The organism is Streptomyces sp. XD-27 (assembly GCF_030553055.1).
GTDB lineage: Bacteria > Actinomycetota > Actinomycetes > Streptomycetales > Streptomycetaceae > Streptomyces.
This window is the reverse complement of the sequence record NZ_CP130713.1, coordinates 5,417,290-5,472,413: the sequence shown is the minus strand read 5'-3', so window position 1 is coordinate 5,472,413 and position 55,124 is coordinate 5,417,290. Positions and strand designations below refer to the sequence as shown.

General features: G+C 71.6%; 54 protein-coding genes, 4 pseudogenes and 1 riboswitch (2 of these 59 only partly in view). Of the genes and pseudogenes, 28 read left to right on the top strand and 30 right to left on the bottom strand.

The genetic code is table 11. The annotated features are described in order from the left end of the window. On the bottom strand, positions 1-857 hold the 5' portion of the coding sequence (locus Q3Y56_RS23870) for an NADP-dependent malic enzyme (RefSeq protein ID WP_304463882.1). It extends 376 nt beyond the left edge of the window; the window shows 857 of its 1,233 coding nt (coding positions 1-857); the start codon lies at positions 855-857; the stop codon falls past the left edge of the window. Positions 858-1,388: 531 nt separating this feature from the next. Here Q3Y56_RS23870 and Q3Y56_RS23865 point away from each other — a divergent pair. Genes Q3Y56_RS23865 through Q3Y56_RS23855 form a run of 3 tightly spaced genes read left to right on the top strand, consistent with a single transcriptional unit; the run spans position 1,389 to position 4,071 of the window. Continuing rightward, entirely contained in the window at positions 1,389-2,333 is a 945-nt protein-coding gene (locus Q3Y56_RS23865) for an ABC transporter substrate-binding protein (protein WP_304463881.1), read from the top strand. 38 nt (positions 2,334-2,371) lie between these two features. Beyond that, positions 2,372-3,313, top strand: coding sequence for an amino acid ABC transporter permease (locus tag Q3Y56_RS23860; protein ID WP_304463880.1), 942 nt, complete (start codon positions 2,372-2,374; stop codon positions 3,311-3,313). A 5-nt stretch (positions 3,314-3,318) separates the two neighbouring features. Further along, positions 3,319-4,071, top strand: coding sequence for an amino acid ABC transporter ATP-binding protein (locus Q3Y56_RS23855; RefSeq protein WP_304465765.1), 753 nt, complete (start codon positions 3,319-3,321; stop codon positions 4,069-4,071). 130 nt (positions 4,072-4,201) lie between these two features. Here Q3Y56_RS23855 and Q3Y56_RS23850 read toward each other — a convergent pair whose 3' ends face one another. Further along, positions 4,202-4,975 (bottom strand): trans-aconitate 2-methyltransferase, encoded by a 774-nt coding sequence (locus Q3Y56_RS23850; protein WP_304463879.1) that lies wholly within the window; start codon positions 4,973-4,975, stop codon positions 4,202-4,204. A gap of 78 nt (positions 4,976-5,053) precedes the next feature. On the opposite strand from Q3Y56_RS23850, the gene Q3Y56_RS23845 reads away from it, so the two are divergent. Beyond that, complete coding sequence (locus Q3Y56_RS23845; protein ID WP_304463878.1) at positions 5,054-5,710, top strand: CGNR zinc finger domain-containing protein; 657 nt, start codon at positions 5,054-5,056, stop codon at positions 5,708-5,710. On the opposite strand, the gene sodX is transcribed toward Q3Y56_RS23845, so the two are convergent. Beyond that, positions 5,617-6,075 carry a nickel-type superoxide dismutase maturation protease gene (gene sodX / locus Q3Y56_RS23840; RefSeq protein WP_304463877.1) on the bottom strand — a complete coding sequence of 153 codons (459 nt, stop codon included), beginning with the start codon at positions 6,073-6,075 and terminating at the stop codon, positions 5,617-5,619. The genes Q3Y56_RS23845 and sodX overlap by 94 nt on opposite strands. Before the next feature lie 139 nt (positions 6,076-6,214). On the opposite strand from sodX, the gene sodN reads away from it, so the two are divergent. Further along, a complete protein-coding gene (gene sodN / locus Q3Y56_RS23835; RefSeq protein ID WP_304463876.1) occupies positions 6,215-6,610 on the top strand; it encodes a superoxide dismutase, Ni in 396 nt (131 codons plus the stop codon). A gap of 119 nt (positions 6,611-6,729) precedes the next feature. Here sodN and Q3Y56_RS23830 read toward each other — a convergent pair whose 3' ends face one another. Continuing rightward, positions 6,730-7,431: an NAD(P)-dependent oxidoreductase gene (locus Q3Y56_RS23830; protein WP_304463875.1), complete on the bottom strand. Its 702-nt coding sequence runs from the start codon at positions 7,429-7,431 to the stop codon at positions 6,730-6,732. 112 nt (positions 7,432-7,543) lie between these two features. Between Q3Y56_RS23830 and Q3Y56_RS23825 the strand changes: the two genes are divergently transcribed. Then, positions 7,544-8,254, top strand: coding sequence for a TetR/AcrR family transcriptional regulator (locus Q3Y56_RS23825; protein ID WP_304463874.1), 711 nt, complete (start codon positions 7,544-7,546; stop codon positions 8,252-8,254). 50 nt (positions 8,255-8,304) lie between these two features. Here Q3Y56_RS23825 and Q3Y56_RS23820 read toward each other — a convergent pair whose 3' ends face one another. Next, positions 8,305-9,288, bottom strand: coding sequence for a LysR family transcriptional regulator (locus tag Q3Y56_RS23820; RefSeq protein ID WP_304463873.1), 984 nt, complete (start codon positions 9,286-9,288; stop codon positions 8,305-8,307). Between the two features lie 238 nt (positions 9,289-9,526). On the opposite strand from Q3Y56_RS23820, the gene snpA reads away from it, so the two are divergent. Continuing rightward, positions 9,527-10,213, top strand: a complete 687-nt coding sequence (snpA, locus tag Q3Y56_RS23815) for a snapalysin (RefSeq protein WP_304463872.1) — start codon at positions 9,527-9,529, stop codon at positions 10,211-10,213. Between the two features lie 150 nt (positions 10,214-10,363). Here the strand turns inward: snpA and Q3Y56_RS23810 are convergent, their stop codons facing one another. Continuing rightward, complete coding sequence (locus Q3Y56_RS23810) at positions 10,364-10,747, bottom strand: STAS domain-containing protein (RefSeq protein WP_304463871.1); 384 nt, start codon at positions 10,745-10,747, stop codon at positions 10,364-10,366. Positions 10,748-11,115: 368 nt separating this feature from the next. Between Q3Y56_RS23810 and Q3Y56_RS23805 the strand changes: the two are divergent. Then, positions 11,116-12,074: pseudogene (locus Q3Y56_RS23805) on the top strand (beta-ketoacyl-ACP synthase III). Positions 12,075-12,119: 45 nt separating this feature from the next. Here the strand turns inward: Q3Y56_RS23805 and Q3Y56_RS23800 are convergent. After that, positions 12,120-12,365 carry a hypothetical protein gene (locus Q3Y56_RS23800; protein WP_304463870.1) on the bottom strand — a complete coding sequence of 82 codons (246 nt, stop codon included), beginning with the start codon at positions 12,363-12,365 and terminating at the stop codon, positions 12,120-12,122. An 82-nt stretch (positions 12,366-12,447) separates the two neighbouring features. Beyond that, positions 12,448-13,359 (bottom strand): glutaminase, encoded by a 912-nt coding sequence (locus tag Q3Y56_RS23795; RefSeq protein ID WP_304465764.1) that lies wholly within the window; start codon positions 13,357-13,359, stop codon positions 12,448-12,450. 169 nt (positions 13,360-13,528) lie between these two features. Here Q3Y56_RS23795 and Q3Y56_RS23790 point away from each other — a divergent pair, with 169 nt between their 5' ends. Further along, positions 13,529-14,119: an N-acetylmuramoyl-L-alanine amidase gene (locus tag Q3Y56_RS23790; protein ID WP_304463869.1), complete on the top strand. Its 591-nt coding sequence runs from the start codon at positions 13,529-13,531 to the stop codon at positions 14,117-14,119. 184 nt (positions 14,120-14,303) lie between these two features. Further along, complete coding sequence (locus Q3Y56_RS23785; protein WP_304465763.1) at positions 14,304-15,179, top strand: 1-aminocyclopropane-1-carboxylate deaminase/D-cysteine desulfhydrase; 876 nt, start codon at positions 14,304-14,306, stop codon at positions 15,177-15,179. A gap of 23 nt (positions 15,180-15,202) precedes the next feature. On the opposite strand, the gene Q3Y56_RS23780 is transcribed toward Q3Y56_RS23785, so the two are convergent. After that, positions 15,203-16,804, bottom strand: coding sequence for a Na+/H+ antiporter (locus Q3Y56_RS23780; RefSeq protein ID WP_304463868.1), 1,602 nt, complete (start codon positions 16,802-16,804; stop codon positions 15,203-15,205). 90 nt (positions 16,805-16,894) lie between these two features. Between Q3Y56_RS23780 and Q3Y56_RS23775 the strand changes: the two genes are divergently transcribed. From Q3Y56_RS23775 to Q3Y56_RS23765, 3 genes are all read left to right on the top strand, one after another. Further along, complete coding sequence (locus tag Q3Y56_RS23775; RefSeq protein WP_304463867.1) at positions 16,895-17,155, top strand: UBP-type zinc finger domain-containing protein; 261 nt, start codon at positions 16,895-16,897, stop codon at positions 17,153-17,155. A gap of 254 nt (positions 17,156-17,409) precedes the next feature. Next, positions 17,410-17,823, top strand: coding sequence for an anti-sigma regulatory factor (locus Q3Y56_RS23770; RefSeq protein WP_135338432.1), 414 nt, complete (start codon positions 17,410-17,412; stop codon positions 17,821-17,823). A 55-nt stretch (positions 17,824-17,878) separates the two neighbouring features. Beyond that, the gene (locus tag Q3Y56_RS23765) at positions 17,879-18,748 is read left to right on the top strand and encodes an RNA polymerase sigma factor SigF (RefSeq protein ID WP_304465762.1); all 870 of its coding nucleotides are present in this window, start codon (positions 17,879-17,881) and stop codon (positions 18,746-18,748) included. Positions 18,749-18,928: 180 nt separating this feature from the next. On the opposite strand, the gene Q3Y56_RS23760 is transcribed toward Q3Y56_RS23765, so the two are convergent. Continuing rightward, positions 18,929-19,495: a hypothetical protein gene (locus tag Q3Y56_RS23760; RefSeq protein ID WP_304463866.1), complete on the bottom strand. Its 567-nt coding sequence runs from the start codon at positions 19,493-19,495 to the stop codon at positions 18,929-18,931. Between the two features lie 81 nt (positions 19,496-19,576). Between Q3Y56_RS23760 and Q3Y56_RS23755 the strand changes: the two genes are divergently transcribed. Together Q3Y56_RS23755 and Q3Y56_RS23750 are read left to right on the top strand one after the other, a co-directional pair. Further along, entirely contained in the window at positions 19,577-20,545 is a 969-nt protein-coding gene (locus Q3Y56_RS23755) for a diacylglycerol kinase family protein (RefSeq protein ID WP_304463865.1), read from the top strand. Positions 20,546-20,862: 317 nt separating this feature from the next. Further along, a complete protein-coding gene (locus Q3Y56_RS23750; protein ID WP_003953983.1) occupies positions 20,863-21,120 on the top strand; it encodes a WhiB family transcriptional regulator in 258 nt (85 codons plus the stop codon). A 187-nt stretch (positions 21,121-21,307) separates the two neighbouring features. Here Q3Y56_RS23750 and Q3Y56_RS23745 read toward each other — a convergent pair whose 3' ends face one another. Then, positions 21,308-22,822: a PAS domain-containing sensor histidine kinase gene (locus Q3Y56_RS23745; RefSeq protein WP_304463864.1), complete on the bottom strand. Its 1,515-nt coding sequence runs from the start codon at positions 22,820-22,822 to the stop codon at positions 21,308-21,310. Positions 22,823-23,237: 415 nt separating this feature from the next. Next, positions 23,238-23,906 carry a TetR/AcrR family transcriptional regulator gene (locus Q3Y56_RS23740; protein WP_304463863.1) on the bottom strand — a complete coding sequence of 223 codons (669 nt, stop codon included), beginning with the start codon at positions 23,904-23,906 and terminating at the stop codon, positions 23,238-23,240. A gap of 83 nt (positions 23,907-23,989) precedes the next feature. Between Q3Y56_RS23740 and Q3Y56_RS23735 the strand changes: the two genes are divergently transcribed. Together Q3Y56_RS23735 and nagB are read left to right on the top strand one after the other, a co-directional pair. Beyond that, positions 23,990-24,745: a glucose 1-dehydrogenase gene (locus Q3Y56_RS23735; protein ID WP_304463862.1), complete on the top strand. Its 756-nt coding sequence runs from the start codon at positions 23,990-23,992 to the stop codon at positions 24,743-24,745. 73 nt (positions 24,746-24,818) lie between these two features. After that, positions 24,819-25,604 carry a glucosamine-6-phosphate deaminase gene (gene nagB / locus Q3Y56_RS23730; RefSeq protein ID WP_304463861.1) on the top strand — a complete coding sequence of 262 codons (786 nt, stop codon included), beginning with the start codon at positions 24,819-24,821 and terminating at the stop codon, positions 25,602-25,604. Between the two features lie 91 nt (positions 25,605-25,695). On the opposite strand, the gene Q3Y56_RS23725 is transcribed toward nagB, so the two are convergent. From Q3Y56_RS23725 to Q3Y56_RS23710, 4 genes are read right to left on the bottom strand one after another with little or no spacing between them, the layout of a single operon-like run. Continuing rightward, positions 25,696-27,237: a glycoside hydrolase family 3 protein gene (locus Q3Y56_RS23725; RefSeq protein WP_304463860.1), complete on the bottom strand. Its 1,542-nt coding sequence runs from the start codon at positions 27,235-27,237 to the stop codon at positions 25,696-25,698. Between the two features lie 9 nt (positions 27,238-27,246). Beyond that, positions 27,247-28,077, bottom strand: a complete 831-nt coding sequence (locus Q3Y56_RS23720) for a carbohydrate ABC transporter permease (protein WP_304463859.1) — start codon at positions 28,075-28,077, stop codon at positions 27,247-27,249. Beyond that, positions 28,074-29,066 (bottom strand): carbohydrate ABC transporter permease, encoded by a 993-nt coding sequence (locus tag Q3Y56_RS23715; RefSeq protein WP_304463858.1) that lies wholly within the window; start codon positions 29,064-29,066, stop codon positions 28,074-28,076. The genes Q3Y56_RS23720 and Q3Y56_RS23715 overlap by 4 nt, the downstream gene beginning before the upstream one ends. Positions 29,067-29,070: 4 nt before the next feature. After that, positions 29,071-30,342, bottom strand: coding sequence for an extracellular solute-binding protein (locus Q3Y56_RS23710; protein WP_304463857.1), 1,272 nt, complete (start codon positions 30,340-30,342; stop codon positions 29,071-29,073). A gap of 233 nt (positions 30,343-30,575) precedes the next feature. Between Q3Y56_RS23710 and Q3Y56_RS23705 the strand changes: the two genes are divergently transcribed. From Q3Y56_RS23705 to mctP, 3 genes are all read left to right on the top strand, one after another. After that, positions 30,576-31,358: a GntR family transcriptional regulator gene (locus tag Q3Y56_RS23705; protein ID WP_304465761.1), complete on the top strand. Its 783-nt coding sequence runs from the start codon at positions 30,576-30,578 to the stop codon at positions 31,356-31,358. Between the two features lie 254 nt (positions 31,359-31,612). Continuing rightward, positions 31,613-31,885 carry a DUF3311 domain-containing protein gene (locus Q3Y56_RS23700; protein ID WP_304463856.1) on the top strand — a complete coding sequence of 91 codons (273 nt, stop codon included), beginning with the start codon at positions 31,613-31,615 and terminating at the stop codon, positions 31,883-31,885. Continuing rightward, positions 31,882-33,528, top strand: a complete 1,647-nt coding sequence (mctP, locus tag Q3Y56_RS23695; RefSeq protein ID WP_304463855.1) for a monocarboxylate uptake permease MctP — start codon at positions 31,882-31,884, stop codon at positions 33,526-33,528. Before Q3Y56_RS23700 ends, mctP begins: the two co-directional genes overlap by 4 nt. 161 nt (positions 33,529-33,689) lie before the next feature. Continuing rightward, positions 33,690-33,831, top strand: a riboswitch (cobalamin riboswitch). Here mctP and Q3Y56_RS23690 read toward each other — a convergent pair. After that, entirely contained in the window at positions 33,805-33,951 is a 147-nt protein-coding gene (locus Q3Y56_RS23690; protein WP_304463854.1) for a hypothetical protein, read from the bottom strand. (Overlaps the previous riboswitch by 27 nt.) A 4-nt stretch (positions 33,952-33,955) precedes the next feature. On the opposite strand from Q3Y56_RS23690, the gene Q3Y56_RS23685 reads away from it, so the two are divergent. Both Q3Y56_RS23685 and Q3Y56_RS23680 read left to right on the top strand, forming a co-directional pair. Beyond that, on the top strand, positions 33,956-36,367 hold the full coding sequence (locus Q3Y56_RS23685; protein WP_304463853.1) for a ribonucleoside-diphosphate reductase subunit alpha: 2,412 nt from the start codon (positions 33,956-33,958) through the stop codon (positions 36,365-36,367). Beyond that, a pseudogene (locus Q3Y56_RS23680) lies at positions 36,367-37,385 on the top strand (ribonucleotide-diphosphate reductase subunit beta). The gene Q3Y56_RS23685 and the pseudogene Q3Y56_RS23680 overlap by 1 nt, the downstream one beginning before the upstream one ends. Before the next feature lie 81 nt (positions 37,386-37,466). Here the strand turns inward: Q3Y56_RS23680 and Q3Y56_RS23675 are convergent. From Q3Y56_RS23675 to Q3Y56_RS23625, 11 genes and pseudogenes are all read right to left on the bottom strand, one after another. Continuing rightward, entirely contained in the window at positions 37,467-37,802 is a 336-nt protein-coding gene (locus Q3Y56_RS23675) for a hypothetical protein (RefSeq protein ID WP_304463852.1), read from the bottom strand. 122 nt (positions 37,803-37,924) lie between these two features. After that, positions 37,925-38,200 (bottom strand): hypothetical protein, encoded by a 276-nt coding sequence (locus Q3Y56_RS23670; protein ID WP_304463851.1) that lies wholly within the window; start codon positions 38,198-38,200, stop codon positions 37,925-37,927. A gap of 280 nt (positions 38,201-38,480) precedes the next feature. Further along, on the bottom strand, positions 38,481-39,224 hold the full coding sequence (locus Q3Y56_RS23665; RefSeq protein ID WP_304463850.1) for a hypothetical protein: 744 nt from the start codon (positions 39,222-39,224) through the stop codon (positions 38,481-38,483). Between the two features lie 290 nt (positions 39,225-39,514). Next, positions 39,515-40,144: a peptide deformylase gene (gene def, locus Q3Y56_RS23660; protein ID WP_304463849.1), complete on the bottom strand. Its 630-nt coding sequence runs from the start codon at positions 40,142-40,144 to the stop codon at positions 39,515-39,517. Positions 40,145-40,218: 74 nt separating this feature from the next. Then, on the bottom strand, positions 40,219-41,226 hold the full coding sequence (locus Q3Y56_RS23655; protein WP_304465760.1) for a hypothetical protein: 1,008 nt from the start codon (positions 41,224-41,226) through the stop codon (positions 40,219-40,221). Positions 41,227-41,491: 265 nt separating this feature from the next. Beyond that, the gene (locus tag Q3Y56_RS23650) at positions 41,492-42,781 is read right to left on the bottom strand and encodes an HD-GYP domain-containing protein (RefSeq protein ID WP_304465759.1); all 1,290 of its coding nucleotides are present in this window, start codon (positions 42,779-42,781) and stop codon (positions 41,492-41,494) included. A gap of 963 nt (positions 42,782-43,744) precedes the next feature. Further along, positions 43,745-45,010 (bottom strand): annotated as a pseudogene (locus tag Q3Y56_RS23645) (HD-GYP domain-containing protein); the annotation flags it as partial. A gap of 135 nt (positions 45,011-45,145) precedes the next feature. Beyond that, complete coding sequence (rsrA, locus tag Q3Y56_RS23640; RefSeq protein ID WP_304463848.1) at positions 45,146-45,532, bottom strand: mycothiol system anti-sigma-R factor; 387 nt, start codon at positions 45,530-45,532, stop codon at positions 45,146-45,148. Beyond that, positions 45,529-46,217: pseudogene (locus Q3Y56_RS23635) on the bottom strand (sigma-70 family RNA polymerase sigma factor). The gene rsrA and the pseudogene Q3Y56_RS23635 overlap by 4 nt, the downstream one beginning before the upstream one ends. A gap of 298 nt (positions 46,218-46,515) precedes the next feature. Beyond that, on the bottom strand, positions 46,516-47,220 hold the full coding sequence (locus Q3Y56_RS23630; RefSeq protein ID WP_304463847.1) for an alpha/beta family hydrolase: 705 nt from the start codon (positions 47,218-47,220) through the stop codon (positions 46,516-46,518). 22 nt (positions 47,221-47,242) lie between these two features. After that, a complete protein-coding gene (locus Q3Y56_RS23625; protein ID WP_304463846.1) occupies positions 47,243-48,079 on the bottom strand; it encodes an SOS response-associated peptidase in 837 nt (278 codons plus the stop codon). Between the two features lie 118 nt (positions 48,080-48,197). Here Q3Y56_RS23625 and Q3Y56_RS23620 point away from each other — a divergent pair, with 118 nt between their 5' ends. The 4 genes from Q3Y56_RS23620 to Q3Y56_RS23605 all read left to right on the top strand — a co-directional run bounded on the left by Q3Y56_RS23620 (position 48,198) and on the right by Q3Y56_RS23605 (position 51,867). After that, on the top strand, positions 48,198-48,911 hold the full coding sequence (locus Q3Y56_RS23620) for a M50 family metallopeptidase (RefSeq protein ID WP_304463845.1): 714 nt from the start codon (positions 48,198-48,200) through the stop codon (positions 48,909-48,911). A 105-nt stretch (positions 48,912-49,016) separates the two neighbouring features. Next, positions 49,017-50,408 (top strand): 3-phosphoshikimate 1-carboxyvinyltransferase, encoded by a 1,392-nt coding sequence (gene aroA, locus Q3Y56_RS23615; protein ID WP_304463844.1) that lies wholly within the window; start codon positions 49,017-49,019, stop codon positions 50,406-50,408. A gap of 10 nt (positions 50,409-50,418) precedes the next feature. Next, entirely contained in the window at positions 50,419-51,426 is a 1,008-nt protein-coding gene (gene rsgA / locus Q3Y56_RS23610; protein WP_304463843.1) for a ribosome small subunit-dependent GTPase A, read from the top strand. 117 nt (positions 51,427-51,543) lie between these two features. Beyond that, on the top strand, positions 51,544-51,867 hold the full coding sequence (locus tag Q3Y56_RS23605) for a multidrug efflux SMR transporter (RefSeq protein WP_304463842.1): 324 nt from the start codon (positions 51,544-51,546) through the stop codon (positions 51,865-51,867). Here Q3Y56_RS23605 and Q3Y56_RS23600 read toward each other — a convergent pair. Next, positions 51,833-52,525 (bottom strand): TetR family transcriptional regulator, encoded by a 693-nt coding sequence (locus tag Q3Y56_RS23600; protein WP_304463841.1) that lies wholly within the window; start codon positions 52,523-52,525, stop codon positions 51,833-51,835. The genes Q3Y56_RS23605 and Q3Y56_RS23600 overlap by 35 nt on opposite strands. 154 nt (positions 52,526-52,679) lie before the next feature. On the opposite strand from Q3Y56_RS23600, the gene hisN reads away from it, so the two are divergent. Continuing rightward, positions 52,680-53,471, top strand: coding sequence for a histidinol-phosphatase (hisN, locus tag Q3Y56_RS23595; RefSeq protein WP_304463840.1), 792 nt, complete (start codon positions 52,680-52,682; stop codon positions 53,469-53,471). Positions 53,472-53,699: 228 nt separating this feature from the next. Continuing rightward, positions 53,700-54,101, top strand: coding sequence for a cyclic nucleotide-binding/CBS domain-containing protein (locus Q3Y56_RS23590; RefSeq protein ID WP_304465758.1), 402 nt, complete (start codon positions 53,700-53,702; stop codon positions 54,099-54,101). Positions 54,102-54,209: 108 nt separating this feature from the next. Here the strand turns inward: Q3Y56_RS23590 and Q3Y56_RS23585 are convergent, their stop codons facing one another. After that, positions 54,210-55,124 carry the 3' portion of a catalase gene (locus tag Q3Y56_RS23585; RefSeq protein WP_304463839.1) on the bottom strand. It continues 549 nt past the right edge of the window, so only the last 915 of its 1,464 coding nucleotides appear in the window; its start codon lies off the right edge, out of view; it ends in the stop codon at positions 54,210-54,212.

The window sequence follows — 55,124 nt, the reverse complement described above, 5'->3', positions numbered from 1 at the left end:
CCGCCGCTGACGCCGATGAAGACGTCCGCGCCGTCCAGGGCGCTCTCCAGGGAGCCGGTCAGTCCGGCCTTGTTGGTGAAGCCCGCGAGCTCGCGCTTGACGTCGGTGAGGTCCTCGCGGTCGGCGGAGACGATGCCCTTGCGGTCGCAGACCGCGACGTCTCCGATGCCCGCCCCGACGAGGATCTTGGCGATGGCCACCCCGGCGGCACCCGCGCCGGAGATCACGGCGCGCAGCGAGCCGAGGTCGCGGCCGGTCAGCGTCGCCGCGTTGCGCAGGGCGGCGAGGGTGACGACGGCGGTGCCGTGCTGGTCGTCGTGGAAGATCGGGATGTCCACGCGCTCCTGGAGCTTGCGCTCGATCTCGAAGCAGCGGGGGGCGGAGATGTCCTCCAGGTTGACGCCGCCGAAGGACGGCGCGAGCCGGGCGACGGTCTCGACGATCTCGTCGGCGTCCCGGCAGTCGAGGGCGATCGGCACCGCGTCCACGCCGCCGAACTGCTTGAAGAGGATCGCCTTGCCCTCCATCACGGGCAGGGATGCCTCCGGCCCGATGTCGCCGAGTCCGAGCACCGCGCTGCCGTCCGTCACGACGGCGACGACCTGGGACTTCCAGGTGTAGTCGTGGACGAGCTCGGGCTGCTCGGCGATGGCGCTGCACACCTTGGCGACGCCCGGCGTGTACGCGAGGGACAGGTCGTCCTTGTCCCGCACCGGCACGGTCGCCTGGACCGCCATCTTGCCGCCGCGATGCAGCGCGAAGGCCGGGTCGAAGAACTCGTCCTCGTCACCGCCGGCCTTCTCCGCGGCGCTGCCGCTGGCACTGTCGTTGCGAGGATTCACGATCTCCGCTGACACGTTTTGACCCCTTTGTCGAATTTCTGGTGAGGGTAGCCGCTCCCGGTTAGGGAACGGGCGGGCACCGCGTCCGCTTCCCCGCCGACAGATTCCTGCCATGCGGGGAGTGAGCACGTACGCCGGGCGCGCCGCACACGCGCCCTGAGCCCCGGGTGAGGGGTGTAACCGTCTGTTCTACCGGAAGAGCACTTCCGGGGACGAGTGAGTTCCGTCGCGGTGCCGTACAGAAACTTCGCGTTCACGGCGAAGCGGCGTGGAAGTGGCACATCCGCGGTCAGGCGTCCACGTACTGAGACAATGCGCACACGCGGAACGTTTCATTCCACTTCTTGCCGTACGGTCCGGCTGGGGTTCCGGCCTGGTGCGCGACGGGGGTCACCCGTTATCCGATTTTGACATAGCTACCCGTCCGTTCGAGCCCGTCCAGATGGCAGGATTCCCCAACCACACAAGGTCGCGACATCCGAAGGTGTGTGCCCCGACCCCCCACACATGCCAAGCCCTACCCCCTTACCCGCAGGAGGACGAAGAATGACCGCAAGCACCACCCGCCGCGCAGGCGCGGCCAGGTCACGCCTGGCCGCCGTTGCCGCGATCGCGGTCACGGGATCCCTCCTGTTGTCAGGATGCGGGGACCAGCGGGACAAGATCTCCAACAACAGCACCTCGGGCGCCCCGCTCTTCGGCCTGCTGCCGAAGGAGATCCAGTCCAGCAAGGTGATCGAGGTCGGCTCCGACATCAGCTACCCGCCGGTCGAGTTCCGCAAGAGCGGCCGGGTCATCGGCCTCGACATCGACCTCGCCGACGCGATGGGCAAGCACCTCGGCGTGAAGATGAAGTTCAGCAACGGCGACTTCGACGGCCTGATCACCGGCCTCAAGTCGAAGCGGTTCGACATCGCGATGTCCGCCATGACGGACAACAAGGGCCGCCAGGAGGGTGTCGACCCGGACAGCGGCAAGAAGGTCGGCGAAGGCGTCGACTTCGTCGACTACCTGACCGCCGGTGTCTCGATCTACACGCGTAAGGGCGACGACCAGGGGATCACGACCTGGGACGACCTGTGCGGCAAGAAGATCGCCGTCCAGCGCGCCACCGTCTCGCACGACCTGGCCAAGGCCCAGTCGAAGGAGTGCGGTGACAAGGGCAAGATCGAGATCGAGGCGTTCGCCAAGGACACCGAGGCCCAGGTCCGGCTGAAGGGCGGCGGCGCCGACGCCGCGTCCAGCGACTTCCCGGTCGCGGCCTACGCGGTCCGCACCTCCGGCGGCGGCGAGGACTTCCAGTTGGTGGGCGACCAGGTCGACGCCGCTCCCTACGGCATCGCGGTCGGCAAGAAGAACACCCAGCTGCGGGACGCCCTCAAGGCCGCGCTCGACGCGGTCATCCGGACCGGCGAGTACCAGAAGATCCTCGAGAAGTGGGGCGCCGAGGACGGCGCGGTGGACCAGGCCATCGTCAACGGTGGCAAGTGATCCCGTCCGCTCGTCGCTCGCACTGAAAGGCATCATTCGTGACTGTTGACATCGACAAGCGGGGTTCCGGGGACGCTCCGCCGCCGTCGGCCGCGCCCGAGGACATGAAGGCCATCCCGGTCCGGCACTACGGGCGGTGGGTCGCCGCCGTCGTGATCGTCGCCCTGCTGGGGATGCTGGTCTACGCGTTCTCCCAGGGCAAGGTGAACTGGGGCGCCATCCCGGACAACTTCTTCGACGACGAGGTCCTCAAGGGCGTCGGCAAGACCGTATGGATCACCATCGCCTCGATGGTGCTCGGCGTGGTCCTCGGCATCATCCTCGCGGTGATGCGGCTGTCGAAGAACCCGGTGACCCAGTCCGTGGCCTGGGGCTACATCTGGTTCTTCCGCGGCACCCCGGTGTACGTACAGCTGGTGCTGTGGTTCAACCTGGGCCTGATCTTCGAGTACATCAACCTGGGGCCGATCTACCAGGACGAGTGGTCGGACTTCATGACCCCGTTCCTGGCCGCCCTGCTGGGTCTCGGCCTGAACGAGGCCGCGTACATGGCGGAGATCTGCCGCGCCGGCCTCCAGGCCGTCGACGAGGGGCAGACCGAGGCGGCGCACGCGCTGGGCATGAGCCACGCCAAGACGCTGCGCCGGGTCGTGCTGCCGCAGGCGATGCGGGTGATCGTGCCGCCGACCGGCAACGAGTTCATCAACATGCTCAAGACCAGCTCGCTGGTGTTCGCCGTGCAGTACTGGGACCTGCTGCAGGGCGCCCAGGAGATCGGCCAGAACTCCGGCGCCCCGGCCGAGATGCTCTTCCTGGCCGCCACCTGGTACCTGATCCTGACCTCGGTGCTGAGCGTCGGCCAGTACTACCTCGAGCGGTACTACGCGCGGGGCTCCAGCCGGAGCCTGCCGCCGACGGTGCTGCAACGGATCCGCGCCAACCTGATCTCGATCGGCCGCCCCAAGGGAGGCACCGCATGACCCCCATGGTGAAGGCCGAAGGCGTCCACAAGTCCTTCGGCGCCGTCCAGGTCCTCAAGGGAATCGACCTGGAGGTCGCGCCCCGTGAGGTGTTCTGCCTGATCGGGCCGTCCGGCTCCGGCAAGTCCACCTTCCTCCGCTGTATCAACCACCTGGAGAAGATCAACTCCGGGCGGCTGTACGTGGACGGCGAGCTGGTCGGCTACCGGCAGCAGGGCAACAAGCTCTACGAGCTGCGGGACCGCGAGGTCGCCGCCAAGCGCCGCGACATCGGCATGGTCTTCCAGCGCTTCAACCTCTTCCCGCACATGACCGCGGTGGAGAACGTCATGGAGGCGCCCGTCCAGGTCAAGGGCGAGGCCAAGGCGGTCGCGCGGGAGCGCGCGCTGAAGCTGCTGGACCGGGTGGGGCTGGCCGACAAGGCGGGCAACTACCCCTCCCAGCTCTCCGGCGGCCAGCAGCAGCGCGTCGCCATCGCGCGGGCCCTGGCCATGGAGCCCAAGCTGATGCTCTTCGACGAGCCCACCTCGGCGCTCGACCCGGAGCTGGTCGGCGACGTCCTCGACGTCATGCGCGACCTGGCCGAGGAGGGCATGACGATGGTCGTGGTCACCCACGAGATGGGCTTCGCCCGCGAGGTCGGCGACTCGATCGTCTTCATGGACGACGGCGTGGTCGTCGAGTCCGGCCACCCGCGTGAGGTGCTGACCAACCCGCAGCACGAGCGGACGAAGGCGTTCCTGTCGAAGGTGCTGTGAGGCTCGGGGGCGCGCTGAGGCGATGACGAGCGGGCGGTACGGAGTGCGCACACCCCGTACCGCCCGCTCGCGCGTGCTGACGCGATCCCTTCGGCGATCACGTCGGCGATGGCCTCGGCCGAGGAGCCGATTACTTCAGCGCCAGCACCGCCGCGTCGGTGAGCGAGCACCAGGCGGTGCGCACCTCGCCGAAGCCGGCGGCGCGCAGCGTGTCCAGGTGCCAGGCGGCGGGGTGGACCTTGTCCTCGCCGTGGTCCCCCTCGGCCGGGTTGCCGAAGATGCCGAAGCGCTCGGCGACCACGTCCGCGAGCACCGGGTCCTGGGCCGCGGTGCGCCACCAGTCCGCCCAGTCCTGTGCCCCGTCCCGCTTGGCCCGTTCCTGGCGGGCGTGCCGGTACGCGCGGTCGGCCGCGTTCAGCCGCGGGCTGCTCTCGTCCGGCATGTGGTCGGCGTTGACGAGGATTCCGCCGTCCCGGACCACGCCGGCGAGCTGTCCGTACAGCACGCGCAGTTCATCGGCGCTCAGCCAGTGCAGGGCGGTCGCGGTGAGCACGGCGTCGTAGTCGCGGTGCGGGAGCCGGGCGGTCCAGTCGGGGTCCCGCAGGTCGGCCGTGACGAACTCGACGCGCGGCTCGCCCGCGAAGTGGCCCCGCGCGATGGTCAGCAGCGCCGGGTCCAGGTCCACACCGGTGCTGGTCGCCTCGGGGAACCGGCTCAGCAGCCGGTCGGAGATGCTGCCCGTACCGCAGGCCAGGTCGAGCACCCGCGGCCGCGGGCCGACCACGGCCTCCACCGCGTCCAGCATGACCCGGAACCGCTCCTCGCGGTCCGGCAGGTACCACTCCTGCTGCCGGTCCCAGCTCCGCTGCCAGGCGCCCCAGTCCACGGCAAGGGTTTCCGCCATTGCACACCTCCGAGTCGTAATACCCTCGTAGCTCCATCAGGCATTACCGACCCTATTCCGCCCCCGTAAGGACCACAAGTGGAACTGGCCTATTACTCCGATCTCGCCGTGCGCCTGGTGAACAGCGAGCAACCCGCACGCGGCGCGGACACCCTCACCTCCGTGGAGGCCGTACGCGAGCTCTTCGCCGCGGGCGGGCAGGCGGCCCGCCGGGCGGCCGACGCCGACGTCACCCGGCTGCGCGCCGTCCGCACCCGGCTGCGCGCGGTCTTCGAGGCGGCGGCCGAGGGCGACGAGGTACGGGCCGTGGACCTACTGAACGCGCTGCTCCTGGAGTTCCCGGTGAGCCCGCAGATCTCCGGACACGAGCTCCGCGACGAGGACGGCCGCCCGCACTGGCACATGCACATCGCCGACTACGCGGCCAACGCGAGCGCCGGTTACGCCGCCACGGCCTCCATGGGCCTGGCCTTCCAGCTCACCGAGCTCGGCGCCGACCGCCTGGGCATCTGCGAGGCGCCGCCCTGCCGCAACGCGTATCTCGACACATCGACAAATCGCTCCAGGCGGTACTGCTCCGACCGCTGTGCCACCCGGGCGAACGTGGCGGCCTACCGCGCCCGCAAGCGCCTGGACGCCGATCAGTCGGGCCGCGACCGGCGCCGGGAGCGCCCGGACGACAGCGGCCGCACGGCCGACGCCGCCCAGGACAGCACGCCGGCCACGGAGCGCTGAGCGCCGGGCACGGACCCGGGCGGCGGCCGCAGCCGGATCCAGGCCCGGCCGACCACCAGCTCATCCGGCACCACGCCGAACTCCCGGCTGTCGTTCACCACGTACGGGTTGTCGCCCCGCACCCACCAGCCGCCGTCGCGCCGCTCCACCACCCGCTTGACGATCAGCAGGTCCTGCCGGAACGGGTGCCGCAGCACCACCACGTCACCCGGCCGCACGGCCGCGCCGTACCGGACCACGAGCCGGTCACCGGGACCGAGGGTGGGCACCATCGACGGGTTGTAGACCTCCGCCAGCCCTATCCGCAGCAGCCCCTGACGCTCACGGCCCCGCTCCGGCCCGCGATCGCGCACCTGCTCCTGCATCCGGCACCTCCGGTCCGATCCTCCACTGGCCCCAGGCCGGCACTGGACTTTTGACCTAGCCCCCGGGGTCCCCGAGAAAAGCCTTCCCGCACCGAGTAATCTCGCACCCGAGAAGACGATCACGAGGAAGGACAGCTCTATGCTCTCCCGCCTGTTCGCCCCCAAGGTAAAGGTCAGCGCCCACTGCGACCTTCCCTGCGGCGTCTACGACCCGGCCCAGGCCCGGATCGAGGCCGAGTCGGTCAAGGCCATCCAGGAGAAGTACCAGGCCAACGAGGACCAGGACTTCCGCACCCGCGCCCTCGCCATCAAGGAGCAGCGCGCGGAGCTCGCCAAGCACCACGTGTCGGTGCTGTGGAGCGACTACTTCAAGCCCCCGCACTTCCAGAAGTACCCGGAGCTGCACGAGCTCATCAACGACACCCTCAAGGCGCTGAGCGCGGCCAAGGCCTCGAACGACCCGGCCACCGGCCAGAAGGCGCTGGACTACATCGCCCAGATCGACAAGATCTTCTGGGAGACGAAGCAGGCCTGACCGGCCTCTCCGCCCGCCTCGACCGCACCCGGCGCCCCATAGGGCCCCGGGTGCGGTCTTTTTGCTGACTCTTACTGACTCTTGCTGCCCATTGCCGAGTTTGCTGACCCGACGGCCGTTCAGTAGCCGATCGTGAAGCGGCGCTGGACGAAGCGGGGCAGCTCGGCCTCGTCGACGAGGGCTACGGCGGCGTCCTCCACGGAGATCCGGCTGCGCCCGTCGGCGTCGAGGACCGGCTGGTCGCCGCCGATCCGGAAGCGGCCCGTGCGCTCGCCCGGCGCGATGTTCTCCGCCGGACTGAAATAGGTCCACAGCCGGTTGGAGGCGCGCAGCACGTCGAGGGCGTCCCGGTGGCCGCGCACCGCGACGGCGTACTCCCTCGGCAGTCCGAGCGCGTCCAGGCTCTCGTGCAGGTGCGCGTCGGAGTCGGCGTGGACGAGTCCGGGCTCGACCTCCAGGCTGCCCGCGCCGCCGATCACGATCAGCCGGGTCCTCGGGTGGCTCTCCAGCGCCTTCAGAAGGGCCCGCGCGGCGGTGGCGTAGACCGTGGGATCGGCGATCGAGCGGGCGACCGTGTCCGCCATGTCCGTGGACGCGTTGCCCGGCTGGTACCCGCTGATCAGCACGTCCAGGCCGGGCAGGACCGCGGCGACGCTGTCGGCGTCGAGAACGTCGACGCTCTTCCAGGTGACGTTCTCCCGCTCCTCGGCGATCCCGGCGGCGTTCCGGCTGAACGCGGTGACCTGGTGCCCGCGGCCGAGGGCCTCGGCGACGACGCGGCTGCCGATGGTGCCGCCGGCTCCGATGACTCCGATGTGCATGGCTCTCCCCTTGTTCCCCTGGTTTCCCACAGCCGTGTTCACGGCGTTGCGAAACTATACGGCGTGAAGTTTAGATACGGCAATCAGCAATGTGACGCTGTAGAGTGCCGCCATGGGAAGCACCAGGGGGCGCCGCGAGCGGCTGCGGGCCGAGACGGCGGCCGAGATCAAAGAGGTCGCACTCCGCCTGATGGCCTCGGGCGGGCCGGATGCGATCACGCTGCGGGCCATCGCCCGCGAGATGGGCATGACCGCCAACGCCATCTACGGCTACTTCGCCACCCGCGACGAGCTGGTCACCACGCTCGTCAACGACGTGTACACCGCGCTGGCCGACACCGTGGACGCCGCCTGGGCCGCCGCCCCCGCCGGGGACGCCGCCGCCCGGATCCAGGCGTGGGCCGGCGCGTTCCGGGACTGGGCGCTGGCCAACCCCGAGGGATTCCGCCTCGTCTACGGCGACCCGGTTCCCGGCTACCGCCCACCCGAGGGCGGGGCCGCCCCGGATGCCGCCCGCCGGGTCTGCACCGGCCTCACCGCGCTCGCGGCCGCCGCCTGGCCGCACGCCGAACACCTCTATGAGGGCAGCGACTTCCAGTGGTCCGACTTCGACGCCGGCCTGCTCGACAAGGTCCGCCCGGCCTTCCCCGACCTGCCCCCGGCCGGCGTCGCCCTGGCCCTGCGCGTCTGGAGCCACCTGCACGGCCTGGTGTCACTGGAGGTCTACGGCCACCTCGCCACCCAGACCCTCAGCCCGGACAAGCTCTTCCACGAGGAACTGACCCAGCTCATCCGGTCGTTGGGCGTCACGCCGAAGCGCTGACGCGCCCGCCGTGAGGCCGGCGGCCCGGCACGACCGGAAACGCCCCCGGCTCAGGCCACCGGCACCCGGCCCCGGGCCTGGAGGAGCGGTGGAGGGGTGTCGTTGCGAACCAGCCACTCGCGGTACGCGGGGCTGGCCCACGCGATCTCGCGGTAGGCGGCCGCGAGGTCCTCGTACACCTCGTCGAGGCCCAGCGGCGCGGCGGCGCCGGGGCGGGCGGCGAGGAGGAGACGGACCGTCAACGGGTCGCCCTCCAGGGGGCGGACGGTCATGCCGGGACGGGAGCGGGAGGTGGGCTGGCAGGGGGTGACGACCTCCCCTGCGGCCACCAGGTCGACCGCGGTCAGATAGTCGCCGTAGACCACCTGCGGCTCCAGTCCGGCGGCGGCGAGCATCCGGCGTACGCCCGCGGCCTCCCCGTCCACGGCCGGGTCGACCATCCACTGGTCGGCGGCCAGGTCGGCCAGTGCCACCACCGGTCGGCGCGCGGCCGGATGGGTCTCGGGCAGGGCGACGAACTGCGGTTCGCGCGCCACGAGTACGCGCTGCTCCACCCCCTCGGGAACGCGCAGCGGAGAGCCCTCGACCTCGTGCACGAAGACGACGTCGAGCTGGTGCGCGGCGACCATCTGCAACAGCGTGTTCGGCGAGGCGTCCGTACGGATGGTGGGGTCGGCGGCGGGGAACCGGATCCGCAGCCGGCGCAGCCAGCCCGGCACCGCGCGGCTGCCGGTGCTGCCGATCCGCAGCCGCGCGTCGGCCGCGCGGCCCGCCGCCGTTCGCGCCTCGGCGATCAGGGCGTTCATCTCGGCGACGATGGGCCGCGCCCGGGAGAGCACGGAACGGCCGAGCGGCGTGAGGGTGCTGCCGGTGGGGTCGCGGGAGAAGAGCTCACCGCCGATGGCGTTCTCGATCCGGCGGAGCTGCGTGGTCAGGGAGGGCTGGGTCATGCCCAGTTGCCGCGCGGCCTTGCGTACGCTGCCGTGGTCGGCGATGGCGCACAGCGCACGAAGATGCCTGACTTCGAGCTCCACGGCGCGAGCATAACGGCGTCTTGACACGCCACACCAGAGCTTTAAACCACCCGAACGTGCCGAACTTTCGCGTTCTTGCGGTCGGGTTATAGGACCGCGCTATCGCCGGTTGGCATCTCCGCACGGCGCCGGATCTCGCCAAGACTCTGCGGCACCAACAGTTCATCCCAAGGTCCCTGGGGCGCATCCCCACATCACCGCGCCCCGGGGATCCCACGGACGATGAGGAGCCCCCCACATGAGTTTCCCCAAGTTGGCGCTCGCTGCCACCGTCGGTCTCGGTCTGACGGCAGCGCTGTCCGCCGTACCGGCCTCCGCGGCCACCGCCGACCAGCCCGCGCGCTCCGCCGCCACGTCGGCCTACGTCTCGGACTCGGCCGACCGGGCCGACGCCAAGGCGTTCTTCGAGGCCGTCCTGAAGTCGGCCAAGGCCAAGCAGAAGAAGACCGGCGCCGCGAGCGTCACCGTCACCTACGACGCCGGCGCCGCGCCCACCTTCAAGGCGCAGATAGCCCGCAGCGCCGAGATATGGAACGCCTCCGTCGACAACGTGGAGCTGGTCGAAGGCGGCAACGCGGACTTCGAGTACCGCGAGGGCGACGACCCGCGCGGCTCCTACGCGAGCACCGACGGCCACGGCAAGGGCTACATCTTCCTCGACTACGCCCAGAACCAGGAGTACGACTCGACCCGGGTCACCGCCCACGAGACCGGGCACGTCCTCGGCCTGCCGGACCACTACGAGGGCCCGTGCAGCGAGCTGATGTCCGGCGGCGGCCCCGGCCCGTCCTGCACCAACCCGCAGCCGGACGCGAACGAGATCAGCCGCGTCGAGCAGCTGTGGGCCAACGGCCTGACCTCGGTCGACCCGGCGGCGTTCGACAAGGCCGCGTTCGGCAAGGCGGGCTTCCGCTCCGCTACGTGACGCGACCCCGGCCGGGCTGACCGGCCGGCCCGTCCGGCACACCGACCCGAGTCATCCGGAACCCACCCCCCGCCACGCGGCCCGTCGTCCCCACCGGGGACGGCGGGCCTCCGTGCGTCAGACGGCGGGCCTCCGCGCGTCATCCGTCGGTCATCCGTCCGTACGCGACGCCTCCCCGTCGAGGGCCGCCCCCAGCGTGGGCTGCGGATCCAGCACCTCGGTCAGCCCGCACGCCCGGAACGTACGCAGCACCGTCCGGTCCGCGCACACCACGCGCAGCCGCGCCGCGCGCTCGCGCGTGCGGCGGTGCGCGCGGCACAGCAGGGCCAGGCCGGAGCAGTCCAGGAAGGTGACCGGGGTCAGGTCGACGACGACCACGGGGGCGGTGCCTCCGGTGGCCGCGTCCAGCGGCGGGCCGATCTCCAGCGCACCGTCGAGGTCCACCTCGCCGTGGCACTCGACGACGGCGCACGCGCCGGTCGAGTACGTCCGGGCATACGACACGGGGGCGGCCCGTCGCGCGGCCTGTTGCATCGCGGTCTCACATGGGGAGGGGAATGGCGTGCAGGCGAGCGTAGGGACCGATTACCGCGCCCGGCTCTGCAGAAACCATTTTCGACAGCGGAAGAGCCCTCGTTCGAGTGAAGACACACCCCCGTTGATTGACCACCCGGTCGCGTGATCTCCCCGCGGCCGGTGACGTGCCGTGGCCACCTGCCGGACCGGCGCCCGCGGCGCGGGGTGGCGCCGCGACGGCGCCGCGGTCGCTCGCGGTTCCCTACCGGCGAGTCCGGAAGGGTGAAAGCTCCAGATCTTCCGGCGCAACGTTGGTGGATACCTGCCCACCCGGCGGGCCGCGGGGGCCCAAGACTGGAGTGACGCCACGGAAGGGGGACGGCCCGATGACCGGCTCGCGCATACTGTCTCTGGGCCACTACCAGCCCACGAAGGTGCTCACCAACGACGACCTCGCGGCGATCGTCGACACCAGCGACGAGTGGATCCGCAGCCGCGTGGGCATCCGTACCCGGCACATCGCCCGCCCCGACGAGACCGTGGACGAGATGGCCGCCGAGGCCGCCGCCAAGGCGCTCGCGAACAGCGGACTCAGCCCCGCCGACATCGACCTCGTCCTGGTGGCCACCTCCACGGCCCTGGACCGCAGCCCCAACATGGCCGCCCGCGTCGCCGCCCGGCTCGGCCTGGGCAGCCCCGCCACCATGGACCTCAACGTCGTCTGCGCGGGCTTCACCCACGCCCTGGCCACCGCCGACCACGCGATACGGGCCGGCTCCGCGACCCGCGCGCTGGTGATCGGCGCGGAGAAGTTCACCGAGGTCGCCGACTGGTCCGACCGCTCGACGTGCGTCCTGCTGGGCGACGGCGCGGGCGCCGCCGTGGTGGTCGCGGAGGACGCCCCCGAAGGCGCGGGCGACCGGGCGGGGATCGGGCCCGTGGTGTGGGGGTCGGTGCCGGAGATGGGCCGCGCGGTCCGGATCGAGGGCACACCCCGCGGTTCGCCCAGGAGGGGCAGGCCGTCTACCGCTGGGCCACCACCCAGCTCCCGCCGATCACCCGGCAGGTGTGCGAACGCGCGGGTGTGGCGCCGGAGGAGCTGGCCGCCGTCGTCCTGCACCAGGCGAACCTGCGGATCATCGAGCCGGTGGCGCGCAAGCTCGGCGCGGTCAACGCCGTCATCGCCCGCGACGTCGTGGAGTCCGGCAACACCTCGGCGGCCAGCATCCCGCTCGCGCTGTCCAAGCTGGTGGAGCGCGGCGAGATCGCGTCGGGCGCCCCGGTGCTGCTGTTCGGCTTCGGCGGCAATCTGTCGTACGCGGGGCAGGTCGTCCGCTGCCCGTGACGCGCGGGAGCTGTCCCCCCAAGGGAGATCCGGACAGCGGACCCGTCACGGGACCTCGTGCAGATAGACGGCATCACACTCGCGCAGATAGACGGCGTCGCAGGCGCGGCAGCACAGCGTGCCGGCGCTGCCCCAGTCCTCTGCGGGCAGGGTCTGCGCGTCGGGGGCGAGCTCGCGCCCGCAGAGCGTGGCCGTCCCCATCTCCCGCACCATGTGCCAGCTCTTGACCGGCGCGCCTGCCACCCGCCCCGAGCTGCCCTCCTCGTACTCAGCGCGCATCTCGTGCCGCATGGCGGTACACCTCCTGTCACCACCATGCGCCCGCCGGGCGGCGCGCCGCCACCGCGCGCGTCACCGGGGCCGGAAGCGGGGGTCAGAACACCGACCACCCGGTGATCGTGGTGAAGTGGTCGAGCGCCGCGACCCCCGCCACCGAGTTGCCGCGCGCGTCCAGGCCGGGGCTCCATACGCACAGCGTGCAGCGGCCCGGGATCACCGCGACGATGCCGCCGCCGACCCCGCTCTTGCCGGGCAGTCCGACCCGGTACGCGAAGTCGCCCGCCGCGTCGTACGTACCGCAGGTGAGCATCACCGCGTTGATCCGCTTCGCCTCGCGCCGCGACAGCAGCCGGGAACCGTCCGCCGCCAGCCCGTGCCGGGCCAGGAAGCCGCCCGCCAGCGCCAGATCGCGGCAGCTCATCTCGATCGAGCACTGCCAGAAGTAGTGCTCCAGCACCGTGGGGACGGGGTTGTCGAGGTTGCCGTAGCTCGCCATGAAGTGCGCCAGAGCCGCGTTGCGGTCCCCGTGTTCGGTCTCGGAGGCGGCGACGGCGGCGTCGAAGGACAGCTCCGGATTGCCGCTCTCGGCGCGCAGGAAGTCCAGCATCGTGGTGCTGGCGTCCCCGGTCATCGACTGCAGCCGGTCGGTGACGACCAGCGCGCCCGCGTTGATGAACGGATTGCGCGGGATGCCGTTCTCGTGCTCCAGCTGCACCAGCGAGTTGAACGGGTTGCCCGACGGCTCGCGCCCCACGCGCCGCCAGATGCTCTCGCCGTCCTGGGCGAGCACCAGCGCGAGGCTGAACGCCTTGGAGATGCTCTGTATGGAGAACGGGACCTCCCAGTCACCGGTCCCGACCACGGTCCCGTCGACGGCCGCGAGCGCGATCCCGAACCGACCCGGGTCCACGGCGGCGAGCGCCGGAATGTACCGGGCCACCTGCCCGCGCCCGACCTGCGGCGCCACCGCGGCCGCGACCTCGTCGAGAACTGCCTGGTAGTCCATCGTGCCGTGCTTCTCCTGGACGTCGTCGGCCGGATCAGCTCGCACGATAACCGAACACGCTCGTCACAGGATCCGAACAGGTCGTCACAGAGCGCGTTTTTCGGGTACAAGGTGGGTGACCAGGCGGTACGCGACGGGCGTCCGCCGAACCGACCGAACGGAGGCGGCCATGGCCACACCCATGTCCGCGGAACGCTTCCTCCGGGCCCTCAAGGACGAGGGCCTGCGCGTGGTGGAGGTCGGCGACTGGAGAGAGCACAACAGAAACCACATGGGTCCGTGGGGGCCGATGCACGGCGTGATGATCCACCACACCGTGACCAGCGGCACCGAACGGACCGTGAAGATCTGCTACGACGGCTGGCCGGAGCTGCCCGGCCCGCTGTGCCACGGGGTGATCGCCAAGGACGGCACGGTGCATCTCGTCGGCTACGGGCGCGCCAACCACGCGGGGCGCGGGGACGACGACGTACTGCGCGCCGTCATCGCCGAGAAGGCGCTGCCGCCCGACAACGAGGCCAACACGGACGGCAACCGGCACTTCTACGGCTTCGAGTGCGAGAACCTGGGCGACGGCGAGGACCCGTGGCCGGAGGCCCAGCTGGCGGCGATCGCGAAGGCCGCGGCCGCCGTCTGCCGCTTCCACAAGTGGACCGAGCGCTCGGTCATCGGCCATCTCGAATGGCAGCCGGGCAAGGTCGACCCGCGCGGCTTCACGATGAACGCCATGCGTGAGCGCGTGCGCGACCACCTCAAGTAGACCGGCTCACGCAGCGGTGTGACCAGGTGGTGGTGCGACCACGTGGTGGCGTGACCTGGTCGGCACGCCCCGGCCGGGGGCGCGGTAGCGCGGAGGGACCGTCGCCCCCGGCTCGCACGGCACGCAGGACAATGGGCGGGTGACCCTTCCCGCCCCCGATCGTCCCGCCCCCGATCCGATCGGCATGCTGCGGCCGCGGCTGCCGTCCCCGCTCCAGGAGATCGCGGACGGCCGCTTCGCGCGCCGCGGCGTGCGCCTGCTGCTCAAGCGGGACGATCTCATCCACCCCGAGATACCGGGCAACAAATGGCGCAAGCTCGTGCCGAACCTGCACGCCGCCGCGGCGGACGGCCCGAGCACTCTGCTCACCTTCGGCGGCGCGTACTCCAACCATCTGCGCGCCACCGCCGCGGCGGGGCGGCTGCTCGGGCTCGCCACCGTCGGTGTCGTACGGGGCGAGGAGCTGGCCGACCGTCCGCTGAACCCGTCGCTCGCGCGCTGCGCCGCCGACGGCATGCGGCTGCACTTCGTCAGCCGCGGCACGTACCGCCGCCGGTCGGACCCGGCGCTGCTGGAGGAGCTGCGCGAGCGGTTCGGCGCCTTCTTCCCGGTCCCCGAGGGCGGCAGCAACGCGGCCGCCGTGCACGGCTGCGCCGACCTGGGCCGTGAGCTGCGCGGGCGGGCGGACGTGGCGGCGGTGGCCTGCGGCACGGGCGGCACGCTGGCGGGGCTGGCCGCCGGGCTCGGCCCCGGGCAGCGCGCCATCGGGTTCCCGGTTCTCAAGGGCGGCTTCCTCGGGGCGGAGGTCGAGCGGCTCCAGGAGGCCGCGTTCGGCGGGCGTGCCGGGGACTGGCGGCTGGACGACCGGTTCCACTGCGGCGGGTACGCCCGGAGCACGCCCGCGCTCGACGCCTTCGCCCAGGACTTCGCGGACCGCCACGGCCTGCCGCTGGAACGTCTCTATGTCGCCAAGATGCTCTACGGACTCACAGTGCTGGCCGAGGAGGGCGCGTTCGCGCCCGGCAGCACGGTGGCGGCGGTGATCACCGGCGGAGTGTGAGGCCGAGGCCCCGGGCGGAGGGGCTACTGGGCCGCCTCCCGGTACACCGCCGCCTCCTCCAGATCCAGCCGGCGCTGGAGCCTGCGCAGCATCTCGTCGTCGATCCGCCGCTCGTCGCGAAGCCTCACGAACACCTCGCGCTCGGCGGCGATCAGCTCCCTCAGCAGCCTGCGGTAGGTGTCGTCGACCGACTCCCCGGTGGTCTCGTTGACCGCCCCGAGCCGCTCCCAGATGGCGTTGCGCCGCCGCTCCACTACGGTGCGCAGCCGGTCGGCAAGCGGCTGGGGCAGGGCGTTGCGGTCGTCGGCGAGCAACTGGTCCAGCCGCGCCCCGGCCGCCTCGGACGCCTCGTACTGGACCTGCGCCTCCTGGAGCGTCTCGGCCTGCCGGTCGCGGCCGGGGAGCCGCAGCAGCCGGGTCAACGGCGCCAGGGTGAGGCCCTGGACGCAGAGGGTGCCGATGACGGTGGTGAAGGCCAGGAAGAGGATCAGGTTGCGGGCGGGGAAGTCGCCGCCGCCGTGCACGGTCTCCGGTACGGAAAAGGCGATGGCCAGCGACACCACGCCCCGCATCCCGGCCCAGCCGACGATCACGGTCACGGCCCTGCCGGGGACGGGCCCGCGGTCGCCGGCGCGGGGCGTGAGCACCCCGGGGAGGAAGCCGGCGGGCAGCACCCAGACGAAGCGCATGACGATGACGGCGAGGAGGACCGCGACCGCGTACCAGGCGGCCTCTCCCGCCCCGTAGTCGCCCAGTCCACGCAGCACGACCGGCAGCTGGAGGCCGATCAGCGCGAACACCACCGACTCCAGGACGAAGGTGACCATCCGCCACACCGCCGCCTCCTGGATCCGGGTGGCGTAGTCGACCTGCCAGGAACGATGGCCGAGGTAGAGGGCGACGACCACGACGGCGAGCACCCCGGAGGCGCCGATCTCCTCGGCCGCGGTGTAGGCGACGAACGGGATGAGCAGCGACAGGGTGTTCTGCAGCAGCGGGTCGCGCAGCCGGGTGCGCAGCCAGTGCAGCGGCACCATCAGGGCCAGCCCTGTCCCGAGGCCGCCCACGGCGGCGAGCGCGAACTCGCCCACGGCGCCCGCCCAGGTGGCCCCTTCGCCGACGGCGGCGGCCAGCGCCACCTTGTACGCGGTGATCGCGGTCGCGTCGTTGACCAGCGACTCGCCCTGGAGGACGGTTGTCATGCGGCTGGGCAGCCCCACCCGGCGGGCGATGGCGGTGGCGGCGACGGCGTCCGGCGGGGCGATGATCGCACCCAGTACCAGGGCGGCGGTCAGCGGCAGATCCGGCACCACCAGGTAGGCGATCCAGCCGACCGCGAGCGTCGCGAAGAGCACGTAGCCGACCGACAGCAGCGCCACCGGCCGCAGGTTGGCGCGCAGGTCCAGATACGAGCTGCCCAGCGCCGCACTGTGCAGCAGGGGCGGGAGCAGGAGCGGCAGGACGATGTGCGGGTCCAGCGTGTAGTCGGGGACGCCGGGCACGTAGGAGGCGCCGAGGCCCGCGGCGACCAGCAGCAGCGGCCCCGGCACGGCGGCGGTCCGGCGGGCCGCGCCCGCGACCGCGGCGCTCGCCGCGACCAGTATCAGAAGGGGAGTCACGTCCATCGGCTCCGGCCCGTCTCCCGTCCGTCGTGGCGGTCATCTCCAGGCCGGTGGCGAGCGTTTGGCCGGGTCGACCGGGTTAACCTGGCCATCATGAGCGAGTGTCCGCATGTTCTCGACCTCCCGCGCCTCGAGCCGGACCCGCTGACCGACACCTGCCCGGACTGCCTGGCGATCGGCAGCCATCCGGTGCAACTGCGGCTGTGCCTGCACTGCGGACATGTGGGCTGCTGCGACTCCTCGCCGCACCGGCACGCGGCCCGGCACTTCACGGAGACCGGCCATCCGCTGGTGCGGACCCTGGAACCGGGCGAGAGCTGGCGCTGGTGCTATGCGGACCGGCGGCTCACCTGAGGTTCTCGAATTGAACCCGCCCAACCCCTAGCCACTGTACGTATACATGGGCTTACCATAAGTGACGTAACGTGACCGCGTTTCGGTGTAGCCCACACGGGGGCCGTCCTCCGACCGGGCGACACCGGGCCGCGGATCGCGGTAGCGTCGCAGCCGGACCACGTGCTCCGCACCGGTCCGCGCCCCCTCCCGGAGGCGCGGTCGGTGCTCGTATCAGCTCAGCTCTACCCAGCTCTGCCACCTTGGAGGTGAGGGTGTCCCAGATCGCAGGCGAGCCCGGGAACCAGGACTTCGTGGAAGTTCGGCTGCCCGCAGCGGGGGCCTATCTGTCGGTGCTGCGGACGGCGACCGCAGGGCTCGCAGCCCGCTTGGACTTCACCCTCGACGAGATCGAGGATCTGCGCATCGCGGTGGACGAGGCCTGCGCGATCCTGCTTCAGCAGGCCGTCCCCGGCAGTGTGCTCAGCTGCGTCTTCCGTCTGGTCGAGGACGCACTGCGGGTGACCGTTTCGGCACCCACCACCGACGGCCGCGCTCCTGAGCGCGACACCTTCGCCTGGACGGTGCTCTCCGCGCTGGCCGGCGAGGTCGACTCGACGGTCGCCGAGGACCGTACGGTCAGCATCAGCCTGCACAAGAAGCGCGGCGCCGGCCCCGGACAGCCGTGACGGAAAGGGGGGCTCCGTGAGCACTGCATCATCGCGGGGAGTGCGTACCCCGGCCATCCCGCCCCAGCCCGCCCGGCCGCATCCCGCGGACCCGGAAGCGGCTGGCGACCGACCAGAGCGGGCGGACCACATGGATCAGCACCAGCAGGACACGCGGCAGCAGCACGACCCGCACGACCGCAGCGGTGCGCGGGCGCTGTTCGTCGAGCTGCGTGGGCTGCCCGAGGGCTCCGACGAGCGGGCCGAGCTGCGGAACCACCTCGTCCGGATGCATCTGCCGCTGGTGGAGCACCTGGCGCGGCGCTTCCGCAACCGCGGCGAGCCGCTCGACGACCTGACGCAGGTCGCCACCATCGGCCTGATCAAGTCCGTGGACCGGTTCGACCCGGACCGCGGGGTGGAGTTCTCCACCTACGCGACGCCCACCGTCGTCGGGGAGATCAAGCGGCACTTCCGCGACAAGGGCTGGGCGGTCCGGGTCCCGCGCAGGCTCCAGGAGCTGCGGCTGTCCCTCACCACGGCCACCGCGGAGCTGTCCCAGCGGCACGGCCGCGCGCCCACCGTGCACGAACTGGCCCAGCACCTGAGCATCTCCGAGGAGGAGGTGCTGGAGGGCCTGGAGTCGGCCAACGCGTACAGCACGCTGTCGCTGGACGTGCCCGACACCGACGACGAGTCCCCGGCGGTCGCGGACACCCTCGGCGCGGAGGACGAGGCGCTGGAGGGCGTCGAGTACCGCGAGTCGCTCAAGCCGCTGCTGGAGGACCTGCCGCCGCGGGAGAAGAAGATCCTGCTGCTGCGGTTTTTCGGGAACATGACCCAGTCGCAGATCGCCCAGGAGGTGGGCATCTCGCAGATGCACGTCTCCCGGCTACTGGCCCGTACGCTCGCGCAGCTGAGGGAGAGGCTCCTGGTCGAGGAGTAGACGTCACGACCGGACGTCGAGGAGACGTCACGACGCTGCCGTTGCCCGGCGGGTGAACCGAGCCGTACGCGCCCACCCGCCCGCCGAGCGATCCGCACGGGGCGGACGCGCGGCAGCGCGTGCCGACAGCCCAGCGGTGTGCCCACGAGGGGACACGAGGCGATACGCCGCCGAAGGCGGCTACGCCTCGCGCGGGCCGATGCCCAGCGCCTCCGTGGCCGTCGGGTTGATCAGCAGTCCCAGCACGGCGAAGGCCACGGCCGCGATGGCCACCCCGATCGCGATCAGCGCGCCACCGTTCTGTACGAGGGTCCAGGCCACCGGCAGCGCCATCAGCTGCGTGATCATCGCCGGGCCGCGGCTCCAGCTGCGGCGCCGCCACAGCCCGCGCGCCGCGGCGGTCGGCAGCACGGCGAGCGCCAGCACCGTCACCGCGAGCATCTCCGCCTGCCGCGGGCTGTCCGGATCGCCCACCAATCCCATGATCAGCAGATAGATCCCGAATCCGAAGAGCACCGCGCCCTCGACCGCGGCGAGCACCGCCGCGGCGGTCAGCCGGGCCGGGCGGGGCCCGGACGGGTCGGAGGCGGCGGGGGCGGCCGCCGGCGCGGCGGCCGGCGCCGACCGCTTGGCGGCGGGCCGCTTGGCCGCCGGCTGGTCGGTGGCGGACCGCTTGGCGGCAGACCCCTTGGCGGCGGCCCGCTTCGCGGCGGACGACTTGGCGGAGGCGGACTTCTTACTGCTCACCCCAGCAGGGTAGCCGCGCGCCCGGCCCCCGGGGCGCCCCGGGGGATGGACGGGTACCGCCAAGTAGGTAGGCTCTGCGGCATGCGCGCGCTTCTCGTGGTCAATCCGGCAGCAACCACCACCAGTGCCCGCACCCGGGACGTACTGATCCACGCGCTCGCCAGCGATCTGAAGCTGGAGGTCGCCACCACCGAGTACCGCGGGCACGCCCGCGACCTGGGCCGGCGAGCGGCGGAGACCGGCGCGTACGAACTGGTCGTCGCGCTCGGGGGCGACGGCACCGTCAACGAGGTGGTCAACGGCCTGCTGCACAGCGGCCCCGCCCCGGAGCAGTTGCCCGGCCTCGCCGTGGTCCCCGGCGGGTCCACCAATGTCTTCGCGCGCGCCCTCGGGCTGCCCAACGACGCCGTCGAGGCGACCGGCGCGCTGCTGGACGCGCTGCGGCAGGGCAGCGAGCGGACCGTGGGCCTGGGGGTGGCCGCCGGCACCCCGGGCACCGTCGACGAGGCGGTGCCGCCTCGCTGGTTCACCTTCTGCGCGGGCTTCGGGTTCGACGCGGGGGTGATCGGCCGGGTCGAGCAGCAGCGGGAGCGCGGCAAGCGGTCGACCCACGCGCTGTACCTGCGGCAGGCCGCTCGGCAGTTCTTCAAGGAGCCGCACCGGCGACAGGGCGCGATCACGCTCGCCCGGCCGGAGGCCGAGCCGGTCGAGGACCTGGTCCTGTCGATAGTCTGCAACACCTCCCCGTGGACCTTCCTGGGGAACCGGCCGGTCTACGCCTCGCCGCAGGCGTCCTTCGACACCGCCCTTGACGTGCTGGGATTCACCAAACTGTCGACGGCGGCGATGGCCCGGTACGGCACTCAGCTGCTGACCTCCACCCCGGAGCGCGGCCCGCACGGCAAGCATGTGGTCTCCGAGCACGACCTGACGGACTTCACCTTGCAATCGCAGGCGCCACTCCCCTTCCAGATGGACGGCGACCACCTGGGACTGCGTACGAGCGTGACGTTCACAGGTGTTCGCCGTGCACTGCGTGTGATTGTGTGAGTGGCAGGGCCGAAACTCCTTCCAGTCGAACGTTTAGCCTGCTCTCCACCCCATGGAAGTACGGCTGTGACCGAGACGACACCAAGGAATCAAAAAAAACTTTCCGGAAGGGGTTGTATCCGCCGCCGAGGTTTGCGAGTCTCTTCATGGCGATCGGGACGGCCGCACGAAGCCCCCTTGAGAGCCCGAACCCCCTCCTCATTCCACGGGACCGCACCAGCCCCAAACTGGGCGACGGCCCTTCCCTTGCGGAGGGATTCGTGAAAGCGTTCACATTCACAAGCAACGTACATGCAACACGAGGAGATGGAGCAGCCATGGACTGGCGTCACAACGCCGTTTGCCGCGAGGAAGACCCCGAGCTGTTCTTCCCCATCGGCAACACCGGTCCTGCGCTGCTGCAGATCGAGGAAGCCAAGGCCGTCTGCCGCCGCTGCCCCGTCATGGAGCAGTGCCTGCAGTGGGCGCTGGAGTCCGGCCAGGACTCCGGTGTCTGGGGTGGCCTCAGCGAGGACGAGCGCCGTGCGATGAAGCGCCGCGCCGCTCGCAACCGGGCGCGCAACGCCAGCGCCTGACCGCAGCCCCTCGGCCCCCGAGCCGCAGCGCGCAGTACCCCGATGCTCCCCGGAGCTTCGCCCCTGGGGATGCCCCCATACCGTGAGCTTTGAGCCCCGGTCCGTACGCGGAAGCCGTACGGACCGGGGCTCAGTGCCGTGCCGGGACGTTTCCGGGCCGTTTCCGGGCCGTTCCCCCGTGACCGGTTCAGCGCTTGCCGGTGCGGACCGGGATGTCGAGGACGACCCGGGTGCCGCGCCCGGGCGCGGGGACCATGTCGAAGGTCCCGCCCAGCTCTCCCTCCACCAGCGTCCGTACGATCTGCAAGCCGAGATTGCCGGCGCGGTGCGGGTCGAAGTCCTCCGGCAGACCGCGGCCGTCGTCCTGCACGGTGACCATCAGCCGGCCCTCCGCGCGGCGGCCTTCGCCGCGCGGGCCACGCCCGGCGGCATCCGCCGCGACGCCTTCGCTGCGCACCGCGGACACCTCGACGCTGCCTTGCTCCCCCGGCCCGAAGCCATGCTCCAGGGCGTTCTGGAGCACCTCGGTGAGGACCATGGACAGCGGGGTGGCGACCTCGGCGTCCAGGATGCCGAAGCGGCCGGTGCGGCGGCCGGCCACCCGGCCCGGGGAGATCTCCGCGACCATGGCCAGCACGCGGTCGGCGATGTCGTCGAACTCGACGCGCTCGTCGAGGTTCTGGGACAGCGTCTCGTGGACGATCGCGATCGAACCGACTCTCCGGACCGCCTCGTTGAGCGCTTCCCTCCCCTGGTCCGAGTCCATCCGGCGAGCCTGGAGGCGCAGCAGGGCGGCGACGGTCTGGAGGTTGTTCTTCACCCGGTGGTGGATCTCCCGGATGGTCGCGTCCTTGGTGATCAGCTCACGCTCGCGGCGGCGCAGTTCGGTGACGTCCCGCAGCAGGACCAGCGAACCGATGTGGGCGCCCTTGGGCTTGAGCGGGATGGCGCGCAGCTGGATCACGCCGTCGTCGCCCTCGACCTCGAACTCGCGCGGCGCCCAGCCGCTGGCGAGCTTGACCAGCGCCTCATCCACGGGTCCGCGGGCCGGGGCGAGTTCGGCGGTGGCCTGGCCGAGGTGGTGCCCGACGAGGTCGGCGGCGAGGCCGAGCCGGTGGTAGGCGGACAGCGCGTTGGGGCTGGCGTACTGCACCACGCCGTCCGCGTCCAGCCGGATGAGTCCGTCGCCGGCACGCGGCGAGGCGTCCATGTCGACCTGCTGGCCCGGGAACGGGAAGGCCCCGACGGCGATCATCTGGGCGAGGTCGGAAGCGCTCTGGAGATAGGTGAGCTCCAGCCGGCTGGGGGTGCGGACGGTCAGGAGGTTGGTGTTGCGGGCGATGACGCCGAGCACCCGGCCCTCCCTGCGGACGGGGATGGACTCGACGCGTACGGGGACCTCCTCGCGCCACTCCGGGTCTCCCTCGCGGACGATCCGCCCCTCGTCCAGGGCGGCGTCGAGCATGGGGCGGCGGCCGCGCGGTACGAGATGTCCCACCATGTCGTCCTGGTAGGAGGTGGGGCCGGTGTTGGGCCGCATCTGGGCGACGGAGACGTAGCGGGTGCCGTCGCGGGTGGGGACCCACAGGACGAGGTCGGCGAAGGAGAGGTCGGAGAGCAGCTGCCACTCCGATACCAGCAGGTGGAGCCATTCGAGGTCGGAGTCGCCCAGCGCCGTGTGCTGGCGTACGAGGTCGTTCATGGAGGGCACACTGCGAGCCTACCGGCGCAGTGGGTTTACTCTTTCTGGAGCGGGTTTACCCTTTCTAGAGACAACGATGGACAGACGCGAGTGGTCTAGTCCACAATGTTGACGGCGCAATCTCCCGGGAGCGCCCATGACTCCCGGCTCTCCGCAAGACCTCCGCCTTCCCCGCACAGGAGGGCGGATCGAGGTACACGGCGCTCTCTGCCCTGACGGCGCCGGGGCCTCCGATCGGCCGACCCGGTCGGCCGATGCAACTCCGGGCTGCGGTGCCGGGCGGGTTGAGGGTCCCGCTCTGGCGCCGCGGCCCGCGGGTCTTTTACGGCAGGATCCCCAGCGGGTCTTTCAGGGCAGGGTCCCCCACGGGTCTTCTACGGCAAGGTCCCCCGCGGGTCTTTCACGGCAGCGTCCGTCACAGACGGTCCTCTTGCGGCCAGGCCCCCATCGCGATCTCCGCCACCGCCTCCAGCGTCGCCCGGCCCGCGCCGTCGCGGGCCTGCTGGGACATGCCCTGCAGAACGGCCTGGCTGTAGACGGCGAGGGCGTGCGTGTCGGTACCGGCGGGCAGCTCGCCGGAGGCGACGTCCGCCCGGATCCGGCGCTCGATCCTCTCCGTGCCCTCGTTCCGCCGCTCCATCAAGCCCTGGAGGACGTCGGCCGACTGGGCGGTGCAGTTGACCGCCGCCGTGATGACCATGCAGCCGCGGGGGTGGCCGGGCAGCGTGTGCCAGCCCGCGGCCTCGCGCAGCAGTCTCGCGACACCGCGGCGCGCGGTCGGCTCCTCTTCCAGAGCGCGCCCGATGAAGCCGCCGAAGTCCCGGACATAGGCCTCGACGGCCTCCTCGAAGAGCGTCTTCTTGTCGCCGAACGCCGCGTACAGGCTGGGCGCCTTGATGTGCATGACGCGGGTGAGGTCGGCGATGGACACCGCCTCGTAGCCGCGCTCCCAGAACTCCAGCGTCGCGGCCTTGAGCGCCGCGTCGCGGTCGAAGGAGCGGGGCCTGCCCCTCCCCTTGCGGCCTGAGGGCGTGGAGAGATCCCCGCCTCCCCGCTCGCCCGTTCGCTCGTTCGTGGCATCCATGGGAAGGATTCTATAGCGGACGCTAGGAAATGTGTTACGTTCTTTCCGTATCGACTCCTACAGAAAAAGGGGAGGGCGCGGCCATGGGCGTGCTCACGGGCAAGACCGCACTGGTCACGGGCGGCAGCAGGGGTATCGGGCGGGCGATCGCAGAGCGCTTGGGCCGGGACGGCGCGCGGGTGGCCGTGCACTACGGACGGGACGAGACGGCGGCGAAGGAGACGGTCGAGGCGATCGGGGCTGCGGGCGGCGAGGCGTTCGCGATCCGCGCCGAGCTGGGGGCGCCCGGGGACGCGGAGGCACTGTGGGCGGCCTTCGACGAGCGGGCCGACGGGCTGGACATCCTGGTGAACAACGCCGGGATCACGGGCGAGCGGGAGCCGGTCGGCACCCTCACCCCGGAGGACTTCGACAAGGTCTTCGCGGTCAACACCAAGGCGCCGTTCTTCGTCACCCAGCACGGGCTGCGGCGGCTGCGGGACGGCGGGCGGATCATCAGCGTCTCGACCGTGCTGACCCGGGGCGGCGCGAAGCCCGAGCTGATCGCCTATTCGATGACCAAGGGCGCCATCGACGCCTTCACCACGCACCTCGCGAAGGAACTGGGCCCCCGCGGCATCACGGTCAACGCGGTGGCGCCGGGCGCGGTGGACACCGACATGAACGCGGGCTGGCTGCGCGGGAACCCGGACTCCCTGGCCGCGACGGCGGCGGCTTCCCCACTGGGCCGAGTCGGGCAGCCCGAGGACATAGCCGACGTCGCGGCCTTCCTGGCCTCTCCGGACAGCCGCTGGGTCACCGGCCAGTGGATCGACGCCACCGGAGGCGTCCTGCTGTAGCCGCCCGTCGGCCGGTGGAAAGCTGCTAGATTGGTCTAAACCACATGCTCCTCTTCCAGAACGGCAGGCCAACGTGGAAGTTGTCATCGTCCCGGACGCCAAGGCTGGCGGAGAGCTCATCGCGGAGGCCATGGCCGCCCTGGTTCGCCGCAAGCCCGACGCCCTGCTCGGTGTCGCCACCGGCTCGACTCCCCTGCCCGTCTACGAGGCCCTGGCGGCCAAGGTCCGAGGCGGCGGCGTGGACGTCTCCCGGGCCCGGATATGCCAGCTCGACGAGTACGTCGGCCTGCCCGCAGGACACCCCGAGTCCTACCGGTCGACCGTGCTGCGCGAGGTCGTGGAACCGCTGGGCCTGACCGAGGATGCCTTCCTCGGCCCGGACGGCACCGCGGCGGACGTCCAGGGGGCCTGCGAGGCGTACGACCGGGCGCTGGCCGAGGCGGGCGGCGTGGACCTTCAGCTGCTGGGCATCGGCACCGACGGCCACATAGGTTTCAACGAGCCCTGCTCGTCGCTCGCCTCCCGCACCCGGATCAAGACGCTGACCCAGCAGACCCGCGTCGACAACGCCCGCTTCTTCGACGACGACATCGACCAGGTGCCGCACCACGTCATCACCCAGGGCATCGGCACGATCCTCGACGCCCGCCACCTGGTGCTGCTCGCCACGGGCGAGGGCAAGGCGGAGGCCGTGGCCCAGTCCGTCGAGGGTCCGGTCGCCGCGGTCTGCCCGGCCTCGGCGCTCCAGCTGCACCCGCACGCCACGGTCGTCGTGGACGAGGCGGCCGCCTCCAAGCTGAAGCTCGCCGGGTACTTCCGCGCCACGTACGCGGCGAAGCCGGCCTGGCAGGGGCTGTAGAACCAGCCCCCGCCCTGGGCGGGGCCCCGCGGTGCCGATGCGCGGTCACCCAGCGCACAGCCCAGCGGGTGCCGCCCTCGCTGCCCGCCGACTACGCGTGCACGCCCGCGATGACCTCCGCGGCGGCGCGTCCGCAGACGCGGGCAGCGCCGTGGGTCGCGATGTGGAGGGCCCCGGTCGGCGGCGCCTGGGGCACGCCCATCTCGACCACGACCGTGTCCGGGCGGGCGGCGAGCAGCGCGTTCAGGGCGTCGGCCATCCACGGGTGGCGGTGGACGTCGCGCACCACGGCGACGATCCTGCGGTCCGCCGCCGCGGCGAGCACCCGGGCGGTCAGCGCGAGCACGCCGTCGCGGTCCGCCGCCTGCCGGCCGTAGGTGTCGGTCGTGGTGCCGGGCAGCAGCCGGGTGAGTTCGGCGGCCACGCCCCACGGCGTCTCGTCGCCGACGGCGATGTTCGCGACCGGGGTGAACGCGGCGACGTGCGCGGGGGCGGTCAGCGGTGCGTACGGTTCCCGAGCCGCCATCACCCGCAGCGCGCGGCGGGCGGCTTCGAGCCCCACCTCGGGGGCGGGCGCGGTCCCCACCGCCGCGCCCGCCCCGGCGGGGTGGCGCGCCCACTGGGCCAGGGCGCGTACCCGTGCGGCGGCGTCGGCCAGCCGCTCCTGGGGGAGTCGTCCGTCGCGTACCGCGGCGACGAGGGCGTCCCGCAGCCGCAGCACGGTGTCCTCGTCGGCAAGACCGCCGCCGACGCAGATGGCGTCGGCGCCGGCGGCGATCGCCAGGACGCTGCCGCGCTCGATGCCGTAGGTGGCGGAGATCGCCTGCATCTCCATGCCGTCGGTGACGATCAGGCCGTCGAAGCCGAGGCCGCCGTCGGCGACGGGACGGCGCAGCAGGCCGTGCAGGGCGGCCGGGCTGAGGGTGGCGGGCAGCTCCGGATCCAGCGCGGGCAGCAGGATGTGGGCGCTCATCACCGCCTTGGTGCGGGCGGCGACGGCGGCCCGGAAGGGCACCAGTTCGCGCGCCGCGAGGGTCGTCAGGTCCGCGTCGATCCGCGGCAGGTCGTGGTGGGAGTCGACGGCGGTGTCGCCGTGGCCGGGGAAGTGCTTGGTGCAGGCGGCGACCCCGGCGCCCTGGAGACCCTCGATGTAGGCGGCGGTGTGCCGGGCGACGAGTTCGGGGTCGGCGCCGAAGGAGCGGACGCCGATGACCGGGTTGCGGGGGTTGGAGTTGACGTCGGCGGACGGTGCCCAGTTGAGGTTCACCCCGCAGGCGGCGAGCCGGCGGCCCAGCTCGCGGGCGACGGAGCGGGTCAGCGCGGTGTCGTCGACCGCGCCGAGGGCGAGGTTGCCGGGGAAGGAGGAACCGGTGCGCACCTCCAGCCGGGTGACGTCGCCGCCCTCCTCGTCGATCGCGACCAGGAGGTCGGCGCGCTCGGCCCGCAGCTGCGCGGTGAGGTCGGCGAGTTGGTCGGGCGAGGCGATGTTGCGGCCGAACAGCCCGACCGAGACGAGCCCCTCGCCGAGTCGGCGCAGCAGCCAGTCAGGGGCGGTGGTGCCGGTGAAGCCGGGTTGCAGGACGGCGAGGGCGTCCCGGGTGAGGGTGTCGGAGGCACGCGCGAGCGTCGTCATGAGGATCGGTCATCCCTTCACCGCGCCGGAGGTGAGACCTCCGACCGCCTTGCGTTGCAGGAACAGGAAGAGGAGGAGGATCGGCAGTGCGAAGAGTGAGGCCGCGGCCATCGTGGCACCCCAGTCGTCGCCGAAGGCCGTCTGGAACTTCGACAGCCACAGCGGCAGGGTCTGCGCCTCGGCGTCCTTGTTGAGGATGAGGACCAGCGGGAACTCGTTCCACGCGGTGATGAAGCCGAACAGCGAGGTGGCCATCAGCCCGGGGGCCAGCAGCGGGAAGATCACCTTGATGAACGCCTGCGGCCGGGTGCAGCCGTCGACCATGGCGGCCTCCTCCAGTTCCCTGGGCACCGCGGCGACGAAGCCGCGCAGGGTGAGGACGGTGAAGGGGAGCACCATGACCATATAGAAGAGGGTCAGCGGGACCAGGCTGTTGAGCATGTCGCCATCCCGGACGATCATGTAGATCGCGATGACCATGACCTCCCAGGGGGCCATCTGGGCGATCATGAACGTCAGGATGAAGCCGCGGCGGCCCTTGAAGCGCATGCGGGCCAGGGCGAACGAGGCCAGCAGCGCGATGACCAGGGAGAGCCCGACGGCCGCCACGGTGACGGTCAGGGAGTTGCCGACCAGGGTCCAGAAGTTCTCGGCCTCCAGGGCCGTGTGGAAGTGCTCCAGGGTCGGGCTGGCCGGGAACCACACCGGGTCCTCGGTGACGATGTCCGACGTCGGCTTGAAGGCCGTGCTGAGCATCCAGTAGACCGGGAACGCGAAGACGACGAAGAGGACGACGGCCGTGGCGCCCGGCCAGATCCTCCCCAGCGCTGAGCGCTTCACAGCTCGTCCTCCTCTTGCTTGAGCACGGTGCGCAGGTAGTAGGCGGTCAGTCCGAGCAGGATCACGATGGTGAGCACCGAGATCGCGGCGCCCATGCCGTAGTGCTGGTTGCCGAAGCCCTCGACGAAGGCGTAGACGGGGAGGGTCTCGGTGAGGTGGTTCGGGCCGCCTTCGTTGATCACAAAGACCTGCGGGAACGCCTTGAAAACCCAGATGACCTCGAGGAAGGTGGTGGCGAGCAGGAAGGGCTTGAGGAACGGGAAGGTCACCGAGGTGAAGGACTTCCAGGTCCCGGCACCGTCCAGGGCCGCGGCCTCGTACAGCTCCTGAGGGATGGTGGTCGTCGCGGCGTAGAGGTTGATCGCCACGAAGGGGATCGACTGCCAGACGATCAGCAGGGTGATCACGAAGAAGGTGGAGGACTGGCTGCCGGTCCAGTTGTAGTCGGCCATCGAGTGCCAGCCGAGCCTGTCGAGCACCCAGTTGACGACGCCGAAGCGCTGGGCGAACAGCCACTGGTAGACGGTGGTGGCGGCGATGACGGGCATCGCCCAGGCGAGCACCAGCCCGACCGAGAGCAGGAGCCGCATCCGCTTGCCGAGTCTGGCCAGCAGCAGTCCGATCAGCGTGCCGAGCACCATGATGAGGACGACGTTGACACCGGTGAAGACCACCGAACGGCCGGTGACCCGCCAGAACTCGTCGCTGGTCAGCGCCTCGCGGTAGTTCTCGGTGCCGTTCCACTCGGTGAGGTGCTGGATGAGCTGCTTCATGTTCAGGTTCTGGAACGACAGCATGCCGTTCTTCACCAGGGGCCAGCCCAGGAACACCAGCGTGGCGGCGATCGCGGGCAGGAGCAGCAGATAGGGGGCGGTGCCGGTGGGCCGGGGGCGCCCGCGGGCGGGGCCCTTGGCGGGCCCCGCGCCCGCGGGTGCGCCGGCCTTCGGGGCGGTGTCCGCCCGTCGGGCTTGCGCAGACGTGCTTGCCATGGGGTTACCGCTCCTGGCTGAGGCGCTCGTTCAGCTCGTCCTCGACCGACTCGGCGGCGTCAGCGTGCGACGTACCGTTCAGCACGGCGGTCATATAGGTCTTGACGGGGTTCGGCGCGTTCTCCACCGCGGCCCACTCGGGGATCAGCGGGGTGGTGCCGCCGGCCTTGACGGCCGGGGCGGCGGCCTCGGCGGCGGCGTTGCCCTTGAGCGCGGTCTGCAGGGACTCCTTGTTCGGGATGACGCCGGCCTCCTTGGCCAACTGGCTCTCGAACCTGTCGGACAGCGCGATCTTCAGGAACTCCTTGGCCAGTTCCTGCTTCTGGCTGCCCGCGGCGACGGCGAGGTTGGAGCCGCCGAGGAAGACGCCCTCCGGCTTGCCCGCGGTCTCCCCCGGGATGGTGAAGTAGCCGATCTCCTTCTCGATCTTCGGGTTGGCCTTGATCGCCACACCGGCTTCCCAGCCCATGCCGATGAAGGCGCCCGTGTTGCCCTTGGCGAAGACCTCGCCCTGCTGCGGGGTGGCCTCGTCCTTGTCCTTGGGGGCCTTGCTGAAGGACTGGTACTGCTTGTAGATGTCCATGGCCTTGCCGACCTTGGGGTCGGCGAGGTTGGAGACCCACGTGTCGCCGTCCTTCTTCACCAGTTCGGCGCCGCTGCCGATGGTCAGGCCGTCGAAGAAGTACCAGTTCTGGCCGGGCAGGTAGATCGGCTCGGCGTCGGTCTTCTTCTCGATCGTGTCCAGCGCCTTGAAGAACTCGGTGCGGGTCTTCGGCGTCTCCTTGATCCCCGCCTCGGCCCAGATCTTCTTGTTGTAGAGGACGACGCGGTTGGCGGCGTACCACGGGGCGGCGTACTGCTTGCCGTCGTAGACCGCGGACTGGTTCAGCGACGCGGTCCAGTCGGCGCCGATGGTCTTCTTGAGGTCGGACAGGTCGGCCAGGCCGCCGGTCTCGGCGTACGCGGGGGTCTGGGTGTTACCGATCTCCAGGACGTCCGGCGGGTCGGACTCCGACAGCGCGGTGGTGATCTTCTGCTGGATGCCGTTCCACTGCTGCGTCTCGATCTTCAGCTTGGCGCCGGTCTTCTTCTCGAACTCGGCCTTGACGTCCTTGGTCCAGCCGTCGGGAGTGGAGCCGTCCATCGCCCAGACGGTGAGCGTCTCCCCCTTGAAGCCGTCCGCCCCCGACTTGTTGTCGCCGTCGCCGGACCCACAGGCCGCGACGCTCACCAGCATTGCCGCGACACCGGTCGCCGCTATGAGCCCACGCTTCACCGCACACTCCTCAACAGGACTGGATGTGGTCTTTAATGGTTTAGACCAGCGCCCGCAGCTTGGCCTAGACCTTTAGGGGTGTCAAGGGTGTATAAGAGTCGCTGTCGGCTCCGTTACAGGACCGACATCACACGACATCCGAGCCGAGGGGCCGCCTGGCCGTGCCACGATGTGAGCCGCTGAAGACGGAGGAGCCGGTGACGGCAGCAGGACAGGAGGCGGGAAGGCGCGTCATGGAGACCGACGGGGATACGGCCGGGTCTCCGGCCGAGACCGGCAGCGGGACCGGCGGGACGCGCACCGCACGCGTGCCCAAGTACTACCGGCTCAAGCGGCATCTGCTGGAGATGACCGAGACCCTGCCGCCCGGCACCGCGGTGCCCCCGGAGCGCACGCTCGCCGCCGAGTTCGACACCTCCCGTACGACGGTGCGCCAGGCGCTCCAGGAGCTGGTGGTCGAGGGGCGGCTGGAGCGGATCCAGGGCAAGGGCACCTTCGTCGCCAAGCCCAAGGTCTCCCAGGCCCTGCAACTGACCTCGTACACGGAGGACATGAAGGCCCAGGGTCTGGAGCCCACCTCGCAGCTGCTCGACATCGGCTACGTGACCGCCGACGACCGGCTCGCCGAACTGCTGGACATCACCACGGGCGGCCGGGTGCTGCGCATCGAGCGGTTGCGGCTGGCCAGCGGCGAGCCGATGGCGATCGAGACCACGCATCTGTCGGCCAAGCGCTTCCCCGCGCTGCGGCGCAGCCTGGTGAAGTACGCGTCGCTGTACACCGCGCTGGCCGAGGTGTACGACGTCCGCCTGGCCGAGGCGGAGGAGACCATCGAGACCTCGCTGGCCACCCCGCGCGAGGCGGGGCTGCTGGGCACGGACGTGGGGCTGCCGATGCTGATGCTGTCCCGGCACTCGCTGGACACCAACGGCGAGCCGGTGGAGTGGGTGCGCTCGGTCTACCGCGGCGACCGCTACAAGTTCGTGGCACGACTGCAGCGGCCCGCGGGTGACTGACGGCCCCGGCCGGAACCCGGCTGGGGGTCCGGGGGCCCGCGGCGGAGCCGCTGATGTCACCGCCCCGGGACAGCACAGCGTGGCACGACTGCAGCGGCCCGCAGCCGACTGACAACCTCAGCCGGAACCCGGCCGCGGCGGCTGGCCGGTATTTGTCATACCGATATACGGACGGGTAGTGACGGGCACCATACCGCTGGCTTAGATTTCGTGCGCATTACCGCAGGTGATCAAGCCAAGGGGACGGAGCCGCCATGCCCGAAACACCCGGAACGAACGGCACCAGACCGGTCGTCACACCCGCGCGTGTGGTGATCGGTCTCTGCCTGGTCGCGCCGTTCGTCGCGATGCTGTGGGTCGGCTCGTACGCGAAGGTCGACCCCAAGGCGTTCGGGATCCCGTTCTTCTACTGGTACCAGATGCTGTGGGTGCTGATCTCGACCGGGCTGACGGCGATCGCGTACGTCCTGGTCCGCCGTGAGAAGCGGGCGCTGAGCGCGTCCCGCGAGGGGGGTGCGGCGAAGTGAACGACGGCGTGAACGGCGTGGCGCTCGCCGTCTTCATCTTCTTCTTCCTGGCCGTCACCGTCATGGGCTTCATGGCCGCGCGATGGCGGGCGGCCGAGAACGCCAACAACCTCGACGAGTGGGGTCTCGGCGGCCGCAGCTTCGGCACCTGGGTCACCTGGTTCCTGCTGGGCGGCGACCTGTACACCGCGTACACCTTCGTCGCGGTACCGGCCGCGGTCTACGCGGCGGGCGCGGCCGGCTTCTTCGCCGTCCCGTACACGATCCTCGTCTACCCGCTGATCTTCACCTTCCTGCCCCGCCTGTGGTCGGTGTCCCACAAGCACGGGTACGTCACCACCTCCGACTTCGTCCGCGGCCGCTTCGGCTCCAAGGGCCTGTCGCTGGCCGTCGCGGTCACCGGCATCCTCGCCACGATGCCCTACATCGCGCTGCAACTCGTCGGCATCCAGGCGGTGCTGGACGTGATGGGCGTCGGCGGCGGCGAGGACACCAACTGGTTCATCAAGGACCTGCCGCTGCTCATCGCCTTCGGCGTGCTCGCGGCGTACACCTACTCCTCCGGGCTGCGCGCCCCGGCGCTGATCGCGTTCGTGAAGGACACCCTGATCTACATCGTCATCGTGGTGGCGATCATCTACATCCCGATCAAGTTGGGCGGCTTCGACGACATCTTCGCCAAGGCCGGGGATGCGTTCTCGCAGACGAACGAGGCGACAGGGAAGCCGCGCGGCGCGCTGACGCCACCGGAGGCCTCGCAATGGGCGTACGCGACGCTGGCACTCGGCTCCGCGCTGGCGCTGTTCATGTACCCGCACTCCATCACCGCGACGCTGTCCAGCCGCAGCCGCGAGGTGATCCGCCGCAACACCACCATCCTGCCGCTGTACTCGCTGATGCTCGGGCTGCTGGCGCTGCTGGGCTTCATGGCGATCGCGGCGGGCGTGAAGGTGGACAACGGGCAGCTGGCCATCCCGCAGCTCTTCGAGGACATGTTCCCGGACTGGTTCGCGGGCGTGGCGTTCGCCGCGATCGGCATCGGCGCGCTGGTGCCGGCCGCGATCATGTCGATCGCCGCGGCGAACCTGTTCACCCGCAACATCTACAAGGACTTCCTCAAGCCCGACGCGACGCCGGAGCAGGAGACGAAGGTCTCCAAGCTGGTGTCCCTGCTGGTCAAGGTGGGCGCGCTGGCCTTCGTCCTGACCATGGACAAGACGGTGGCGATCAACTTCCAGCTGCTGGGCGGTATCTGGATCCTCCAGACCTTCCCGGCGCTGGTGGGCGGTCTGTTCACCCGCTGGTTCCACCGCTGGGCGCTGCTCGCGGGCTGGGCGGTCGGCATGGTCTACGGCACGGTCGCGGCGTACGGCGTGGCGAGCCCCACCCAGAAGCACTTCGGCGGCAGCCAGAAGGAGATCCCCGGCATTGGTGAGATCGGCTACATCGGTCTGACCGCCTTCGTCCTGAACGTCGCCGTCACGGTCGCCCTGACCGTCGTCCTGCGGGCGCTGAAGGCGCCCGACGGCATCGACGAGACCTCCCCGGAGGACTACAGGGCGGACGCGGGCGACCCGGGCGTCAGGGCCGAGCGGCCCGTGGAGGCGGCCGGGGCGGCCGTGAAGGCGCCGGGCGGACACTGACGGCGCGCGGCGCACGGCCGCGCGGTAGCGTGGAGGACAGGGGCGTGGCGCTCTCGCCGCGCCCCTTCCGCATGCCGGCGCACGCCGCCAACAGCCTCCCGATATAGCACATTCGTGCGAAAGCTCAAACCGAGTGACACAACATGTGGTGGCGCGTGCGGCAGTCAACACAAGATGTATGCTCATCCTCGCTGTCGCCGCAGGGGAATCCGGTGCGAATCCGGAACTGTCCCGCAACGGTGTACGTGTGTGTTTTTGCGTGCGCGTGAAGTCCGACTACCTGCCGACGGCCTCGAACACGTCCGGGCCTCGCGGGTTGGGCCGGTGGACGCTGCGCGGCATGCCCTGCTCCGGTGCGGCACGCCCGTACGCGACCATCGCGCACCACCCCTCCTGGCCCCCCAGCCGAGCGAGGGAGAGCACTTCCGTGACCATCGCGCCCGCCGATCCGGTTTCAGCGGCCCAGGACTCCAAGGACTCCGCGGCCGCCGCCGACGCGCCCGGAACCGCCCTGTTGCGTACCCTGACCGATCTCACCGCGGATCTTCCCGCCACCGACCCCGGCAAGGTCGCCGCCGCCGCGCTGCGCGGCCGGCACGCCGGGTCGGACGAGGCGGAGTTGCGGGCCCTGGCCACCGAGGCCGCCGCCGGCCTGATCGCGGAGGAGCCGGAGTACTCCCGGCTCGCCGCCCGGCTGCTGACCCTCGCCATCGCCGAGGAGGCGGCCGGGCAGGGCGCGGTCTCCTTCTCCGCCTCCGTCGAGGTGGGCCACCGCGAGGGCCTGATCGCCGACTCCACGGCCGCCTTCGTGCGGACGCACGCCGCCCGGCTGGACACCCTGGTCGACAAGACGCTGGCCGACGGCGCCGACGACCGCTTCGGCTACTTCGGCCTGCGCACCCTGCACAGCCGTTACCTGCTGCGCCACCCCATCACCCGTCAGGTGGTCGAGACCCCGCAGCACTTCCTGCTGCGCGTGGCCTGCGGGCTGGCCGAGGACCTGTCCGACCGGGCGCTGGCGGACGTCTGCGAGCTGTACCGGCTCACCAGCACGCTGTCGTACCTGCCGAGCTCCCCCACCCTGTTCAACTCCGGCACCCGCCACCCGCAGATGTCGTCCTGCTATCTGCTGGACTCGCCGCTGGACGAGCTGGACTCGATCTACAACCGCTACCACCAGGTGGCGCGGCTGTCGAAGCACGCCGGCGGCATCGGCCTGTCGTACTCGCGCATCCGCGCCCGCGGGTCGCTGATCCGCGGCACCAACGGGCACTCCAACGGCATCGTGCCGTTCCTGCGGACCCTGGACGCCTCCGTCGCCGCCGTCAACCAGGGCGGCCGACGCAAGGGCGCGGCCTGCGTGTACCTGGAGACCTGGCACGCGGACATCGAGGAGTTCCTGGAGCTGCGGGACAACACCGGTGAGGAAGCCCGCCGCACCCACAACCTCAACATCGCGCACTGGATCCCGGACGAGTTCATGCGCCGGGTCGAGGCCGACGCCGACTGGTCGCTGTTCTCGCCGTCCGACACGCCCGAGCTGGTCGACCTGTGGGGCGAGCGGTTCGACGCCGCGTACCGCAAGGCCGAGGCCGAGGGCAAGGCCATCAAGACCGTCCCCGCCCGGCAGCTGTACGCGCGGATGATGCGCACCCTCGCGCAGACCGGCAACGGCTGGATGACGTTCAAGGACGCCGCCAACCGCACCGCGAACCAGACCGCCGAGCCCGGCAAGGTCGTCCACTCCTCCAACCTGTGCACCGAGATCCTCGAGGTCACGGACGACGGCGAGACGGCCGTGTGCAACCTGGGCTCGGTCAACCTGGCCGCGCACCTGGGCGCGGACGGCGACATGGACTGGGAGAAGCTGGACCGCACGGTCCGTACCGCCGTCACCTTCCTCGACCGCGTGGTGGACATCAACTTCTACCCCACGGAAGAGGCCGGGGCCTCCAACTCCCGCTGGCGGCCGGTCGGCCTGGGCCTGATGGGCCTGCAGGACGTGTTCTTCCGGCTGCGGCTGCCCTTCGACTCTGCCGAGGCCAAGGCGCTGTCCACCAAGATCTCCGAGCGCATCATGCTCGCGGCCTACGAGGCGTCCTGCGACCTCGCCGAGCGGCACGGGCCGCACCCGGCCTGGTCCGCGACCCGCACCGCACGCGGCGTCCTGCACCCCGACCACTACGCCGGCGCGCAGATGACGTGGCCCGAGCGGTGGGAGGCGCTCCGTACGCGGATGTCGAAGTCCGGCATGCGGAACTCGCTGCTGCTGGCCATCGCGCCGACGGCCACCATCGCGTCCATCGCGGGCGTCTACGAGTGCATCGAGCCGCAGGTCTCCAACCTCTTCAAGCGCGAGACGCTCAGCGGTGAGTTCCTCCAGGTCAACTCCTACCTGGTGGACGACCTCAAGCAGCTCGGCGTGTGGGACGCGCAGACCCGCGAGGCGCTGCGCGAGTCCAACGGCTCGGTCCAGGACTTCGGCTGGGTGCCGCAGGAGATCCGCGACCTGTACCGCACGGCGTGGGAGGTCCCGCAGCGCGCGCTGATCGACATGGCCGCCGCGCGCACCCCGTACCTCGACCAGAGCCAGTCGCTCAACCTCTTCATGGCGTCGCCCACCATCGGCAAGCTCAGCTCGATGTACGCGTACGCCTGGAAGCAGGGGATCAAGACGACGTACTACCTGCGCTCGCGCCCGGCGACCCGGATCGCTCAGTCCGCGCGCGCCAACGGGGCCACCGCGGCCGCCCCGATCCCCGCCCAGCAGGCCACGCCCGACGCCGAGGCGATCGCCTGCTCCCTGGAAAACCCCGAGTCCTGCGAGGCCTGCCAGTAATGACGACCCCTGCAAAGCCCAAGAACCTCCTGGACCCGGGCTTCGAACTCACCCTGCGACCGATGCGGTACCCGGACTTCTACGACCGCTACCGTGACGCGATCAAGAACACCTGGACCGTGGAGGAGGTCGACCTCCACTCCGACGTGGCCGACCTCGCCAAGCTCTCGCCGGGCGAGCAGCACCTGATCGGGCGCCTGGTCGCGTTCTTCGCCACCGGTGACTCGATCGTGGCGAACAACCTCGTGCTCACGCTGTACAAGCACATCAACTCCCCGAGGCGCGGCTGTACCTGTCGCGGCAGCTCTTCGAGGAGGCCGTGCACGTCCAGTTCTATCTGACGCTGCTGGACACCTACCTGCCCGACCCGGACGACCGCGCCGCCGCCTTCGACGCGGTGGAGAACATCCCGTCCATCCGGGAGAAGGCCCAGTTCTGCTTCAAGTGGATCAACGAGGTCGAGAAGCTGGACCGGCTGGAGTCCAAGGCGGACCGGCGCCGCTTCCTGCTGAACCTGATCTGCTTCGCGGCGTGCATCGAGGGCCTGTTCTTCTACGGCGCCTTCGCGTACGTGTACTGGTTCCGGTCGCGCGGCCTGCTGCACGGCCTGGCCACCGGCACCAACTGGGTCTTCCGGGACGAGTCCATGCACATGGACTTCGCCTTCCAGGTCGTGGACACCGTCCGCGAGGAGGAGCCGGACCTCTTCGACGAGGAGATGGGCAAGCAGGTCACCGCGATGCTGGAGGAGGCCGTCGAGGCCGAGCTGCAGTTCGCCCGCGACCTGTGCGGGGACGGCCTGCCGGGCATGAACACCGCCTCCATGCGCGAGTACCTGCAGTGCGTGGCCGACCAGCGGCTGGTCCGCCTCGGACTGCCGGTCCGCTACGGCTCGGAGAACCCCTTCTCCTTCATGGAGCTGCAGAACGTCCAGGAGCTGACCAACTTCTTCGAGCGGCGCGCCTCGGCCTACCAGGTCGCCGTCGAGGGCTCGGTCTCGTTCGACGACGAGTTCTGACAGGCAGCGGCCGATGGCCGGACCGGGTCCCCACCCGGCTCCGGCCATCCACTATGTGAGAAGAGCGCCCGCGACGATGGCTCAGCGCTCCCTGTCGTCTCTCGGTGCGTGGTTGGAGCAGTCCACACGCGCCTTCTCTTGCGGCTTCGGGTGCTCCTCGTACTGCACCCAGTCGAAGAGCAGATCCGTAGGCCGGGGCAGCTTCCCCCACAGGAGTCCGGTCACACATGACTGGACTTGGCGGACGTGGTACTTGCCGTCCTTGCTGCGGTAGTCCGTCTTGTCGTTGCAGACGACGTTGCCGCTGTCGTCCCGCTCGCAGGCGGCGCCTGGGGCGCCCTGTGCCGCGCCCGCGTATGTCGTCGTCAGACCCGCGAATACCGCGGCGACCAGTGCCACCTTCTTCCAACTGACCATGAGTCATCCTTTGTGATCGATGGCCGGACTGGCAGAACATCAGAGATGGGTCCCGGCGCCGGGCTTGTGGCTCGGACGCCGGGACCCATGTCACTTACCTACTCACCTGCTGGGCGCGATGCTCAGTGCCCCAGAGCGTGGTTGCTGCAGTCCTGGCTCGTGCCCGTCTTGGCGTACGCGTTGCCGTTCTCGCCCTCGGCGAACAGGTTGCCCAGGAGGTTGCCGAGGATGTTGATGCCACCCAGCACGTTCACGTTGAGGTCGTGCGACTTGCAGGAGCTGTGCTGCTTGACGTCGATGTCCGGGCCGTGGCCGCCGGCCGCGGCAGTGCCGGCGCCAACGAAGCCGACGCTGCCGAGCATGGCTACCACCACGGCAGCCTTCTGAAGCTTGCGCATTTCTTCTCCGTTTGTTTGAGCGCGATGCGGTCCGTTTTGGACCAACTTCGTACAGTTACGGAGGTTAATGGAAGAACATCCCATTTTGTCCGACGACGCGCTGATTTGCGGAATAATTATGGGCGGCACCCGGGAACCCCGGCCGAACACCGGGCAGTTGGTAGGTGACGCCCGATCAGAGGCGCGACGACACGCCCCGGATGGGCGTAACGCACGCCAGCGGGCCCCCTGGAGACCGATCCCCAGGGGGCCCGCTGCGAGCGTCGGCGTGAGGCGGACCTCAGCCGTGGAACTTGTTGAACGCGGTGTTGGGCTGGAGGCAGGTGAAGCCCTTCGTGTCAGCCGGCGAGAACACCCCGATCGGGATGTTGGTCTGAACGACCGTCTGCGGGCTGCACTCCTGCTCCGGGTGGAACACGTAGTTGTTCACCGGACGCTGGTCCTTGTGCTCGTGGTGGCCGCCCTGCTGCTGGTGGTGACCACCCTGCTGGTGGTGGCCGCCCTGGTGGTGACCGCCCTGCTGACCGTGACCACCGTCGTGGTGGTGGCCGCCCTGCTGCTGGTAGTAGCCGGTGTTGTGCTTGTAGCCGCTGTGGTGCTCGTAGCCGCTGTGGTGCTCGTAACCCAGCTCGGTCGGGGAAGCCTGCCCCTGGACGGCCTGGGTGTCGGGCTGCGGCTGGGCGGCCGGCTGCGGGGCGGGCGCCTGAGGCGCCGGTGCCTGCGGGGCGGGCGCCGGCTGCGGCTGGGCGGCCGGCTGGCCGGCGGGCTGCGGGGCGGGCGCCGGGAGCGGCGCGGCCTGCGGAGCGAGCGCGGGTGCCGGCTGCGGGGCGGGCGCCGGAAGCGGCGCGGCCTGCGGAGCGGGCGCCGGGAGCGGCGCGGCCTGCGGCTGACCCTGCGGCTGGAACTGCTGACCGGCGCCGTTGTACCCACCGGGGGGAGCGTCGGCGTAACTGGTACCGGCGCCTACGGTGACCAGACTGCCGACCGCCGCGACGACGATCGCGGCCTGTTGGAGCTTGCGCATGGAAACCCTTGGCCCTTCTGACATGTGCACGGGGGGTCTGATTACTCATTGCGAGTACGCGCACACTAGCAGTAGCAACAAGCCCGTTTCACGTCGCTATGCCCGCCGTGTCGGTCCCCGATCGGCGGCCCAGCAGGTGCCCCCGACCGCTTCGTGCACTACCCTGCCGCGCCCACTCTCCGGATACGTCATGATCATGTCAACATTCGCTGATACGTAAGGGGGCGGAACGGGTGAACCCCTCCGCCCCCTGCGGGTGAATCGTCGGCGTCCGATGTGGACACGCCGCGTCAGTCGTTCGGGACGACCTCGTAACGCGGCGTACGCTCCGCCATCTGCTGCAGCGCGTCCTTGCGCTCCCGCTTGGAGAGCCGGTCGATGTACAGCCGGCCGTAGAGGTGGTCGGTCTCGTGCTGCAGGCACCGCGCGAAGTAGCCCGTGCCCTGGACCACGATCGGCTTGCCCTCGGCGTCCTGCCCGCGCACCACCGCGTAGTCGGGGCGGGCCAGCGGGGCGTAGGCGCCGGGCACGGACAGGCAGCCCTCGTTGGAGTCGTCCAGGAGGCGGCGCTCGGCCGGGACCTCCTCGAGCACCGGGTTGCACACCACGCCGACGTGGCGCACGCCCTCGTCGTCCGGGCAGTCGTAGACGAACACCTTCAGGCCCACGCCGATCTGGTTGGCGGCCAGACCCACGCCCTCCGCCGCCCGCTGGCTGGCGAACATGTCGTCGATCAGCGCCGCGAGCTCGTCGCCGAACTCGGTGACGTCCGCACACTCCTGGTGCAGCACCGGGTTGCCGACGACCGTGATCGGACGGGCGGTGCCGCGCTCGCGATACGCCAGCTCGCGCTCCTCCGCGTCCACCGTGTCGTCGATGAACTCGTCGTCCGCCCGCTGATCCGTGTCCTGCTGTGCCATGGTCCGCCGCACGCCTTCCTCAAACCGTCAACCGTCGCCCTACAGAGTACGGCGCGGCCCGGATGCCCGGGACGTCAGCAGACCTCTTCCAGGTCCCGCCACTCACGGGTGTCGGGGCTGTCCGCGACCCAGCCGTCCAGCAGCCCCCGCACCAGCCCGGCCGGGGCCGCGATCCCGCACTCCCGCTCGGGCACCCACAGCGACCCCGAGCCCGCGGTGCGGTGCCCCAGCGGTCCCGGATGGCCCGGCTCGCTGTGGTCGTGCGGGTCCAGGTGCTCCCCGTCGCCCTCGTCACTGGGCATCCGGCTCTCCGAACAGGAGCGGCACAGCAGCCGCACCGACGAGGACCAGTCCTCGGCCGCGAAGCCCGCGTCCGCCGCCAGCCGCTCCAGCGCGTCCCGGTCCGCCTCCGTGGCCGCCTCCAGCAGCACCACCCAGGTCGGCACCGGGGACGGCGCCCACAGCTCGATCTCGTCGAAGACCGGGTAGGCCCGCACGGTGCCGTCCGCGCCCGTCGTCGTCCGCTCGCCGTGCGGGACGCCGTCGTGCAGCACGACCTCGCCCCAGCGCCGCCCGGACGACGGCAGCGGAATGCTCAGCACCTCGATACGGGCCGGGTCCAGCCGCCGGCCCCACACCACCTCGGCCTCGCCCTCCGGCGACAGCCGGACCGCCGCGCTGCCCAGCTCCATGCCCACCGGCTCGCCGACGGCCGCGCCGGTGTCCTGCTTGCCGGGCACCTTGAGCCCGTACGCCTGCCAGGCACGGCGGGCCAGCGGCCAGTCCTGCAGGGCGGTCGCGGCGATGCCCACGTTCCACCAGTCCGGGGCGCCGGTCTCCCGGTCCAGCAGGGTGACGGCGCGCAGGCCCGCGGCGCGCGCCTGCTCCCAGTCGTGCCGGAACTTGTGCAGCAACGCCAGGTTGAACCACGACTCGGACAGCCACGGCTCCATGTCGGCGGCCCGGGTCAGCAGCGCACCGGCGTCCTCGTACCGGCCGTCGCCGATGAGTGTGAACGCACGGTCGGTGGCCTGCCGCCACGAGGCGGAGGGCCGGTGCCGTACCTTGCCGAAGATCTTCACGATTCCCGCCTGCCGGTTTCTCCGTTGTCCCGCACCAGATGCCTTGAGCCGGACGGCGTCGCCTCCCCTGACGACAACCTGCCACAGATTCGCGGACATCTCAGCCCGGCCCCTCAAGATTCGCCCCGGGGAACGGTGCCCCACCACACCTCCTTGCCACTGGCGAGCCGCCCCACTCCCCATACTTCGCATCCAACCATGCCGGTTCGAGCCACGGCTCATTACCCATGGGTTCTGCCGTGCCCGGCGGCCCCCGCACGGTGTCTCACCTGGTGGATCCGGACCGTGCGAGCACCCGGCCGAGCGCCGCGACCACCGCCGGATCGAAGTCGCGGGCCGTGGCCAGCCGCAACCGCTCCACGGCGCGCAGCGGGCCGTCCGCCGCGTCGGCCGGGGCCTGCGCCAGCTCGGCGTAGGCGTTGGCCACCCGTACGATCCGGGCGGTCAGCGGTTGCTCCCGGTACGGGTCCGCCTGCTGTTCGACGATCTGCGCGACCTGCGCGGGCGCCCCGGTCTGCCGGACGACGGCGCCGCCCAGCAGGGCGATCCGCCGCTGCTCGGCGGCGGGCAGCTGCTCCGTGGCGCCGGACGGCACCGGGTCGATCAGGGAGAGCTGCCCGATGTCGTGCATGAGGGCCGCGTGTTCGAGCACGGTCAGTTCACGGCGGGACAACCCCAGCTCCCGGCCGACCGCGCCGCTCAGCGCCGCGACCCGGCGGGCGTGACCGGCGGGCGTGTACCCCGCGATCTCGGTCGAGCGCGCGAGCGAGGCGATGGTCTGCCGGTAGGTGGCACGTACGTCGGTGTAGCGGCGCAGGGCGTGCTGGGTCAGCAGCAGCGGCACGCACACCACCGGCAGCGCCCACAGCCCGGCGACGGCCACGGCCAGCGCCGTCACCACCCCCGTCGCGCAGACCGCCGACCCCACGCAGGCCAGCGCGCACAGCTCGTCGCGGAGCAGCGGCGCGTACGGCCAGCCGGTGCGCGCGTGGGCGAGCGCGGCGGCCAGCACGGCGTCGCACAACGCGGTGAGCCCGAGCAGCACGAGCAGACAGAGGACATGGGCAGGGCCGTCGCCGCACCACTGGGACAATCTGCCGTCGCCGTACAGCGGTTGGAAGCAGATGGCGGCGAAGGCGACGGTGAGGACCCGGCGCGCGTGGTGGTCGAACCGGGGCGGATGGCCGAGGGCCACCCGCGGGGTCAGGCCGACCAGCCCGGCGGCGACCGCGACCGCGACGACCTGGAGCGCCCCGTGGCTGACGGGCTCGCCGCCGAGCCGCCCCAGCAGGGCGTAGGCGAGAGCGCCCGCGGCGGCGACGGGCGCGGGCTCCCGCGCGCCGGGCCCCCGCTCACCGCCCGCCCCGCCGCCCCGCTCGCGGACGGGGGCGTACCCGGCCGCGCGGCCGCGCGCGGCCGGACCGTCGTCCCAGCGCAGCGCCTCGCCGACGGCGATGAGCGCGCCGAAGGCGAGCGCGACTCCGGGTTCCCGGACGCCGTGCCAGTGGGTCCACCCGAGCGCGAACAGGGTGAGCGCCCCGGCCGCGCCGTACACCGCGCCCACGGCGTACGTCCCGGTACGGGGCGCGCGGGGCGCGCGGGGGACGCGCGCGGGCGGCACGGGCTCGGTCGCCGAGCAGCGGCGGGCGTGCCGGGGAGTGAGCGGGTCGCACGAGGTGTCCGCCGTCGCCGCCCCGGCGGCTGGTTCCGCGGGTGCTCGGTGGCGACCGCTCCCTCCCGGCCCGGAGCCGTCAGCCCCGGCGGGACGGGGGGCGGTGGCCGAGGGCGTATCAGAGCCGGGGGCCGTATCGGGGCCGGTGGCGGTGGCCGGGCCGGGGCCGGTGGCCAGGCCCGGGGCGGTGTCGAGATCGGTCCCGTAGGCGGGACCGTGCCCCGCGCCGGGACCGGTGGTCAGGCCGGAGCCGGTGGCCAGGCCGGGGCCGGTGTCGAGATCGATCCCCGAGGCGGGACCGTGCCCCGCGCCGGGGCCGGTGGCCGCGCCGAGGCCGGTGGCCGCGCCGAGGCCGGTGGCCGCGCCGAGGCCGGTGTCGACATCGGTCCCCGAGGCGGGACCGAGTCCCGCGCCGGGGCCGGTGGCCGCGCCGAGGTCGGTGGCCACACCAGAGCCGGGGTCAGCACCGAGATCGGTGACCGGGCCGGGACCGGCGGGCGCGCTGCTCGGTGCCGCGGCCGCGCCCGGCGCGGTCACGGCGGCACCGGTGCCGCGGCCCGCGGTGACAGCGGGTCGCCCCGGCGCGCCTCCAGTCGCGCCGCCGCCCGCGCCGTCGGCGCCGTACTCGGCGATGCGGCCGCCTCCCGGGCCCTCGGGCGTGCCGCCCCCTCCGCCTCCATGCCGCCGGTCGCCGCTCACGAGCGGCCTCCTCGGTGGCCCGCGCCCGTGCCGCGGCCTGGGGCGACGACGTCCTGCGGGGTGGGGGCGGCAGGGGGCGGCGGGGTCCGGGCGGGTTGGCGGGACGTTTCCGCGCGCCTCCTGCGCGCCCGGCGCGAGCTCCGGCGCGTCCGCTGTGACGGCGGCGTGCCAGCCGTGCCGGTCCAACGCGCTCGCCAGCGCCCGCACCATTCGCGGGTCGAACTGCGTGCCGGCGCAGCGCTGCAGTTCCTCCACCGCCCACGGCACCGGGCGGGCCCTGCTGTACGTACGCGTCGAGGTCATGGCGTCGAACGCGTCCGCGACGGCCACCACCCGGGCGAACTCGGGGATGTCCCGCCCCGCGAGCCCGTACGGATAGCCGCTGCCGTCCAGCCGCTCGTGGTGGTGGAGGATCGCCGTCCGCGCCTCCTCCAGGAAACCGATTCCGCGCACCATCTCGTGTCCGTATTCCGGATGGAGTTCGATGATCCGGCGCTCGTCGGCGGTCAGCGGGCCGTCCTTGCGCAGCAGCCGGGTGGGGACGCCGAGCTTGCCGACGTCGTGCAGGATGCCCGCGATCCGCAGCGCCTCCAGCCGCTCGCCGCCCATGCCGAGCTCGCGGGCGATCATCACCGAGGCGCGGCCGACCCGTTCGCTGTGGCCGCGGGTGTAGCGGTCCTTGATGTCGACCGCCTGGACGAGGGCCCGGATGGTGGCCTGGTGGGCGGCGCGTTTGCGGTGGTAGAGCGCGAAGACGGACGCCGAGACGCACATCGGCAGCAGCACCAGGAGCGCGGCGGTCGGCCCGTAGCAACTGCGCCACAGCAGCGCCATCGTGAGCCCGGCCGAGCCGTGGACCAGGTGCGGTGCGAGCGAGCGCGCCAGCGGCCCGCGCCAGGCCGTGCTCGGCCCATGGTGCTCGGCGGTGACCAGGATGCCCCCCTCCAGGGCGACGCGCACCAGGCAGAAGACGAGCGCGGCGACCGCGGCGGGCAGCAGCACGTACGGCAGGTCCGCACCCGCGACCGCCCGCGGGCCGTCCGCCGCCCCGGACACGGACGCGAAGCCCGGCCCGAACGCCCAGGAGGCGGCGGCGGAGGCGAGGGCGAGCTGCGCGGCATGCCAGACCCGGCGCGCGCCCGCCGCCCGCGGCTCGGCCGGACCCGCGAGCCCGCCGGGTACGGCGACGAGGGCGGCGGCGGGCGGCGGCAGCAGCATGGCCCCGGCGAGCAGCACCGGGGTGCCCCACTCGGCGGAGGGGCCGACGCACACGGCGGTGTAGAGCGCGGCGACCGGCAGCACGGTGGCCCAGGGCGTCGCGGCGTCCGGAGCCACGGCGGGGGCGGCGCAGACCGCCGCCGAAAGGGCGGCGCACAGGATATAGGCGCACGCCCCCGGGGGAAGTGCCCGCATGGCGCCCTCCTCCCATCCGTTCAGGCCACGCCGTCAGGATGGGGAGGATATTGCCGTGCGAGGAGCAAGGCGGGCGCATCGGAGGATTAGGCCGTATGAGCCCGTCTAATGCACACCTTCGGGTGAGATCGGGGTTCAGTCCTGGGCGGCGGTGGGCAGATCCGCCTCGGCTGTGGTCGGCCGATCGGCCTGGGCCGTGGTCGGCCGGTCCGGCTCGCCGCACTCACCGTGCAGCGCGCTGCGCAGGTCCACCTCGGCATCGACCTGCCCGGAGCGGATCAGCTCGATCCGGCCCATGACCTTCGACCGCAGGTCGCGGGGGACGTCGTCATGGCCGCAGCACCGCTTGACGAGCTTCTTCACGGCCTGTTCCAGGCCGTACTTCTCCAGGCAGGGCGAGCACTCGTCGATGTGCGTCTCGAACTTGGCGCAGTCACCGTCGGGCATCTCGTGGTCGAGGAACTCGTAGAGGTGGTCGAGAACCTCGGAGCAGTCCGTCTCGTGCGGCTCTCCGCAGCTCATGAGTCCGAGCCTTTCCGATCGTGCCCTTCGTCCGCCGCAGCGCCCGCGCCCGCCGGGACGAGCCCGCGTCCACGGGCGTAGTCCTCCAGCAGACCGCGCAGCTGGCGCCGCCCACGGTGCAGACGGGACATCACCGTACCGATGGGGTACCCATGATGTCGGCGATCTCCTTGTACGCAAACCCTTCGACATCCGCGAGATAGACCGCGATGCGGAATTCCTCGGGGATCGCCTGGAGGGCTTCCTTCACGTCGGAGTCGGGGAGGTGGTCGAGCGCCTGGGACTCCGCGGAGCGCAGCCCGGTCGACATGTGCGACTCGGCGCGCGCCAGCTGCCAGTCCTCGATCTCCTCGGCGGCACTGCGCTGCGGCTCACGCTGCTTCTTGCGGTACGAGTTGATGAACGTGTTGGTCAGAATGCGGTACAGCCACGCCTTGAGGTTGGTGCCCTCACGGAACTGGTGGAAGGACGCGTACGCCTTGGCGTACGTCTCCTGCACCAGATCCTCGGCATCGGCCGGGTTGCGTGTCATGCGCAGTGCGGCGGAGTACATCTGGTCGAGGAAGGTCAGCGCGTCCCGCTCGAAGCGCGCGTTGCGCTCGGCGTCCGTCTCCGCGGCCCGTCCCTCGACCGGTCCCTCGTGCGTGCCGTCGGCCCCCGCGTCGGTCCCAGTGACCTGACCCACCTCCTCCAACACTGTGGCAGGACCGGATGCGGACCCGCTCGAATCGGAGAATAGACGACCATCCGGTCCGCTCGCCGCTTCTATTTCGGCGGCAGGCTCGACCTTCAGCTGCGACCAGTCGAGGTCGGCGGGCTGCGGACGGGCCGGGCAAGCAAGCGAACCCATGCGGGGGACTCCCTCTCCTCGTGCGACTGCCTGTGACGAACCATGCATCGACATTCCGACGCCCGGTCCAACACGCGCTACCCGCGTCGCATTCCCGGATCTCGCCCCGTTTCCCACCGCGTGACGCCGGCGGTCAGGCGGTGATCCGCTCCAGCCAATCCGCCACCGCCGCGGTCAGGGCCGCGAGGGCCTCGTCCTGCGTGGTGCCGGCCGACTTCGGGACGGCGAAACCGTGGTCGCCGTACGCCACCTCCACCAGCTCGGTCCCGGCCGGGAGCGGGGACGGGAACTCCTCGGGACGCCCGAAGGGGTCCCGTCCGCCCTGGACGACCAGCGTCGGCAGGCCGGCCTCCGTCAGCTCCTCCGCGCGCGACTTCTCCGGCTTCCCCGGTGGGTGGAGGGGAAAGGACAGGGCGAGGACGGCGCGCGCCCCGAGCTCCCGGCCCGTACGGCAGGCCACCCGCGCCCCGGCGCTGCGCCCGCCCGCGACGACGGGCAGGCCGGGTGCGGTCAGCGCGGGCCACAGTGCCGTCCATCCGGCGTCCAGGGTCCGGGGCGCCGGCGCGACCTTCTTGCCCGCGACCCGCCAGGGCTGCTCGACGAGGGCGACGGTGATCCCGCGCGGCGGCAGGGCGGCGGCGAGCGCCCGCAGGTCCCGGGCCTCGATGCCGCCGCCGGCGCCATGGCTCACGGCGAGTACGGCGCGGGCCCGGCGGGCGTCGTGCCAGGTGACGCGGGCGTCCCCCACAGGGGTCGGAACGGTCTCGCTACGCGGAACGGTCCCGCCGCGCGGAACGGTCCCGCTCCCGGACCCGGCGCTCTTCGAGCGTGTACTCATGGGACTCCGTGTGCTCATGGGACTAGAAGAGCGTGTCCACCTCGGGCGCGTCCAGCTCCGCCACGAGCTCCGGGCCGTTGTTGCGCACGTCACTGACGCCGGTGCCGACGGGGTACGCCCGCAGCAGCTCCGCGGGCGGCGGGACCAGCAGCTCCCGCAGGTCCGCCGGATCGGTGCGGGCCGGGTCCAGCCAGGCCGCCCAGCGATCCGGGGTGAGCACGAGCGGCATCCGCGGATGGATGTCGGCGAGCGCGCGCGGTCCCCGCTCCTCGGCGCCCCCCGATCCGGAGCCGGCTCCGGCGAAGGGTTCCTTCTCCGCCTCGGTCGTTATCACGCTGCACGTCACCCACCAGGCACGCGGATGGTCGTCCGGCAGCGTCCGGTCCCGCCAGAAGTCGTAGATTCCGGCCAGGGCCATCACCGAGCCGTCCACCGGGGTGACGAAGTACGGCTGCTTGCGGGCCCGCTTCCGCCTGCCCTGCTCCTCCAACTGCCGCTCGCCGGCGCCGGTGACCCACTCGTAGTAGCCGTCGGCGGGCACCAGGCAGCGCCGGGTCAGGAAGGGGCGCCGGAACGACGGCTTCTCGTGCACCGTCTCGGCCCGTGCGTTGATCATCTTCACGCCGACGTCGGGTGACTTGGCCCAGGACGGCACCAGCCCCCAGGTCAGTGCGCGCAGCTGGCGAACCGGACGCGGGTCGTCGGCGTCTTTCAGGGGGCGCTCGAGCACCGCGTACACGTTTTTCGTCGGGGCGACGTTCCAGTCCGGCTCCAGGGCCTCCTTGGGCTCCCATTTCCGGACATCGAAGAGCCCGACGAGATCCTCCGGCCTCCGGCTCGCTGCGTATCGACCGCACATGGGTGCAACACTGCCACGACGCCCGGCCCCCGTGGCGCGGAGATCCGCACGTCGGAGATCCGGGCCCAGGACCGGAATGACGGAACACGGGGATACGGAACCGAGGAGCCGCCCGCCTATGGACACCACGAACGCCGCCGAGCTGTGGGACCGCGTCGTCGGCAGCCAGCCGGACCCCTCCCGCTGGCTGGTGGTCTCCGCCGGAGTCGTCGCCCTCGCCGTGGTCGTCTACCGGACGACCTGGGTGATCGCCCGAAACGCGATCACCATCGCCCACGAGGGCGGTCACGGTCTCGTGGCGCTGCTCAGCGGCCGCCGGCTGGACGGCATCCGGCTGCACTCGGACACCTCGGGCCTGACCGTTTCGCGCGGCAAGCCGACCGGTTTGGGCATGATTCTGACCGCTGCCGCGGGCTACACCGCCCCGTCGCTGCTCGGTCTCGGCGGAGCCTGGCTGCTGGCCGCGAACCACATCACCGCGCTGCTGTGGGGGGCGACCGCGCTGCTCGTCGCGATGCTGGTGATGATCCGCAACGCGTACGGGATGCTGACGGTCCTCATAGCCGGGGCGGCCTTCTTCCTCGTCTCCTGGCTGACCGAGCCGCAGGTGCAGGCCGCCTTCGCCTACGTCGTGGTGTGGTTCCTCCTCCTGGGTGGCGTACGCCCGCCCTTCGAGCTCCAGCGCAAGCGCCGCTACGGGCACGCCGGGGACTCCGATCCGGACCAGCTGGCCCGGCTCACCAACGTGCCCGCCGTCGCCTGGCTGCTGCTCTTCCACACCGTTTCGCTGTGCTCGCTGATCGGCGGCGGCAGCTGGCTGCTGGGCCTGTAGGCGCCCGCCCCCGGCCACCCGTTCCTTAGCAGTGCAGTGTTTCGACTGAGTTTCGCCACTTTTGATCAAGATTCACACACTGAGCAAGCCACTAAAGTGATGGCCATGACCGGCACTGAGACTTCTCCCGTCGCTCACGACGCCCTCTGGCCCGCTCCGCTCGCGCACGGAGCGGTCGACGCGACCGTCACCGTGCCCGGCTCGAAGTCGGTCACCAACCGCGGACTGGTGCTCGCCGCGCTGGCCGCCGAACCCGGCTGGCTGCGCCGCCCGCTGCGCTCGCGCGACACCCTGCTGATGGCCGAGGCCCTCCGCTCCATGGGCGTCGGCATCGAGGAGACCGTGTCGCACAGCGCCTTCGGCGCGGGAGGCCCCTCCGGCGGCGGCGAGGCGTGGCGCGTGATCCCGGCCGGACCGCACGGCCCGGCCACGGTCGACGTGGGCAACGCCGGCACCGTGATGCGCTTCCTGCCGCCGGTCGCGGCGCTGGCCGACGGCCCCGTCCGCTTCGACGGCGACCCGCGCTCGCACGAGCGCCCGCTGCACGGCGTGATCGACGCCCTGCGCGCGCTGGGCACCCGTATCGACGACGACGGGCGCGGCTGCCTGCCGATGACCGTCCACGGCAGCGGAGCGCTGGACGGCGGGCGGGTCACCATCGACGCCTCCTCGTCCTCCCAGTTCGTGAGCGCGCTGCTGCTGTCCGCGCCGCGCTTCAACCAGGGCATCGAGGTACGCCACGTCGGCGCCGCGCTGCCCTCCCTGCCGCACATCCGGATGACGGTCGAGATGCTGCGCAGCGCGGGCGCGGCCGTGGACACCCCCGAGTCCGGCGGCGAACCCAACGTGTGGCGGGTGGCGCCCAGCGCGCTGCTGGGCCGGGACCTGGTCGTGGAGCCGGATCTGTCGAACGCGGCGCCGTTCCTGGCCGCCGCGCTGGTCACCGGCGGCCGGGTGACGATCCCGGACTGGCCGGAGCACACCACCCAGCCGGGCGACGCGCTGCGGCGGATCTTCACCGACATGGGCGGTTCCTGCGAGCTGACCGAGCGGGGCCTGACCTTCACCGGCACCGGCCGGATCACCGGCATCGACGCCGATCTGCACGAGGTCGGCGAGCTGACCCCGGTGATCGCGGCGGTCGCCGCGCTGGCCGACTCCGAGTCCGTCCTGCGCGGCATCGCGCACCTGCGGCTGCACGAGACCGACCGGCTCGCGGCCCTCGCCAAGGAGATCAACGAGCTCGGCGGCGACGTCACCGAGACCGAGGACGGACTGCGGATCCGCCCGCGCCCGCTGCACGGCGGCGTCTTCCACACGTACGAGGACCACCGGCTGGCCACCGCCGCCGCCGTCCTCGGCCTGGTGGTCGACGGCGTCCAGGTGGAGAACGTGGACACCACAGCGAAGACGCTGCCCGACTTCCCCGGACTGTGGTCAGGCATGCTCGGCCGGTCCGGACAACCGGCCGGGGCGACCACGGCGCCGAGAGGCTGAGAAGCACCCGATGCGCCGTTACGGCAAGCACACCGACGAGGACGACGTCCGGGTCCGCCCCAACCGCAAGGGCAACCGGCCCCGGACGAACATCCGCCCCAAGCACGAGGACGCCGCCGAGGGCTTCGTCCTCACCGTCGACCGGGGCCGGATCACCTGCCTCGTCGAGGACCGCACGATCACCGCGATGAAGGCCCGCGAGCTGGGCCGCAAGGCCGTGGCAGTCGGGGACCGGGTCGCGGTGGTGGGCGATCTGTCGGGGGCCAAGGACACCCTCGCCCGGATCGTCCGGGTCGAGACGCGCTCCTCCGTACTGCGCCGCACCGCCGACGACGACGATCCGTACGAGCGGGTGGTCGTGGCCAACGCCGACCAGCTCGCGATCGTCACCGCGCTCGCCGACCCCGAGCCGCGCCCGCGGCTGATCGACCGCTGCCTGGTCGCCGCCTACGACGCCGGTCTGGAGCCGCTGCTGGTGCTCACCAAGTGCGACCTCGCCCCGCCCGACACGCTGCTGGAGACGTACGCGCCGCTCGGTGTGCGGTACGTGGTCACCAGCAGGGAGGAGCTGGCCGACGGCGGCGCCGCGGACCGGGTGCGCGAGCGGCTGGCGGACCGCGTCACCGCCTTCGTCGGGCACTCCGGCGTGGGCAAGACGACGCTGGTCAACGCACTGGTACCGGACCGCATGCGGGCCACCGGGGTGGTGAACGCGGTCACCGGGCGCGGTCGGCACACCACCACCTCCGCGCTGGCGCTGCCGCTGCCTGATGGCACCGGCTGGGTGATCGACACCCCCGGCGTGCGCTCCTTCGGGCTGAACCACATCGACCCCTCCCGCGTCATCCGCGCCTTCCCCGATCTGGAGCCGGGGACGGCGGAGTGCCCGCGCGCCTGCAGCCACGATGAGAAGGACTGCGCGCTGGACCAGTGGGTGGCGGACGGCCACGCCGAACCGGCCCGGCTGTACTCGCTGCGCCGGCTGATGGCCACGCGCGAGCGGCGCGAGGGCGACTGACGCGGCCGGCCCGGCGCCCCGCCGACCACGTTTTGCGCTCCGCCGGCGGAGGTAGAAGGAACCGCACCGGGCCGGGGGGGCCGGGTCGGCACAGCGCACCGAGCGGGAGGCATACAGATGGCGTGGCTGCTCGTCGTGGTCGCCGGGCTGCTGGAGACGGGCTTCGCCGTCGGGCTCAAACTCTCCCATGGCTTCACCCGGCTCTGGCCGACGGTCTCCTTCTGTGTCTTCGCGCTCGGCAGCTTCGGGCTGCTGACGCTCGCGCTGCGGAAACTGGAGGTGGGGCCCGCGTACGCGGTGTGGACCGGCATCGGCGCGGCCGGGACCGCGATCTACGGGATGGCCTTCCTCGGGGAGACGGTCTCCACGCTCAAGCTCGTCTCGATCTCCCTGGTGATCGCCGGGGTCATCGGCCTGCAGCTCTCCGGCGCCGCCCATTGAGCTCCGCGCCGGTGGCCCGCGATCCCGGCCGGACCCGCGATCCCCGCGGTCCCGCCGGCACCGGGCCCTCCGGCGGCAGGACTCCGCGGACCAGGCGGGCCACGTCCTCCGCCCCGGTGGGCGCGACCACACAGGACAGCGCGAGCCGGGTCGCGGTCTCGCAGGCACGGCCCAGGGCCGCGGCTTCCTCCGCCGGCCAGTCGCGCTCCAGCAGGGTCACCGCGCGGTCGCGCACCCGGCCGAGCAACTCGCCGGGAGAGGGCAGCGGGTCGGGGCCGGCGCCCGGCCGCTGGGCGGGCAGCGGGCCGAGGTGCTCGGGCGACGGGAGGCGCTCGGTCCAGCAGCCGGTGAGGGCCGCGCGCAGCAGCGGGTTGGCGTCAGCGGCCCGTACGGTCCACTGCGCCGCCGCCGTCAGCCGCTCCCGGGGGTCGGCGCCACCCGGCCCGGCGAGCGCCGCCTCGATGCCGGTCAGGTAGGCGTCGGCCTCGCGCCGCACCAGGGCACGGGCCAGCCCCTCCTTGCTGCCGAACTCGTTGTAGAGAGTCTGCCGGGAGACCCCGGCGGCCGCGGCCACGTCAACCATCCGTACCCCGGCCCAGGGTCGGCCGACGAGCGCCGTGAAGGCCGCGTCCAACAAGGCTTCGCGCGCTGCGGGCATATCGCCTCCCTGGCCGATCCGCCCGTTTTGGGCGGGCCTCGAGCCAGAATTGACGGGCCGCCAGGGAGTGTCAATAGCTCCTGCGGGCGACAGTAGGCGGCGGAACGGCCCTGGCCGTGTGATTGCGGCGGGGCGCTGTGGATACTGTTCGGCCATGGCCGATTACCACGATGATCTGCGTCTGGCGCATGTACTGGCCGACTCCGCCGATGCCACGACCATGGAGCGGTTCAAGGCTCTGGACCTCAAGGTCGAGACCAAACCCGACATGACCCCGGTGAGCGAGGCCGACAAGGCCGCCGAGGAGTTGATCCGCAGCCAGCTCCAGCGTGCCCGGCCACGCGACGCCGTGCTCGGCGAGGAGTTCGGCAGCGAGGGCTCGGGCCCGCGCCGCTGGATCGTGGATCCGATCGACGGCACCAAGAACTACGTCCGCGGGGTGCCGGTGTGGGCCACGCTCATCGCGCTGATGGAGCGCGGCGAGGGTGGCGACCGGCCGGTCGTGGGCGTGGTGTCGGCCCCGGCGCTGGGGCGCCGCTGGTGGGCGGCGGAGGGGCTCGGCGCCTACACCGGGCGGAGCCTGTCGTCGGCGACCCGGCTGCGCGTCTCGCAGGTGGGCAAGCTCGCCGACGCGTCGTTCGCGTACTCCTCGCTGAGCGGCTGGGAGGAGCGGGGCAGGCTGAACGCCTTCCTCGACCTGACGCGGGCCTGCTGGCGGACCCGGGCCTACGGCGACTTCTGGTCGTACATGATGGTCGCGGAGGGCGCGGTGGACATCTGCGCCGAGCCGGAGCTGTCGCTGTGGGACATGGCGGCCTGCGCGATCGTCGTCCAGGAGGCGGGGGGCAGTTTCACCGGCCTGGACGGGCGGCCCGGCCCGCACAGCGGGAACGCGGCGGCCTCCAACGGCCTGTTGCACGAGGAGCTGCTGAGCTACCTGGGCTGAAGCCACCTGAGCTGAAACCTGAGCGCGGCCCGACCGGCTCACCTGACGGGCCGTCATGCTGCGACCGTACGCGCCGTCGGGCCTCACGCGCCCCCTTGTCGTGCTCACGACCGCGTGTGAACATGAGAATCCACCCGCTTGTGAACTTGTGAATCCCTTCACAGGGCTGCCCGGCGTCGCCGGATCCCGGCGTGAAGGGCCGCCAAGGAGGTGGCTCCACCCATGTCCATGCTCGTCCGAGACGCCATGAGCACAGTGATCCTCACCATCGGCCCGGCGCACACGCTCCGCCAGGCAGCCCGGCTGATGGCCGCGCGCCGCGTCGGCTCGGCCGTCGTCCTCGACCCGGACCACTGCGGTCTGGGCATCCTCACCGAACGCGACATCCTCAACTCCCTGGGCGCCGGCCAGGATCCGGACCAGGAGACCGCCCAGGCCCACACCACCACCGACGTGGTCTTCGCCGCGCCGGAGTGCGGCCTGGAGGACGCCGCCGCCGCGATGGTGCGCGGCGGCTTCCGCCATCTGATCGTCTGCGACGACCGCGGACCGGTGGGGGTGGTGTCGGTCAGAGACATCATCCGGGCCTGGGTCCCGGCACGTACGACCGCGGACGTGGTGACGGCCTGACGTTCCCGGCCGCCCGACCAGGGCCGGGAGCACACACGGGAGCTGGGAGCACACGGAGAGGCCGGAGCCCAACGGCGTCCGGCCTCTCCGGTCGTACGGCAAGCCTCCTCAGCCGCGCAGGGCCTGGACCGCGGCCTCCAGCCGCTTGCCGTAGTCCGCGTCCGCCATGCGGAAGTTCTCGATCGCGCGCTGCGCGATGTCGTCGCGCGACACCTGCGCGATGAACCCGGCGAGGTTCGCGATCAGGCGCTCCTTCTCGTCCTCCGACATCAGGCGGTAGAGGTTGCCCGCCTGGACGAAGTCGTCGTCCTCGGCGTGCGAGGGGGCGGCGTGGTCACCGGTCGCGCCGGTCACCGCGACCGGCTGCCACAGCGGCCTGCCGGTCTGCGCCGGGCCGCCGAAGCTGTTCGGCTCGTAGTTCTTCGCGCCGCCGTGCCGGCCGTCGTACAGCAGGCCGTCCCGTCCGTGGGTGCGCGCCTCGGTGGCGTGCGGCCGGTTCACCGGCAGGTGGTCGGCGTTGATGCCGACGCGGTAGCGGTGCGCGTCGCCGTACGCGAAGAGGCGGCCCTGGAGCATCTTGTCCGGGGACGGGCCGATACCGGGCACGAAGTGCGCCGGCGAGAAGATCGACTGCTCGACCTCGGCGAAGATGTTCCGGGGGTTGCGGTTGAGCTCCAGCTTGCCGATCTCGATCGGCGGGTAGTCCTCGTGCGGCCACACCTTGGTGAGGTCGAACGGGTTGAAGCGGTAGTTCGCCGCGTCCGCCGCCGGCATGATCTGCACCTGGACGGTCCAGGTCGGGAACTCGCCGCGCTCGATCGCCTCGCGCAGGTCGCGCTGGTGGCTGTCGGGGTCCTCGCCCGCGAGCTTGTTCGCCTCTTCCTGCGTGAGGTTATCGATGCCCTGGTCGGTCTTGAAGTGGTACTTGACCCAGAAGACCTCGCCCGCCTCGTTGCTCCACTGGTAGGTGTGCGAGCCGTAGCCGTTCATGTGGCGGTACGTGGCGGGGATGCCGCGGTCACC

Coding starts and splice junctions, on each gene's coding strand:
- Q3Y56_RS23825 (WP_304463874.1), top strand. CDS start 7,544: ATGGGAAGCACCAGGGGGCGCCGCGAGCGGCTGCGGGCCGAGACGGCG.
- Q3Y56_RS23715 (WP_304463858.1), bottom strand. CDS start 29,066: ATGGCAAGCACGTCTGCGCAAGCCCGACGGGCGGACACCGCCCCGAAG.
- rsrA (WP_304463848.1), bottom strand. CDS start 45,532: ATGAGCTGCGGAGAGCCGCACGAGACGGACTGCTCCGAGGTTCTCGAC.
- Q3Y56_RS23670 (WP_304463851.1), bottom strand. CDS start 38,200: ATGCGCAAGCTTCAGAAGGCTGCCGTGGTGGTAGCCATGCTCGGCAGC.
- Q3Y56_RS23605 (WP_304463842.1), top strand. CDS start 51,544: ATGGCGTGGCTGCTCGTCGTGGTCGCCGGGCTGCTGGAGACGGGCTTC.
- Q3Y56_RS23745 (WP_304463864.1), bottom strand. CDS start 22,822: ATGAACGACCTCGTACGCCAGCACACGGCGCTGGGCGACTCCGACCTC.
- snpA (WP_304463872.1), top strand. CDS start 9,527: ATGAGTTTCCCCAAGTTGGCGCTCGCTGCCACCGTCGGTCTCGGTCTG.
- Q3Y56_RS23740 (WP_304463863.1), bottom strand. CDS start 23,906: ATGGATGCCACGAACGAGCGAACGGGCGAGCGGGGAGGCGGGGATCTC.
- Q3Y56_RS23675 (WP_304463852.1), bottom strand. CDS start 37,802: ATGGTCAGTTGGAAGAAGGTGGCACTGGTCGCCGCGGTATTCGCGGGT.
- sodN (WP_304463876.1), top strand. CDS start 6,215: ATGCTCTCCCGCCTGTTCGCCCCCAAGGTAAAGGTCAGCGCCCACTGC.
- Q3Y56_RS23855 (WP_304465765.1), top strand. CDS start 3,319: ATGGTGAAGGCCGAAGGCGTCCACAAGTCCTTCGGCGCCGTCCAGGTC.
- Q3Y56_RS23590 (WP_304465758.1), top strand. CDS start 53,700: ATGCTCGTCCGAGACGCCATGAGCACAGTGATCCTCACCATCGGCCCG.
- Q3Y56_RS23850 (WP_304463879.1), bottom strand. CDS start 4,975: ATGGCGGAAACCCTTGCCGTGGACTGGGGCGCCTGGCAGCGGAGCTGG.
- Q3Y56_RS23775 (WP_304463867.1), top strand. CDS start 16,895: ATGAGCGAGTGTCCGCATGTTCTCGACCTCCCGCGCCTCGAGCCGGAC.
- Q3Y56_RS23830 (WP_304463875.1), bottom strand. CDS start 7,431: ATGCACATCGGAGTCATCGGAGCCGGCGGCACCATCGGCAGCCGCGTC.
- sodX (WP_304463877.1), bottom strand. CDS start 6,075: ATGCAGGAGCAGGTGCGCGATCGCGGGCCGGAGCGGGGCCGTGAGCGT.
- Q3Y56_RS23795 (WP_304465764.1), bottom strand. CDS start 13,359: ATGGACTACCAGGCAGTTCTCGACGAGGTCGCGGCCGCGGTGGCGCCG.
- Q3Y56_RS23735 (WP_304463862.1), top strand. CDS start 23,990: ATGGGCGTGCTCACGGGCAAGACCGCACTGGTCACGGGCGGCAGCAGG.
- Q3Y56_RS23705 (WP_304465761.1), top strand. CDS start 30,576: ATGGAGACCGACGGGGATACGGCCGGGTCTCCGGCCGAGACCGGCAGC.
- Q3Y56_RS23780 (WP_304463868.1), bottom strand. CDS start 16,804: ATGGACGTGACTCCCCTTCTGATACTGGTCGCGGCGAGCGCCGCGGTC.
- Q3Y56_RS23755 (WP_304463865.1), top strand. CDS start 19,577: ATGCGCGCGCTTCTCGTGGTCAATCCGGCAGCAACCACCACCAGTGCC.
- Q3Y56_RS23750 (WP_003953983.1), top strand. CDS start 20,863: ATGGACTGGCGTCACAACGCCGTTTGCCGCGAGGAAGACCCCGAGCTG.
- Q3Y56_RS23865 (WP_304463881.1), top strand. CDS start 1,389: ATGACCGCAAGCACCACCCGCCGCGCAGGCGCGGCCAGGTCACGCCTG.
- Q3Y56_RS23630 (WP_304463847.1), bottom strand. CDS start 47,220: ATGAGTACACGCTCGAAGAGCGCCGGGTCCGGGAGCGGGACCGTTCCG.
- Q3Y56_RS23725 (WP_304463860.1), bottom strand. CDS start 27,237: ATGACGACGCTCGCGCGTGCCTCCGACACCCTCACCCGGGACGCCCTC.
- Q3Y56_RS23810 (WP_304463871.1), bottom strand. CDS start 10,747: ATGCAACAGGCCGCGCGACGGGCCGCCCCCGTGTCGTATGCCCGGACG.
- hisN (WP_304463840.1), top strand. CDS start 52,680: ATGGCCGATTACCACGATGATCTGCGTCTGGCGCATGTACTGGCCGAC.
- def (WP_304463849.1), bottom strand. CDS start 40,144: ATGGCACAGCAGGACACGGATCAGCGGGCGGACGACGAGTTCATCGAC.
- Q3Y56_RS23620 (WP_304463845.1), top strand. CDS start 48,198: ATGGACACCACGAACGCCGCCGAGCTGTGGGACCGCGTCGTCGGCAGC.
- Q3Y56_RS23600 (WP_304463841.1), bottom strand. CDS start 52,525: ATGCCCGCAGCGCGCGAAGCCTTGTTGGACGCGGCCTTCACGGCGCTC.
- Q3Y56_RS23785 (WP_304465763.1), top strand. CDS start 14,304: ATGCTGCGGCCGCGGCTGCCGTCCCCGCTCCAGGAGATCGCGGACGGC.
- Q3Y56_RS23665 (WP_304463850.1), bottom strand. CDS start 39,224: ATGCGCAAGCTCCAACAGGCCGCGATCGTCGTCGCGGCGGTCGGCAGT.
- Q3Y56_RS23800 (WP_304463870.1), bottom strand. CDS start 12,365: ATGCGGCACGAGATGCGCGCTGAGTACGAGGAGGGCAGCTCGGGGCGG.
- Q3Y56_RS23700 (WP_304463856.1), top strand. CDS start 31,613: ATGCCCGAAACACCCGGAACGAACGGCACCAGACCGGTCGTCACACCC.
- Q3Y56_RS23625 (WP_304463846.1), bottom strand. CDS start 48,079: ATGTGCGGTCGATACGCAGCGAGCCGGAGGCCGGAGGATCTCGTCGGG.
- Q3Y56_RS23790 (WP_304463869.1), top strand. CDS start 13,529: ATGGCCACACCCATGTCCGCGGAACGCTTCCTCCGGGCCCTCAAGGAC.
- aroA (WP_304463844.1), top strand. CDS start 49,017: ATGACCGGCACTGAGACTTCTCCCGTCGCTCACGACGCCCTCTGGCCC.
- rsgA (WP_304463843.1), top strand. CDS start 50,419: ATGCGCCGTTACGGCAAGCACACCGACGAGGACGACGTCCGGGTCCGC.